The organism is Mesorhizobium vachelliae, assembly GCF_033977325.1.
Classification (GTDB): domain Bacteria; phylum Pseudomonadota; class Alphaproteobacteria; order Rhizobiales; family Rhizobiaceae; genus Mesorhizobium; species Mesorhizobium vachelliae.
On record NZ_JAVIIR010000005.1, the window covers coordinates 1 to 56172 of the forward strand.

Annotated in this window: 54 protein-coding genes and 1 tRNA gene (1 of these 55 only partly in view); 23 read left to right on the forward strand and 32 right to left on the reverse strand. The window is 64.7% G+C overall.

Going from position 1 to position 56172, the window contains the following annotated elements; all coding sequences use genetic code 11:
• The first annotated feature begins 198 nt into the window (after positions 1-198).
• The 4 genes from RFM41_RS12260 to RFM41_RS12275 all read left to right on the forward strand — a co-directional run bounded on the left by RFM41_RS12260 (position 199) and on the right by RFM41_RS12275 (position 4545).
• Complete coding sequence (locus tag RFM41_RS12260) at positions 199-1647, forward strand: GMC oxidoreductase (RefSeq protein WP_320249474.1); 1449 nt, start codon at positions 199-201, stop codon at positions 1645-1647.
• An 11-nt stretch (positions 1648-1658) separates the two neighbouring features.
• Positions 1659-2102: a hypothetical protein gene (locus RFM41_RS12265; RefSeq protein ID WP_320249473.1), complete on the forward strand. Its 444-nt coding sequence runs from the start codon at positions 1659-1661 to the stop codon at positions 2100-2102.
• A 93-nt stretch (positions 2103-2195) separates the two neighbouring features.
• Entirely contained in the window at positions 2196-3416 is a 1221-nt protein-coding gene (locus tag RFM41_RS12270; protein ID WP_320249470.1) for a glycosyltransferase family 2 protein, read from the forward strand.
• A gap of 49 nt (positions 3417-3465) precedes the next feature.
• Complete coding sequence (locus tag RFM41_RS12275; RefSeq protein WP_320249468.1) at positions 3466-4545, forward strand: glycosyltransferase; 1080 nt, start codon at positions 3466-3468, stop codon at positions 4543-4545.
• A gap of 28 nt (positions 4546-4573) precedes the next feature.
• Here the strand turns inward: RFM41_RS12275 and RFM41_RS12280 are convergent, their stop codons facing one another.
• The 4 genes from RFM41_RS12280 to RFM41_RS12295 form a co-directional block, all read right to left on the reverse strand.
• Positions 4574-5368, reverse strand: coding sequence for a family 16 glycosylhydrolase (locus tag RFM41_RS12280; RefSeq protein ID WP_320249465.1), 795 nt, complete (start codon positions 5366-5368; stop codon positions 4574-4576).
• Positions 5369-5467: 99 nt separating this feature from the next.
• Positions 5468-6490: a phosphoribosyltransferase gene (locus RFM41_RS12285; RefSeq protein ID WP_320249462.1), complete on the reverse strand. Its 1023-nt coding sequence runs from the start codon at positions 6488-6490 to the stop codon at positions 5468-5470.
• Between the two features lie 162 nt (positions 6491-6652).
• Entirely contained in the window at positions 6653-8146 is a 1494-nt protein-coding gene (locus RFM41_RS12290) for a lipopolysaccharide biosynthesis protein (RefSeq protein WP_320249459.1), read from the reverse strand.
• A 337-nt stretch (positions 8147-8483) separates the two neighbouring features.
• Positions 8484-9743: a glycosyltransferase family 4 protein gene (locus RFM41_RS12295; RefSeq protein ID WP_320249457.1), complete on the reverse strand. Its 1260-nt coding sequence runs from the start codon at positions 9741-9743 to the stop codon at positions 8484-8486.
• Between the two features lie 412 nt (positions 9744-10155).
• Between RFM41_RS12295 and RFM41_RS12300 the strand changes: the two genes are divergently transcribed.
• The 6 genes from RFM41_RS12300 (at position 10156) to RFM41_RS12325 (ending at position 17731) form a co-directional block, all read left to right on the forward strand.
• Positions 10156-11331 (forward strand): glycosyl transferase family 1, encoded by a 1176-nt coding sequence (locus RFM41_RS12300; RefSeq protein ID WP_320249454.1) that lies wholly within the window; start codon positions 10156-10158, stop codon positions 11329-11331.
• 23 nt (positions 11332-11354) lie between these two features.
• Positions 11355-12344, forward strand: a complete 990-nt coding sequence (locus RFM41_RS12305; RefSeq protein ID WP_320249452.1) for a glycosyltransferase family 2 protein — start codon at positions 11355-11357, stop codon at positions 12342-12344.
• Positions 12344-13282, forward strand: coding sequence for a glycosyltransferase family 2 protein (locus RFM41_RS12310; RefSeq protein WP_320249450.1), 939 nt, complete (start codon positions 12344-12346; stop codon positions 13280-13282). The genes RFM41_RS12305 and RFM41_RS12310 overlap by 1 nt, the downstream gene beginning before the upstream one ends.
• Positions 13272-14258 carry a glycosyltransferase family 2 protein gene (locus RFM41_RS12315; RefSeq protein ID WP_430691536.1) on the forward strand — a complete coding sequence of 329 codons (987 nt, stop codon included), beginning with the start codon at positions 13272-13274 and terminating at the stop codon, positions 14256-14258. Before RFM41_RS12310 ends, RFM41_RS12315 begins: the two co-directional genes overlap by 11 nt.
• A gap of 27 nt (positions 14259-14285) precedes the next feature.
• On the forward strand, positions 14286-15182 hold the full coding sequence (gene galU / locus RFM41_RS12320; RefSeq protein ID WP_320249448.1) for a UTP--glucose-1-phosphate uridylyltransferase GalU: 897 nt from the start codon (positions 14286-14288) through the stop codon (positions 15180-15182).
• A 167-nt stretch (positions 15183-15349) separates the two neighbouring features.
• Positions 15350-17731 carry a polysaccharide biosynthesis tyrosine autokinase gene (locus RFM41_RS12325; protein ID WP_320249446.1) on the forward strand — a complete coding sequence of 794 codons (2382 nt, stop codon included), beginning with the start codon at positions 15350-15352 and terminating at the stop codon, positions 17729-17731.
• A gap of 58 nt (positions 17732-17789) precedes the next feature.
• Here the strand turns inward: RFM41_RS12325 and RFM41_RS12330 are convergent, their stop codons facing one another.
• The 3 genes from RFM41_RS12330 to RFM41_RS12340 all read right to left on the reverse strand — a co-directional run bounded on the left by RFM41_RS12330 (position 17790) and on the right by RFM41_RS12340 (position 21764).
• Positions 17790-18503, reverse strand: a complete 714-nt coding sequence (locus tag RFM41_RS12330; RefSeq protein ID WP_320249445.1) for a metallophosphoesterase — start codon at positions 18501-18503, stop codon at positions 17790-17792.
• A gap of 151 nt (positions 18504-18654) precedes the next feature.
• Positions 18655-19734, reverse strand: coding sequence for an acyltransferase family protein (locus RFM41_RS12335; protein ID WP_320249444.1), 1080 nt, complete (start codon positions 19732-19734; stop codon positions 18655-18657).
• 122 nt (positions 19735-19856) lie between these two features.
• Positions 19857-21764, reverse strand: coding sequence for a propionyl-CoA synthetase (locus RFM41_RS12340; protein ID WP_320249442.1), 1908 nt, complete (start codon positions 21762-21764; stop codon positions 19857-19859).
• Positions 21765-22201: 437 nt separating this feature from the next.
• Here RFM41_RS12340 and RFM41_RS12345 point away from each other — a divergent pair, with 437 nt between their 5' ends.
• From RFM41_RS12345 to RFM41_RS12355, 3 genes are read left to right on the forward strand one after another with little or no spacing between them, the layout of a single operon-like run.
• The gene (locus RFM41_RS12345) at positions 22202-22489 is read left to right on the forward strand and encodes a PqqD family protein (protein ID WP_320249440.1); all 288 of its coding nucleotides are present in this window, start codon (positions 22202-22204) and stop codon (positions 22487-22489) included.
• Between the two features lie 2 nt (positions 22490-22491).
• A complete protein-coding gene (locus tag RFM41_RS12350) occupies positions 22492-22923 on the forward strand; it encodes a lasso peptide biosynthesis B2 protein (RefSeq protein WP_320249438.1) in 432 nt (143 codons plus the stop codon).
• Positions 22920-23900, forward strand: coding sequence for a phosphoenolpyruvate carboxykinase (ATP) (locus RFM41_RS12355; protein WP_320249435.1), 981 nt, complete (start codon positions 22920-22922; stop codon positions 23898-23900). The genes RFM41_RS12350 and RFM41_RS12355 overlap by 4 nt, the downstream gene beginning before the upstream one ends.
• A 17-nt stretch (positions 23901-23917) precedes the next feature.
• Here the strand turns inward: RFM41_RS12355 and RFM41_RS12360 are convergent, their stop codons facing one another.
• From RFM41_RS12360 to RFM41_RS12430, 15 genes are all read right to left on the reverse strand, one after another.
• Positions 23918-24943 (reverse strand): nucleotidyltransferase family protein, encoded by a 1026-nt coding sequence (locus RFM41_RS12360; protein ID WP_320249432.1) that lies wholly within the window; start codon positions 24941-24943, stop codon positions 23918-23920.
• Positions 24944-25072: 129 nt separating this feature from the next.
• Complete coding sequence (gene dhaK / locus RFM41_RS12365) at positions 25073-26059, reverse strand: dihydroxyacetone kinase subunit DhaK (RefSeq protein WP_320249429.1); 987 nt, start codon at positions 26057-26059, stop codon at positions 25073-25075.
• A gap of 25 nt (positions 26060-26084) precedes the next feature.
• Positions 26085-26516 (reverse strand): hypothetical protein, encoded by a 432-nt coding sequence (locus tag RFM41_RS12370; RefSeq protein WP_320249427.1) that lies wholly within the window; start codon positions 26514-26516, stop codon positions 26085-26087.
• 7 nt (positions 26517-26523) lie between these two features.
• Positions 26524-28098: a phosphoenolpyruvate--protein phosphotransferase gene (ptsP, locus tag RFM41_RS12375; RefSeq protein ID WP_320249425.1), complete on the reverse strand. Its 1575-nt coding sequence runs from the start codon at positions 28096-28098 to the stop codon at positions 26524-26526.
• A 41-nt stretch (positions 28099-28139) separates the two neighbouring features.
• A complete protein-coding gene (locus tag RFM41_RS12380; RefSeq protein WP_320249423.1) occupies positions 28140-28442 on the reverse strand; it encodes an HPr family phosphocarrier protein in 303 nt (100 codons plus the stop codon).
• Positions 28443-28461: 19 nt separating this feature from the next.
• Complete coding sequence (dhaM, locus tag RFM41_RS12385) at positions 28462-28851, reverse strand: dihydroxyacetone kinase phosphoryl donor subunit DhaM (RefSeq protein WP_320249420.1); 390 nt, start codon at positions 28849-28851, stop codon at positions 28462-28464.
• A complete protein-coding gene (gene dhaL / locus RFM41_RS12390; protein WP_320249418.1) occupies positions 28851-29450 on the reverse strand; it encodes a dihydroxyacetone kinase subunit DhaL in 600 nt (199 codons plus the stop codon). Before dhaL ends, dhaM begins: the two co-directional genes overlap by 1 nt.
• Positions 29451-29460: 10 nt before the next feature.
• The gene (locus RFM41_RS12395) at positions 29461-31104 is read right to left on the reverse strand and encodes a dihydroxyacetone kinase subunit DhaK (RefSeq protein WP_320249415.1); all 1644 of its coding nucleotides are present in this window, start codon (positions 31102-31104) and stop codon (positions 29461-29463) included.
• A 62-nt stretch (positions 31105-31166) separates the two neighbouring features.
• Positions 31167-32180 (reverse strand): ABC transporter ATP-binding protein, encoded by a 1014-nt coding sequence (locus RFM41_RS12400; protein ID WP_320249412.1) that lies wholly within the window; start codon positions 32178-32180, stop codon positions 31167-31169.
• Entirely contained in the window at positions 32173-33279 is a 1107-nt protein-coding gene (locus RFM41_RS12405; protein ID WP_320249409.1) for an ABC transporter ATP-binding protein, read from the reverse strand. The genes RFM41_RS12400 and RFM41_RS12405 overlap by 8 nt, the downstream gene beginning before the upstream one ends.
• A 2-nt stretch (positions 33280-33281) precedes the next feature.
• The gene (locus RFM41_RS12410) at positions 33282-33485 is read right to left on the reverse strand and encodes a hypothetical protein (RefSeq protein ID WP_320249406.1); all 204 of its coding nucleotides are present in this window, start codon (positions 33483-33485) and stop codon (positions 33282-33284) included.
• A gap of 217 nt (positions 33486-33702) precedes the next feature.
• The gene (locus tag RFM41_RS12415) at positions 33703-34653 is read right to left on the reverse strand and encodes a carbohydrate ABC transporter permease (protein WP_320249404.1); all 951 of its coding nucleotides are present in this window, start codon (positions 34651-34653) and stop codon (positions 33703-33705) included.
• Positions 34650-35597: a carbohydrate ABC transporter permease gene (locus RFM41_RS12420; RefSeq protein ID WP_320249402.1), complete on the reverse strand. Its 948-nt coding sequence runs from the start codon at positions 35595-35597 to the stop codon at positions 34650-34652. Before RFM41_RS12420 ends, RFM41_RS12415 begins: the two co-directional genes overlap by 4 nt.
• Positions 35598-35795: 198 nt before the next feature.
• Positions 35796-37124 carry an ABC transporter substrate-binding protein gene (locus tag RFM41_RS12425; protein ID WP_320249399.1) on the reverse strand — a complete coding sequence of 443 codons (1329 nt, stop codon included), beginning with the start codon at positions 37122-37124 and terminating at the stop codon, positions 35796-35798.
• A 233-nt stretch (positions 37125-37357) separates the two neighbouring features.
• Positions 37358-38047, reverse strand: coding sequence for a PIG-L deacetylase family protein (locus RFM41_RS12430; RefSeq protein ID WP_320249397.1), 690 nt, complete (start codon positions 38045-38047; stop codon positions 37358-37360).
• A gap of 24 nt (positions 38048-38071) precedes the next feature.
• On the opposite strand from RFM41_RS12430, the gene RFM41_RS12435 reads away from it, so the two are divergent.
• From RFM41_RS12435 to nhaA, 5 genes are all read left to right on the forward strand, one after another.
• Positions 38072-38962: a DMT family transporter gene (locus tag RFM41_RS12435; RefSeq protein ID WP_320249395.1), complete on the forward strand. Its 891-nt coding sequence runs from the start codon at positions 38072-38074 to the stop codon at positions 38960-38962.
• 56 nt (positions 38963-39018) lie between these two features.
• Positions 39019-41601 (forward strand): ATP-dependent helicase HrpB, encoded by a 2583-nt coding sequence (gene hrpB, locus RFM41_RS12440; protein ID WP_320249392.1) that lies wholly within the window; start codon positions 39019-39021, stop codon positions 41599-41601.
• 120 nt (positions 41602-41721) lie between these two features.
• The gene (locus tag RFM41_RS12445; RefSeq protein WP_320249389.1) at positions 41722-43047 is read left to right on the forward strand and encodes an ActS/PrrB/RegB family redox-sensitive histidine kinase; all 1326 of its coding nucleotides are present in this window, start codon (positions 41722-41724) and stop codon (positions 43045-43047) included.
• A 202-nt stretch (positions 43048-43249) separates the two neighbouring features.
• A complete protein-coding gene (locus RFM41_RS12450; RefSeq protein WP_320249386.1) occupies positions 43250-43813 on the forward strand; it encodes an ActR/PrrA/RegA family redox response regulator transcription factor in 564 nt (187 codons plus the stop codon).
• 195 nt (positions 43814-44008) lie between these two features.
• Complete coding sequence (gene nhaA, locus RFM41_RS12455) at positions 44009-45199, forward strand: Na+/H+ antiporter NhaA (protein ID WP_320249383.1); 1191 nt, start codon at positions 44009-44011, stop codon at positions 45197-45199.
• A 4-nt stretch (positions 45200-45203) separates the two neighbouring features.
• On the opposite strand, the gene RFM41_RS12460 is transcribed toward nhaA, so the two are convergent.
• The 4 genes from RFM41_RS12460 to RFM41_RS12475 form a co-directional block, all read right to left on the reverse strand.
• Entirely contained in the window at positions 45204-46250 is a 1047-nt protein-coding gene (locus RFM41_RS12460; protein ID WP_320249380.1) for an RNA polymerase subunit sigma-70, read from the reverse strand.
• Between the two features lie 42 nt (positions 46251-46292).
• Positions 46293-47039, reverse strand: a complete 747-nt coding sequence (locus RFM41_RS12465) for an SDR family NAD(P)-dependent oxidoreductase (RefSeq protein WP_320249378.1) — start codon at positions 47037-47039, stop codon at positions 46293-46295.
• Positions 47040-47199: 160 nt separating this feature from the next.
• On the reverse strand, positions 47200-47700 hold the full coding sequence (locus RFM41_RS12470; protein ID WP_320249375.1) for an MmcB family DNA repair protein: 501 nt from the start codon (positions 47698-47700) through the stop codon (positions 47200-47202).
• A gap of 88 nt (positions 47701-47788) precedes the next feature.
• Positions 47789-47862, reverse strand: a tRNA-Cys gene (locus RFM41_RS12475).
• 131 nt (positions 47863-47993) lie between these two features.
• Here RFM41_RS12475 and RFM41_RS12480 point away from each other — a divergent pair.
• Complete coding sequence (locus RFM41_RS12480; RefSeq protein WP_320249372.1) at positions 47994-48464, forward strand: nucleoside deaminase; 471 nt, start codon at positions 47994-47996, stop codon at positions 48462-48464.
• Positions 48465-48476: 12 nt separating this feature from the next.
• Here RFM41_RS12480 and cueR read toward each other — a convergent pair whose 3' ends face one another.
• On the reverse strand, positions 48477-48866 hold the full coding sequence (gene cueR, locus RFM41_RS12485; RefSeq protein ID WP_320249369.1) for a Cu(I)-responsive transcriptional regulator: 390 nt from the start codon (positions 48864-48866) through the stop codon (positions 48477-48479).
• A 226-nt stretch (positions 48867-49092) separates the two neighbouring features.
• Between cueR and RFM41_RS12490 the strand changes: the two genes are divergently transcribed.
• Positions 49093-49710, forward strand: a complete 618-nt coding sequence (locus RFM41_RS12490) for a L,D-transpeptidase (RefSeq protein ID WP_320249366.1) — start codon at positions 49093-49095, stop codon at positions 49708-49710.
• Positions 49711-49844: 134 nt separating this feature from the next.
• On the opposite strand, the gene RFM41_RS12495 is transcribed toward RFM41_RS12490, so the two are convergent.
• Complete coding sequence (locus tag RFM41_RS12495; protein ID WP_320249364.1) at positions 49845-50414, reverse strand: NifU family protein; 570 nt, start codon at positions 50412-50414, stop codon at positions 49845-49847.
• A 148-nt stretch (positions 50415-50562) separates the two neighbouring features.
• The gene (locus tag RFM41_RS12500; RefSeq protein WP_320249520.1) at positions 50563-52707 is read right to left on the reverse strand and encodes an amylo-alpha-1,6-glucosidase; all 2145 of its coding nucleotides are present in this window, start codon (positions 52705-52707) and stop codon (positions 50563-50565) included.
• Here RFM41_RS12500 and RFM41_RS12505 point away from each other — a divergent pair.
• Positions 52591-52911, forward strand: coding sequence for a hypothetical protein (locus tag RFM41_RS12505; RefSeq protein WP_320249523.1), 321 nt, complete (start codon positions 52591-52593; stop codon positions 52909-52911). The two genes, RFM41_RS12500 and RFM41_RS12505, sit on opposite strands and share 117 nt — an antisense overlap.
• Before the next feature lie 112 nt (positions 52912-53023).
• On the opposite strand, the gene RFM41_RS12510 is transcribed toward RFM41_RS12505, so the two are convergent.
• Positions 53024-53515, reverse strand: a complete 492-nt coding sequence (locus RFM41_RS12510; RefSeq protein ID WP_320249361.1) for a universal stress protein — start codon at positions 53513-53515, stop codon at positions 53024-53026.
• A gap of 99 nt (positions 53516-53614) precedes the next feature.
• A complete protein-coding gene (trpS, locus tag RFM41_RS12515) occupies positions 53615-54682 on the reverse strand; it encodes a tryptophan--tRNA ligase (protein WP_320249359.1) in 1068 nt (355 codons plus the stop codon).
• A 235-nt stretch (positions 54683-54917) separates the two neighbouring features.
• Between trpS and RFM41_RS12520 the strand changes: the two genes are divergently transcribed.
• Together RFM41_RS12520 and RFM41_RS12525 are read left to right on the forward strand one after the other, a co-directional pair.
• Complete coding sequence (locus tag RFM41_RS12520) at positions 54918-55163, forward strand: type II toxin-antitoxin system VapB family antitoxin (protein WP_320249358.1); 246 nt, start codon at positions 54918-54920, stop codon at positions 55161-55163.
• Positions 55163-55567, forward strand: coding sequence for a type II toxin-antitoxin system VapC family toxin (locus RFM41_RS12525; protein WP_320249357.1), 405 nt, complete (start codon positions 55163-55165; stop codon positions 55565-55567). Before RFM41_RS12520 ends, RFM41_RS12525 begins: the two co-directional genes overlap by 1 nt.
• On the opposite strand, the gene murJ is transcribed toward RFM41_RS12525, so the two are convergent.
• Positions 55542-56172 carry the 3' portion of a murein biosynthesis integral membrane protein MurJ gene (gene murJ, locus RFM41_RS12530; protein ID WP_320249354.1) on the reverse strand. It continues 971 nt past the right edge of the window, so only the last 631 of its 1602 coding nucleotides appear in the window; its start codon lies beyond the right edge, outside the window — the gene reads right to left on this strand; the stop codon is at positions 55542-55544. The genes RFM41_RS12525 and murJ overlap by 26 nt on opposite strands.

The following is a 56172-nucleotide window of genomic DNA, read 5'->3' on the forward strand; positions in this document are numbered from 1 at the left end:
AAGGACGCGCTGGCGACGCCGGTCATCTTCGACGGCCGCAACCTCTACGACCCCAAGGTGATCGCCCGCTACGGCATCGAATATTTCTCGATCGGCAGGATGGCGGCGTGACGATGTCCTCAAGTCTCAAGAAGAGCTGCAGCCGCGAACGACGAGGCCGACAATGACCATGCGCGTGAAGCAGGAGGGTTCGATCTGATGGTGCTCGACGTTCGGCCCGAACAAATCGCCAGCGAGCACTTCGATCTCGTCGTCATCGGATCCGGCTTCGGATCGTCCTTCTTCCTGCACGAGTTTCTGAAGCGGCGCAAAGCCCGCGTCCTGGTGCTCGAATGGGGCCGCCACAACACGCATGAGTGGCAGCTCAGCCAGAACGCCAACACCGACATCGACGACGAAAGCACCTACAAGACCGACAATGCCGACAAGCCGTGGAACTACACGATCGGTCTTGGCGGCGGCACCAATTGCTGGTTCGCGCAGACGCCGCGTTTCCATCCCAACGACTTCAAGCTGAAGAGCACCTATGGCGTCGGCAATGACTGGCCGATCAGCTATGACGAGCTCGAGCCGTTCTACGGCGACGCCGAGGAGATCATGTCGATCTCCGGCGATCCGGACATGGCGCGGATGCTGCCGCGCTCGCGGCCGTTTCCGCAGCCGCCGCATCGCATGTCGACGCCCGACCGCATGATGAAGGCTGCGCAGCCGGACCAGCACTTCGTCATGCCGACCGCCCGGGCGCGCGTGGCGACCTCGCAGCGCGCCTCATGCTGCGCCAATCTCAGATGCTGGCTATGCCCGGCCGACGCCAAGTTCACCGTCAACAACGGCCTGATGCATGTCTTCCAGCATCCGGACGTCTCGGTCTGCCTGGGCGCCGAGGTGCGCCGGTTCGACCATGTGGGCGGCGCGGTCCGCTCCGTCGCATTCGTGCGGGACGACAAGGAATATTCGGTCAGCGGCGATCTCTTCATCCTCGGGGCCAATGCCATACAGAGCCCGGCGATCATGCTGCGCTCCGGACTTGGCGGCGAGTTCGTCGGCCTGGGCCTGCACGAATCCTATGGCTGGAATTACGAGGTCTATCTCGGCGGTGTCGACAATTTCGACGGCTCAACCATCACCACCGGCCTGAATTTCGGCCTCTATGACGGGCCGCATCGCGCCGAACACGCGGCGGCGCTCGTCTATTTCGAGAACCGCTGGCAGCACGGCATGCGCGCCGAGAAGGGCCGGCTGCGCCAGGTGCTGCCGCTGGTCGTCGTCACCGAGAACCTGCTCGACCCGGAAAACCGCGTTGTCCTTGACAAGGACGACAACGCTTTCGTGAGCTTCAAGGGCGCGTCGGACTACGCGACCAAGGGCATGGCGAAAGCGCTGGAAAGGCTGCCGGAACTGCTCAAGCCGCTGCCGGTCGAGCGGATTTTCGATCGCGGCATACGGCCGACCGAATCGCATGTGCAGGGCACGCTGCGCATGGGCACGGGCCTGGCCGATTCCGTGATCGACCGGGACATGATCCATCACCAGCTCAGGAACCTCGTGGTCGTCGGCACCAGCAGCTATCCGAGTTGTTCCTGCGCCAATCCGAGCCTGACCGCGGCTGCGCTCTCGCTACGGGCTGCGGGCAAGCTGGCGGCATGAAGGAGAGCACGATGAAGATCACGCGCCGTACCGCACTGGCCATCGTCGCCGGCGGAATTGCCTCCACCGGCATCGCGGCAGCTGCCGTCTCGTCCTTCTCGGACGAGGACCTGGTTCGCGTCACGCTGGAAAAATATTTCGGCCCGCTCAACATGCGCGTCGAGCACCTGCAGCAATTCGTGCTCGAGTTCCAGAACCGCAATCCCTGGATATTCCCGAGCGCCAAGGTGGCGGACGTGGTGACGCTGGCCGAAACGGTGAAGCTCGGCAAGGCGCGCGAGCTGCTGCCGCATGGCAAGCGGCGCGAACTCCGCCATTTCGACCGCTGGGTCGTCGCCGAGTTCCATATGCTCACCGATTACGCCTGGCGCAGCTCACCCGACGATCCGATCCGCTTCACCGGCTGGCATCCATGCACCAATCCCTTCGCCAATTTGGAACCGCAGAATGCGTAAGGCAGGCGGAACAGAAGCTCTTTGTTTTCACGCAATTCCGGACGGAAAACCGTCTCACGCTTTTCCTGGAATTGCTCTAGCATGAGGTCGCCAATGGCTGCGCAGCGCAAACCGACGGTCACCGTCATCGTCCCCACCTTCAACCGCGAGAAATTCCTGCCCGAATCCATCGGCAGCTTGCTGCGGCAGACCGTGATGCCGGATCAGATACTCATCGTGGATGACGGCTCGACGGACGATACCGGCGCGGTGGCGGCCTCGTTCCCTGCGCCGGTGGAATATCACCGCAAGGACAATGGCGGCAAGTCCACGGCGCTGAACTTCGCCCTGAAGCGCTGCACGGGCGATTTCGTCTGGATATTCGACGACGACGATGTCGCGCACCCGACGGCGCTGGAGCGGTTTCTCGCCACTTTCCAGCGGGAACCGGACGCTGATTTCGCTTTCGGCGAATATGCGCGGTTCCAGCGCTCGGCCCAGATCGAGGAGCAGGATTACGAGATCGTCGCCTTCGGCCATGTCACCCGGGACAATTTCTTCCCGTCCCATCTCGAATATTGCCATGTCCACCAGCCGGGTCTCCTGGTGCGCCGCAAGTGCTATGATGAGGTTGGAGGCTTCAACGAGACCCTGGTCCGGTCGCAGGACTATGAGATGATGCTGAGGCTCGCGCGCCGGTTCAAGGGCGTCAGGGTCGACGGCCTGATGTTCTTCCAGCGCCAGCACGACATGGTTCGCGGCAGCACCAAGGTTGTGATTTCCTATACCGACCGGATAAAGGCCTGGGGCTCGTACGACCGCGTGATCATGGAAGAGATCCACAAGTCGGTCGATCTGCACGAATATCTCGACCGCTCGGAGCAGGTCTTGCCGAAGACGGCCGATCTCGAGATGCAGGCATTGCTGCAGCGTTCGAGCATCATGGCCAGGAAAGGCCTATGGCACCACGCGGCCGAAGACATCCGCCGTTACGCCCAGCTTGCCGAACGGGCCGGAAAGACGTCGCTCAGCGACAAGGAACGCGCCATCGTGCGGCGCACCTTCGAAGCCTACGACACGGGCCTGGCTACCGCTCCCGCCGACGAATTCGTCACTGCGGTGAAGGCATGGAAGTCGGGCCCGCTGAAGGCCGACATCGTCAGGGAATACATGCATTCCTTCCCGCATTACCTGGCGCGGGACCTGAAGGCGGGAAAGGTGATCCCGGCTTCGAAGCTGTTGCGGGACTATTCGACGCTGTCGCTTTCCGTCTCGCTTGGGCGGTTGGGCCAAGCGATGACGTCGAAGCTTCAATTGGCGCGCAGCGCAAGCTGATGCGCCGTGGCTTGCGGATGCTCGCCCGGGCCGAATTAGGAGCAGAACGATGAAAGTGCTTTTTGCAAGCGGCAACGGATACATTCCCGAGTTCACCGGAGGCGTGCAGTCCAACACCCACCACCTTGTCGAGCAGTTGATCGAGCATGGTCACCAGGCGTCGGTCCTCGCCTCGCTGTTCGGCGACGGCGTGTTCGGCTTCAAGGCACGCGCCAAGATGAAGCTGCTGCGGCAGCCTGCGGTCGTCGACAATTTCCCCGGCTACCCGGTGATGCGGGCCTGGTTTCCCTGGGAGGCCGCAGGCTTCGCCGTCGAGAAGACCAGACCCGACGTCGCCGTCGTGCAGTGCCACAAATCCGTCCTGCTCGGAAAGGCGCTTATGGCCGAAGGCGTGCCGCTGGTCGTCTATCTCCACAATGTCGAATTCCACGAGCTTGCCGGCGATCCGCGTGAGCTCAATTCGGCTTTGTACATCGCCAATTCGGAATTCACCGCGCGCACCTACAAGGAAAAGTTCGGCATCGAATCCATCGTGCTTCCGCCGACCATCAACGACGCCCTCTACTGCACGCACACGACCGGCGAATTCGTCACGATGATCAATCCCTATGAGGAGAAGGGTTTCGATCTGGCGGTCAGGATTGCGGCTGCCTGTCCGGAGATTCCGTTCCTGTTCGTGGAGAGCTGGAAGCTGGACGACGACCATCGCGCCCGCGTCGAGAAGACCATCGCGCCGCTCGCGAACGTCACGCTGGAAAACCGCACCAACGACATGAAGACGGTCTATGGCCGCACCAAAATCCTGCTCGCCCCGAGCAAATGGGAGGAGGCCTGGGGCCGTGTCGCATCCGAGGCGCATTGCAGCGGCATCCCTGTCGTCGGCTCGAGGCGTGGCGGCCTGCCCGAAGCCATCGGTCCTGGCGGCGTCGTGCTCGACTACGATGCCCCGCTTGCCGATTGGGCTTCGGCGGTGAAGCGCTTGTGGAACGATCGCCAGGAATATGAACGGCTTTCGGCTGCGGCCCTCGCTTTCGCCAAGCGCCCCGAGCTCGATCCCGCGCGGCAGTTGGTGGTATTTCTCGATCTGCTCGAGAAAGCCGCTCGGCAGGGCGCCCGCAGGGCGGCTTAGCAATTCAAACGGCTTGTGAGAGCCAGCCTCACGAGCCGAGGTCGGTTCGCTTGTAGCCGTGAATGGTCATGACCAGCTTGTCGGTGGGCGCCATCGGCTCCCATTGGCCGGCCCAGCGTGGGTCCATCACGGTTCCCGCCGCGACCCATAGGTCGAAATAGGGCCTCATTGGATTGTTCGGAAAGGCGCCGCCGGCCGTATCGGCGGGCGTCACGACAGCGGCTTCTTTCCCGTTGACCAGGAAGGTCACACGCTTGCCCGCTTCATATTCGATGCCGAGCCGGTAGCGCTTGCCGGATAGATCCCCGAGCTCGATCCATTTGACCCAGACGCTCTTGTGCTGGTTGTTCACGCTCGCCCAGACGGTAAGCTGAAGCCCTTTCGTGCCGACGATTTCGAAGTCGATTTCTTCATGGGCCTTGTCGTTGAACGTCCAGAGCGGGGCGGCGATGAGCCCTGGCCTCATCTTCGGCAACGTGACGTCCACTTCCCAGCGTGCCGACGAGGAATCCGACTTGCCGCCGGTGATGACCTGTGCCGAGGCCTTCTCGCTGACGGTCAGCTGAAGCTCGCCGCCTACGACCTTGACGTTTTCGCCTTTCCAGCCATAGCCGCCGAGCTTGGGTTCGTTCCATTGCGAGGGAACGAACGGATTGTCGTATTTCCAGAGCTGGAGCTTGACCTTCGACCAGTCGGGAAGCGGGCCGAGGGCGGGCTTTGCCCCTTGCTCGGCAGCGGTTTGGGCAAAGGCGCGTCCCGCTAGCAGCGGCATTGCCACGGAAGCGCAAAGCGGTACCAGTAACTCTCTGCGTGTGATGTCCATAGCCGATCTCCGATTACAGCCCCGGTCGCCGATGGGCTCGGGGGCGTTCATTCTCGATTGGACTGAGCTTGCATGAAGAGGTGCCCTCGGTTGACGTGGTCAGGCCGGCCGTCTGACCCGGCTCTTGACCGACTCATAACCGCGCTCGCCAAGCAGCAGCCGGGCCATTTTCTTGGCGACGGCCTTGCGTCCGCCGGGAGAATTGACCTGTCTCAGGCGTGTCGGAAGGTTGCGGGCGGCCTGCTCGAGCGCGGGCAGCGACAGCGCATCGGGGTAGCTCACGACGTTGGTTTCGACGCACAGCACCGGCTTGCCCGAGAGCTCCGCGATCCTCAGCGCCTGCTGGTGCTCGCTCTCGATGAACAGGATGGCGTCCGACTTGCGGTAGAACTCGGCCTTGAAGCTGCCGTGCGCGCCGAGCCGCTGCCGCTCGGCCTTGTTCGGCAGGTCGAGCATGATGAGGTGATCGTATTTGACGTCGTGGCTGGCGAGCCATGCCTCGGTCAGCTTGCGGTATTTTTCCAGGCGGCTCGTCACCAGCCAGCCGATCTTGCGGGTCGGCCCGAGCAGCGGCCGCGCCTCGGCGAGGAATTTCTCGTAGGCCGGGCCGTCGTCGTTTTCCTCCTCGGTCGGGTCGAGGCAAAGCACGCCGTCAATGTCGACGCAGCATTGCTCGAGGAAGACATGGTGCATGAAATTCCACTGGAACATCCTCGGATGCGGCACGGCCTCGAAGACCATGTCGGTCTCCTCATGCTGCAGCGACAGCCCGAACACGGCGGCGAAGATGAAATCCCCCTCGATGCCGCTGGCCGCGACCTTTTCGCGCGCATCGCGCATGGCGGTGCCGCCGATGATGCTGTCGTCGATCACCAGGATCTTGCGCATGTCGGAGGCCTGCCGGTCCAGGCCCGCCCAGCGTTTCGTGATGCCGGACGTATAGATTCGGCCTGCCAGGAAGCTGTCGAGGTCGGTCATCGGGATGTTCGCGGTCAGGCTGACCAGCGTCGCGGCGAGGATGCCGCTCCTCGGCACGCCGACGACCAGGTCGATGTCGCGCGGCAACCGATGCAGGTTGCGCACGATCGCGTCGTTCATGTCCGAAATCGATCGATAGTTCATGCGGTCGTTCCTGTTCTGAGATCGGCGTGTCGCGGGCCGTGTGGTCTCATCCCGCCCCGCCTGAGCATGATGCCGGAAAGTGTGAAGCGGTTGTTTCGAAGGACGTCATGCTCGATCTCTTTGATTTAGAGCCCGATGATTCCAGGTCGAATCGGCCTGAAATCACCCGGCTCTGGACGCTGCGAGAATCCCTCTTGCCGGGATCAGCCGCAACGCCTCGCGAAGCGCTTCGCGGCCCGCGCCGAAGGCAAGCGCGACGACGATGGTGACGGCATAGGAGAGCGCAGCACCCCCGGCCAGCGCGACGACGGGCGGCGCCTGCAGCAACGGTTTGGCGAGCCAGACCACGCCGAATGCCAGATGCGCGCCAAGCACGAAAGGCAGTGCCGCGTGAAGCACATGGCTTGCCTGTAGCGGTCCGGTCTTTCCCACATAGAGCCACAGGAAAGGCGTCCTCAGATATTCGCTGACCGCATAGGCGACCGCCACGCCGAGCGCGCCGTAGGGAAGGCCGATGGCAAAGGCCAGCACCGAGGTCACGGCGGTGACGATGCCCCAGCGCATGAAGTCGCCTGAACGGCCCTGGCTTACGAACAGCCATCCAGCCGGGTTGTTGAGCGGCTGCAGCAGGCCCGCAAAGCCCAGCGCCAGGAAGATCGGCGCGCTTCCCCGCCACTGCTCGCCGAGCACGAAGGGAATGAGTGTGTCCGACATGGCGGCGGCGAAGGCGACACCCGGAAGCGCCACCAGAAGGATCAGCGGCATGACGCGCAGATAGGCGCTGCGGTAGCGGTCCGGCTCGTCCTTCAGCCGCGACAGCGCCGGCACCATCACCTTCGCCAGCGGGTTGGTGATCTGGCTGAGCGGGAAAAGTAGAAGCTTGTAGGCGCGGTCATAGAGGCCGAGCTGCGCCTCGCCCCAGTATTTGCCGATCAGCACGTTGTCGAGGTTGCGGGCAAAGAAATTGGCGAAGTTGAAGCCGGTGATGCCGGCGCCGAAATTGATCAGCGCGCCGATGCCGTCGACCTTGCGCGGCAGGCCCGGGCGCCAGCGCGAGGAGTACCAATAGCACAGTGTCGGCAACACTGCGCTTGCCAGCGTGCCCGCGAACAGCGCCCAATAGGAGCGATCGATGAAGGTCCAGACGATCGAGACGGCGACGCCGACGACGGCGCTGGCGATGTCGATGACGGCCAGCCGCGTGAACTCCATGCGGCGCGTCAACAGCGCCACATGCTGGGCTCCCAGGCCATAGGCTATGATTTGCAGGCCGAAGGCGGCGACGAGGCCTGTCACGCGCGGCTCGCCATAGAAGGTGGCGACCAGCGGCGCCGAAGCCGCGAGCAGGCAGGCAAGCAGCGTGCTCACCGCCACGTTGATCCAGAACAGGTAATTGACCTCTTCGTGGCGGATGCCGCTCTTCTGGATCGTCGCCTGGGTCAGGCCAAAATCCTGGAACAACGCGATGAAGGCAAGCACCGGCGCGCACATCGCCACGACGCCGAAATCCTGCGGCGACAACAAGCGCGACAGCACGATGACGGAGATGATCTGCGTCGCCACCCGCACGCCTTGCGCGATCGCGGTGACGACCGCGCCGCGTCCGACCGATTTGCGCAGAGAGCCCTCAGGTGGATCGAATGCACTGGCTTGCAAATTCAGGATTCCTGACTTTCGCACAGTCGGGTCCGTGAACCTGACCGTCGTTGAGTACCGAAATGCCCCCGTCCAGCATCAAGCGTGCATCAAGGATATGGCAATTTTTGCGACGCCGCATCAAGATTGTTGCAATGCAGCAAATTTTTACGATTTGTGAAAAGGCAATGGCACTTGGTCCATCGGGACGTCTTCCTGCGAGGATCGTTTGTCGTCCTCAAAGCATGTCTCCCGAAAGTGGGAACCGGTTTCGGATAAAGACATGCGTAAAATCAAAAACTTTAAGCGCAGGGAGCGAATCTGAAAGATTGCGACGCGCTTTAGGCGGCACCGGTGCTCAAGCCGCCGAAGAGACCGGCGCGTCGGGCGATTGAATCGCGGTGCCCTGCGGACTTGAGGCGTGCGGCAGGAATAGAGGGGAGGAAGTGTCGAGCGCAGAATCGAGCTGCGCAGGATCGCTGCTCCGCTCCATTGCCACACGGTCGTAAAGCGCGTCGAGAAATTCGCCCGCAGGGCCCGACGCGAACATGGTCTCCGCGGTGCGGCGGGCCTCGCGCCGAAGCGGCGCCATCAGATTTGGCTGTCCAATATAGACGGTCAGCCGTGCGACGGCCTCGGTGGCGAGGCGCTCGACCTCATCGCGGAAATATCGCGCGTAGTCCGCATCGCCGCGGAAGTCATACCCCGGGCTCCACCAGTCGCCGACGTCGTTCAGCTTGACCGGCAGGGAAATCCCGTTGACGCCATCCTCGAGGAATTCCGGCAAGGCGCAGATCTTCGTTCCGAGAACCGGTGTGTGCTCCGACATGGATTCCAGCGCCGAATAGCCGAAAGTGTCGCCGAACGTGGCAAGAATGCCGAAATGCGAATTGCGCAGCAATTGCCGCACCGCATCGTTGGGCAGCGCGCCGTGGTGCCGGACGTTCTTCAGGCCGAGCAGCTTGATGTAGGGGTCGAAGAAGCCCGGGCTCGTCGGATCGGTCCATATATGGCCACCCACCTGCAGGCTCGAAACGATGTTTATCCGGATGGGCAGGTTCTGTTCCATCGCCTTTTCCGCGATCTTGACCGCCACGCAGCCGCCCTTGCGGCCGAAATGAGCCCCGACGAAGGTCAGGATGAGTTCTTCGGCGCTGTCGTTCACCATGGCGTCCTCGACGGCGGGAATGACGATGCTGGGATGGCGCACGATCAGCTTGTCGGCAAGCAGGCCGGCATCCGGGTAGTCGGCATGCTGGCTCAGGAAACATCTGCGGGCAAAATGCGACAGCGCAATGATGCGGCGGCAGGCATGGCCGGCGATCCTCGATCGCATGTAGGTCGCCATTCGACCATTCCTGCGAAGGGCGAACTGGCGCGGCAGATGGGACTCGAATGAAATGATGAACTTGGAGGAATTGAGCGGTATGCGGTTGAAGGCGTGCACGAGGTCGACGGAACGGTCGGGCTCGATCAGCGTGATGCCTTCCAGTTTCGTCGAGACAAGGTTGAATGGCAGAAAACGCTTGCGCACCATTGTATGTCTGGACGAGCGCGGCGTGACGAAACTTGTCGGATACCGGTCGTCATAGACGGCAACGCGAAGAGACTTGCCCATGTCATAGCCCGCCCGTGCAAACCAGCGGCATGGGGAGTCTTCGCAAAACCTGCCGGCAGCGCAAAGTCATTACAACCATGCACTTCCACTCCGCAACAAAGTGCAGGTGGCGGTCCCCAACGCTCAGGTCTGAAAGCCTACTTTACGTTTACCAAATTAAAACTATTTCCTACTGCACTGCAACATAATATTTTAGCAGGCGCTTATCGCCCGGCCCGATCGTGCCTCGGCCCGATCCGTGTCCAGGATCGTCGCGTGCGCCACGACCGGGACCGATCTGGGCCTCCTGCTGAAAGATTGTGCAACGCAGCGCGGAGGGGTGGGAATTTGCTTCGCCGCACCAAAAATGTTGCGATGCAGCAAAAGCTGTACTAGCATCCCTGATGGGTGGGCCCAACAGCGGTCGAGTTACATGCTGCATGTCTTGTACCTTGTGCATGACGTATCCGATCCGGCGGTGCGCCGGCGGGTTCAGATGCTCAAGGCAGGCGGCGCCGGGGTCACCCTGGCGGGCTTCCGCCGCACCACCAGCCCGGTCGGCGAGGTCGAGGGTGTCGAGCCTGTCGACCTCGGCGCGACGCGCGACGGCCGATTCGCGCAACGCCTCGGCGCGGTCGCCAAGGCAGCCATGTCGATCGGCGCGAAGCTGGGCGCGATGCCCGCGCCCGATCTCATCATTGCCCGCAACCTCGAAATGCTGGCGCTGGCCCGCCGCGCCAATGGCGCGCTCGGGGCAAACGTGCCGATCGTCTATGAATGCCTCGATATCCATCGTCTGGTGCTGCGCGATGATTTCGTCGGCAAGACGCTGCGCGGCGCCGAGCGTCATCTCGCCCGCGACGTGAAGCTTCTGGTGACGAGCTCGCCGGCCTTCATCGCCAATTATTTCGAGCCCTTTGGGCAGGTCGGCGCGCCCGTCGAGCTGATCGAGAACAAATATTTCGAGGCGACATCCGTTGTCGCCGCGCGTTCTTTCGAGGACGACAGCCCGGCGACGCCGCCCTGGCGCATCGGCTGGTTCGGCGCGCTGCGCTGCCGCCGCTCGCTGGAGCTGCTGGCCGATTTCACCCGCCGGCAGGCGGGGCGTTTCGAGGTCGTGCTCAGGGGCCGTCCGGCGCTGTCCGAGTTTCCGGACTTTCACGGTTTCGTCGAAGCCGAGCCGTGGCTTTCGTTCGGCGGCCCTTACCGCAACCCGGAGGACATGGCGGCCATCTACGGGCAAGTGCATTTCTCCTGGGCGATCGATTTCTTCGAAGCCGGCCAGAATTCCGAATGGCTGCTTCCCAACCGCCTCTATGAGGGCTGCCGCTTCGGCGCCGTGCCGATCTCGATGGCCGACACCGAAACCGGCCGGTTCCTGAAGCGGCAGGATATCGGCGTGCTCCTGTCTGAGGCGACGCCTGAAAGCCTCGAGGCGATGCTCGGCCGGATGGACCAGGATCGATATCGCGGCCTGAAGTCGCGGGTGTTGGCGCGCAATCCGCGGACCTGGAGCTACGATCGCAGCGACTGCGCGGCTTTCGTTGAAAAGTTGCGCGGCCTCGCAGCCCTGCCTTCAAATTTTGCGACGGCGGAGGCCGCGGCGTGATGGCGGAGGGCGCACAAGAACCGATGGCGCAGGCCACTCCGTCGATCCTCATCGTCATTCCCTGCCTCAACGAGGCGGTCCATATCGGCGGCCTGCTCGACCAGTTGCGGCCCGCGGCGGCACGGCTCGGCGGGCGCATCGTTGTCGCCGACGGCGGCAGCACCGACGGCACGCAAGCCATCGTCGAAAAGATCGTGGAGCAGGACCCCCGTGTCGTCCTGCTCGCCAACCCGAAGCGCCTCCAGAGCGCCGCCATCAATCTCGCTGTGGAGAGCCTCGGCGAAAGCGCCGACTACCTCGTCCGCATCGACGCGCATGGCGGCTATCCGGACGATTATTGCGATCGGCTGGTCGAGGAAGCCCTTGCCACCGGCGCCGATTCAGTCGTTGTCTCGATGCTGACCGCCGGCACCGGCGCCGTGCAGAAGGCGGTCGCGGCGGCGCAGAACTCCAAGCTCGGCACCGGCGGCTCGAAGCACCGGCATATGTCCGAGGGCGAATGGGTCGACCACGGTCATCACGCGCTGATGCGCATCGCCGCCTTCTGGCATGTCGGCGGCTATGACGAGAGCTTCAGCCACAACGAGGACGCCGAGCTAGACTACCGGCTTCGCCAGGCCGGCTACCGCATCTGGATGAGCGGCAGGACGCAGATGGTCTATTATCCGCGCTCGACGCTGAAGAGCCTCTATTTCCAGTATCTCGGCTATGGCCGCGGTCGCGCCAGGAATGTGCTGAAGCACCGCATGGTACCGAAGGTCCGGCAGATGATCCCGCTGCTGGTTGCGCCCGTGGTGCTGCTCGCCCTGTTCTCCTTCGTCCACTGGCTGGCGGCGGTGCCTTTCCTTTTGTGGGCGGCGGTGTGCCTCGGTTACGGCCTGGTGACGGCGATACGTCAGCGCAACGCCGGCATCGCGCTCGCCGGCGTCTCGGCCATGGTCATGCATTTCGGCTGGTCCGTCGGCTTCTGGCAGCAGCTCTTGACGTCCCGCTTGCAGCGCAAGGTGGCGTGATGGCCGGGCGCTCGATCGACATCTGCATCTGCACCTTCCGGCGGCCGGAGCTGGCCGACACGCTGCGCTCCGTCGCCGCGCTGGAGACGCCGGCGGGGTTGGAGATCGGCATCGTCATTGCCGACAATGACGATGAGCCCAGCGCCCGGAAACTGGTGAAGGCATTGGCCGAGGAACTGAAGCTTCCAATCCGCTACCGCCACGCGCCGGCGCGCAACATCTCGATCGCCCGCAACGCCTGCCTCGACGCCAGCGTGTCGGACTTCGTCGCCTTCATCGACGACGACGAGACGGCGTCTCCCTCCTGGCTGGTCGAGTTGATGGCGGCCGCCGACGCCACGGGCGCCGCGGCGGTGCTGGGACCGGTGCGGGCGCTTTACCGCCACGACGCGCCGGACTGGATGCAGAAGGGCGACTTCCACTCGACCTTGCCGGTCTGGGTGCGCGGCGAGATCCGCACCGGCTACACCTGCAACGTCCTGCTTAGAATGACCGATCAAAGCCTGCGCGACCGGCGCTTCAGCCTGGCGCGCGGCCAGACCGGCGGCGAGGACACCGAGTTTTTCGACGCCATGGTCAAGGCCGGCGGCCGCATCGCCTTCGCGTCGCAAGCCTTCGTCGACGAGGTCGTGCCGCGCGCCAGGGCCGCGTTCGACTGGCTGCGCCGCCGCCGCTTCCGCTTCGGCCAGACGCATGGCCATCTGATCGGGCGCGGCACCGGCGGCGTGCGCCGCGCCGGCCAGGTCGGGCTGGCCTCGGCCAAGGCCGCCTACTGCTTCGGCATGGCGATTTTGACCGCGATCAGCCCGGTGCGACGGAACCGCAGCGTGCTGCGCGGCATTATGCACGTTGGCGTCGTCAGCGGTTTGGTCGGCGTTCGGGAAATTCGCCAATACGGCCTCACGTCGCCAGAACAAGGGAACAAGCGTGCAGCCTGACGTCAGCTTCGTCATCGCCGCCTATAATGCGGAGGCGACTCTCGACCGCGCCATCGCCGGCGCGATCACCCAACTCGGCGTGACCGTCGAGGTCATCGTCGTCGACGACCAGTCGTGTGACGGCACGCTGGATGTGGCGCGCGCCTATCCGCAGGATATCGTCAAGGTGGTGGCGCTGCCCGCCAATCGCGGTCCGGGCGGAGCCCGCAATGCCGGCCTCGACCTGGCCCGCGGCCGCTGGGTGGCGGTGCTCGATTCCGACGATGCGGTCCTTCCCGACCGCCTGGCCACGATGATCTCCCGCGCCGAAGCGGCGGGCGCCCAAATTGCGGTCGACAATGTGCAGGTCGTGCGCGAGGATGGCACGCCCGACGACACAATGTTCCCGGCCGGCTATCTCGAAGACCTGCGCGAAATCTCGCTGGCCGACTACATCGACGGCAATTTGGTCTTCGAATCGCGCTTCAATCTCGGCTATCTCAAGCCGATCTTCCAGCGCCGCTTCCTCGACGACAACAGGCTGCGCTACGACGAGAAGCTGCGCATCGGCGAGGACTACATTCTCTTGGCAAGCGCGTTGGCCAGCGGCGGCCGTTGCGTGGTCGAGCCGACCGTCGGCTATGTCTACCACATCCGCACCGGCTCGATCTCGCGGGTGCTGGAATTGCATCACGTCGAGGCGATGACGCGTGCCGACGCCGCCTTCGCGGCGGCATATCCCATGGACAGCGGCGCCCGGGCGGCCTTCGCCAGGCGTGGCCGCAGCCTGCGCAAGGCGGTGTCTTTCCTGTCCCTGGTTCAGCACATCAAGGCGCGCGCGCCGCTCAAGGCGATCGGTGCGGCGCTCAGGGATCCGGCCGCGATCGGGCATTTGTCGATGCCTATCGCAGTCCGACTCAGAAGGGTTGCGGCGCAAATTCGCCGTCGGGGCGGGGAGACGAAGCATGCCGGCATTTTCATAGCCAGCGATAAGTGAAATCTTTTCTGTCAGAAGGAATATCAGATGCAGAAAGTCAGGAAGGCTGTCATCCCGGTGGCGGGGCTCGGAACGCGGTTCCTGCCGGCGACCAAGTCGATGCCGAAGGAAATGCTGCCCGTCGTCGACAAGCCCGTCGTGCAATATGCCGTCGACGAGGCGTTCGAGGCCGGCATCGAGCACATCGTCTTCGTCACCGGCCGCAACAAGGCGGTCATCGAGGACTATTTCGACCTGCATCCTGAACTGATCGGAACGCTGGAGCAGACCGGCAAGAAGGCGCAGCTCGAATCGCTGGAAAGCCTGCTGCCGATGGCCGGCGCCACCTCCTTCATCCGCCAGCAGTCGCCGCAAGGCCTCGGCCACGCCGTATGGTGCGCGCGCGACGTGATCGGCAATGAGCCCTTCGCGCTGCTGCTTCCCGACATGGTGTCCTTCGGCGCGCGGGGCTGCCTTGCCGAGACGGTCGACCTTTACCAGCGCACCGGCGGCAATGTGATCGCCGTCGAGCGCTGCGATCCTTCCGAAACCAGCAAATACGGCATTGTCGGCCGTGGCGACGAGGTCGGCTCCGGCTTCAAGGTCACGGAGATGGTTGAAAAGCCGGCGCCCGCCAACGCGCCGTCGAATTTCTACATCAACGGCCGCTACGTCCTGCAGCCGGAGATCTTTGCGCTGCTCGGCAATCAGCAGCGCGGCGCCGGCAACGAGATCCAGCTCACCGACGCCATGGTGCGCCTGGCTCAGAGCCAGCCGTTCTACGCCCAGCCTTTCGACGGCCGCATGTTCGACTGCGGCTCCAAGGAGGGCTTCATCGAGGCCACCATCGCCTTCGCCCTGGCGCGCGACGACATGAAGGGCCCTGTCTTCGAGATGCTGCAGGAATTTGTCCGGTCGCATGAGCGCCGGGAAGTAGCCGCATAATGCCCATCTTTCGGGTGCATATGCGATTTCGCGATGGCGCGACAGCCACTCAAGCGCCCGGGCCTTCCGGCCCGGCGCATCCTGGCAACAACGTTGCGCGGTCTTTTCTGGTCACGACGCCGATCTACCAAGGCCGATAGCGCCTGCAACCTGGAATTGGACCGATTATGAACTATGCCAACTTCCCTCTCGACAAGAGAATGCCGTTGCCCAGTGCCGATCAGGAAAAGGGTGAAGACTTCATCGATGTCGAGCGTCTGCTTGGCATGGCCGCCCGACAGGCCAAGGTGGTGGCGGTATGCGCCGCCATCGGCCTGTTCCTGGGCGTGATCTATCTGCAGACCACACCCAAGCAATACATGTCCGCGGCGAGCGTCCTGATCGACGAGGGCCTGAACCGGGTCGTCGACGACATCTCGGCGGCGTCGCAAACCGTGCAGACCGACGCTTCCTTTCTCAGCCAGATCGAAATTCTCACCTCCGCCCGCCTGGCATCGGTGGTGGTCGACAAGCTGAAGCTCGATCAGAACGACGCCTTCATGAACCCGCCGCAGTCGGCGCTGGCCAAGGGCGTAGGCTTCCTGCGCGGCGTGGTCGGATATTTCCGCGGCAACTCGGCGAACGACATCCCCGGCATTGAGAATGTCGACGAGGCGACTCGCCAGGCCATGATCAAGACGGCGACGCACGACTATGCCGTGCTGAAGCTGCAGAGCGAGGTGCTGGCGCAGCGCAACGGCCGCAGCTACGTGATCTCCATCGGCTATCAGGCGCCCGACCCTGCTCTGGCCACGGCCATCACCAAGGCCTATGCTGATGCCTATCTGGCGGACCAGCTCAATGCCAGCTTCGACGCCACCGAGCGCGCCGCCTTGTGGCTGCAGGGCCGGCTCACCGAGTTGCGCGAAAGCTCGCAGCAGGCTGCAATGGCGGTCGAGAAGTTCAGGGCCGAACATGGGCTCTCCGCCAACAGCGACGGCCAGTTGCTGAGCGACAAGCAGCTCGCCGACCTCAACGCGCAGCTCATCGTCGCCCAGGCCGATACCGCCAGGGCCAGCGCCCGCTACCAGCAATACAAGGCGATCGTCGACAGCGGCTCCGAAGCCGCCTTCAACGATTCGGCGGTCGGCGCCGACCAGCCGAGCAGCTCGGTCATCATCGCGCTCAAGACCCGCTACCTGGCCATTGCCAAGCGCCTGCAGGACGTCGAGGCGAATTTCGGCAAGGACCACCCGCAGGCGGTCGCGCTGACCAAGGAAAAGGCCGATGTCTCGGCGCAGATCTTCGGGCAGTTGAAGCAGCTCACCGAAAGCTACCGCAACGATTTCGAGGTGGCGCAGGCGCGCGAGACGGCGCTGCGCGACAAGATCTCCACCGCCGCCGGCAAGAGCTCGATCGACAACCAGTCGCAGGTGAAGCTGAAGGAACTCGACCAGCAGGCGCAGGCGCTGACCACCCTCTACCAGACCTTCCTCAGCCGCTATGAGGAAGCCTCGCAGCAGCAGTCCTTCCCGGTCGGCAAGGTCCGCATCATTTCCGACGCGACGATGCCGCTCGCGGCTTCCAGCCCCCGCACCTTGCGCGTGCTGGCGCTGTCGCTGGTGCTCGGCCTGATGCTCGGCGCCGGCTTCGGCGGCCTCAACGAGTTCAACGAGCGGTTCTTCAGGACGGGCGAGGACATCCGCGACCGCGTCGGTCTGAAATTCCTCGGCTATCTGCCGACGATCGGCGGCGGCAAGGCCAAGGAAGCCAAGCCTGACGACGTGCCTGTCGACAGCAAGGTCGCGAGCCTTTCCGCGGCGGAGAAACGGGCGCGCATGCGTGTCAGCATCGACGCCCCGGCCTCGATGTTCGCCGAGACGCTGCGCAACGCCAAGATCGCCTTCGACGTCGTGATGGAGGACCGCGGCAGCCGGGTGATCGGCGTCATTTCGGTGCTGCCCGGGGAGGGCAAGTCGACGGTAGCCGCGAATCTCGCCGGCCTGCTCGCCGCCAACGGCGCCAGGACTTTGCTCATCGACGGCGACCTGCGCAATCCGGGCCTGAGCCGCAGCCTCGGCATGGAGACCGAGCAGGGCCTGATGGAGGCGGTGGTCAACGGCCAGACCTGGCAGTCGGTCGGCAAGGTCGACCGCCAGACCAAGCTTGCCATCATTCCCGCCGTGCTGCGTGGCCAGTTCTCGCACACCAGCGAGCTTCTGGGCTCGGCCGGCATGCGCCGCTTCATCGAGAACGCCAAGGAGACGTTCGAATACATCATCGTCGACCTGCCGCCGCTCGGGCCCGTCGTCGACGCCAAGGCCTTCGCGCCGCTGGTCGACGGCTTCGTGCTGGTCACCGAATGGGGCCGCACGCCGCGCAACATGGTGCGCTCGATGCTGGAATCCGAGCCCTATATCGCCAACAAGGTGATCGGCGCGGTGCTCAACAAGGTCGATTTGAAGAAGCTGGCCAAATACGGCTCGCTCGGCGGCTCGGAAAGGTTCTTCGACCGCTATTCGACCTATTATCTGGAAAAATCCGAGCAGCGCCCCAAGCAGGCGGCCTGAGGGGGGCCGTTCGGAAAGACAGCGATTGGGGCGGTTCAGCCTAAGAGGCTGAACCGCCCTAATCTTTTGAGGACAGCAGCCGTCCGTATCTGCCGACGATCCTGACGGCAGTCAGCCGTCCCGTCTGAAAGGCGCCGGTGTCGATGTCGAGCCGGCGCCCGTCGAGCGTCGGAGCGTCGACGATCGTGTGACCGTGGACCACCCAGCGGTCGAGGTGATGCGCCGCCTGGAAGAACTCCTCGCGGATGTTGAGCAGGTCGCCCTCGTCCTGCGCCTCGAGCGCGATGCCGGGCCGGATGCCGGCATGCACGAAGACGAATTGGTCGGAGCAGATCATCGCCGGCAGCGTGCGCAGGAAGTCGACATGGCTGGCGGGAATGGCCTCGCGGATGCGCGCATCCGCCTGCTCGCTCGAACCGTAGAGGCTTATCAGCCGGTCCGGGTCGACGCCGTAGGAGAACAAGGTCTCGCGCCCGCCATAGCCGAGCCAGGTTTCACGCGAGAGATGACCGTCCAGATAGAGGAGCAGCGCGACTTCGTGGTTGCCTACGAGGCAGACGCGCTGGAAGCCTTTCGGCGGCGGCGCCATCAGATGGTCGATCACGCGCCGCGAATGCGGTCCGCGGTCGATATAGTCGCCTAGCATGATGATGATCTTGCGGCCGTTGAACCGCTGCGCGTCGAACTGGATCTTTCCTTCCAATGCGCGCAATTCGTCAAGGCAGCCATGCACGTCGCCGATCGCGTAGACGACCGTGTCGCGCATATCCATGACGAGGCGCTCGCGTGGCGCGGGTCGAGGGCGTCTCGATCGTTGGAACAGGTTCACGGATTGAGGCTCGGATGCTTGCACTGCTTTGCGCCTCGATATCATGCCGAATGCAAACAATTCCACAACCAGCGCGCGATCGGCAGTCGCGTCGTCAGGCTGCCTTCAGCCGGTAGCGGAACAGCGTATGGTCGAAGAGCAGCCGGATGCGCGGCTCGGCCTCTGCCGCAATCAGCCAGCTCACCGCGATCATGGCGGCGCCGACGACGGGAATAGCGGCCAGATAGGGCACGCCGGCGCGCATCAGGGCGCCGAGCATCGCCGCGCCGATGACATCGTGTATCAGATAGAGCGGATAGGTCATCAGCCCGATCCGCCGCCAGCCGCGCCAGGAAAGGTCGAGGTGCAGCGACCACGCCATCAGCACGACAGCCGCGAGGAAGATGGCGATCGGCGCCGCGTAAGGCATGGCGGCTCCGACCTTGATGCTGTGCACGTCGACCGAGCTTGCGATCTGCAGCGCGCCCGCGAACAGGAACAGAGCCGTGAAGGCGAGGCGCGGCAGGGTCAGCGCCTTGAAGCGCATCAGCCACAGAAGCACCCCGACGGCGAAGAACGCGCCGTGATGCACCAGCGTCACTTGCAGCCAGCGCGTCTCGGCAAGATCGTTCCAGCCGAAGGCGAAATAGGCGCACCAGAACAATGTGCTAACGAGGCCGATGACGATGGCCACAGCCTCCATCAGGTCGAAGCGGCCGAGCCGCAGCAGGATCCAGACGATGGCATAGAACGCGATCTCGATGCCGAGCGTCCAGTAGACGCTGTCCACCCACGGCTCGAAGGGCACGAACAGCCCGGTGCGGACGAGACGGATCACGGCGTCCGTCGGCCAGGAGAGGCCGACCATGAGCAGGATGATCGCGGTGACCGGCGCGCAGATCCAGACCGCCGGCACCAGCCGCCTGAAACGCGCTTCGAAGAATTTCAGCGGCGTCGCGTTCTCGGCGCTGAAGGCGATGACGAAGCCGCTGATGACGAAGAACACCTGCACGCCGACCCAGCCGGAACCGGCGAAGGCCATTTCGGGATGGGGTGGGATGCCGCCGGTGGCGCGGGCCGAAATGCCGTCGGGGAAGGCCCAGACCCAGAAGCCATAGTGATAGAACATCACCATGACGGCAGCCAGGAAACGCAATATGTCGACGCCGCCGAATGTCGTCTTGTGCTGAGCCATGCCGTGCCTTCGGTATGGCCCCCCATGCAAACCTTAAAGTCTATTGCTGCGTTGCACAACAAGCGATTGCAGTGCGGGACAAATTGATGAATTCGCCCTTAACGCGATCGTCCGCGGGGCGGCTACACTCCGATGCCACGTCCCTTCAATGCCGCCGTGATCTCGTCGAGGATCGCGGGATCGTCGATGGTCGCTGGCATCGTCCATTCCTCCTTGTCGGCGATCTTCTGCATCGTGCCGCGCAGGATCTTGCCGGAACGGGTCTTGGGCAGCCGCTTGATGGTCACCACGGTCTTGAAGGCGGCAACCGGGCCGATCCGTTCGCGCACCAGCCCCACCACCTCGCTTTCGATCGCGCCGGTATCGCGCGAGACACCGGCATTGAGCACGACGAAGCCGAGCGGCACCTGGCCCTTCATGGCATCGGCGATGCCGATGACCGCGCATTCGGCGACATCGGGGTGGGCGGCCAGCACCTCTTCCATGGCGCCGGTCGAGAGCCGGTGCCCGGCGACGTTGATGATGTCGTCGGTGCGGGCCATCACATAGAGATAGCCATCCTCGTCCATCAGGCCGGCATCGGCCGTCTTGTAGTAGCCGGGGAACTCTTCGAGATAGGCCTGGCGGAAGCGGGCGTCGGCATTCCACAGCGTCGGCAGGCAGCCGGCGGGCAGCGGCAGCTTGACCACGACATTGCCCAGCGTGCCGCGCGCCACCTCATGGCCGGCATCGTCGAGGATGCGGATGTCGTAGCCGGGCATCGGCACGCCGGGCGAGCCGTATTTCACCGGCAACAGCCCGAGCCCGGCCGGGTTGATCGTCATCGGCGAGCCGGTCTCGGTCTGCCACCAGTGGTCGATCACCGGACGGTCGAGCTTCTGCTCCGCCCATTTGATGGTTTCGGGGTCGGCGCGCTCGCCGGCGAGGAACAAAGTGCGGAACTTCGACAGGTCGTATTTCGGCACGAACTCGCCCTTGGGATCCTGCCCTTTGATGGCGCGGAAGGCGGTCGGCGCGGTGAACAGCGCCACCACGCCGTGCTCAGAGATCACCCGCCAGTAGGTGCCGGCGTCCGGCGTGCCGATCGGCTTGCCTTCGAACAGGACGCTTGTGCAGCCATGCAGGAGCGGCGCGTAGACGATGTAGGAATGGCCGACCACCCAGCCGACGTCGGACGCAGCCCAGAACACTTCGCCGGGCTTGACGCCGAATTCGTTGTCCATGGTCCATTTCAGCGCGACCATGTGGCCGCCATTGTCGCGCACGATGCCCTTCGGCTGGCCGGTCGTGCCGGAGGTGTAGATGATGTAGAGCGGATCGGTGGCCAGAACCGGCACACAGTCGACATTGGCGCCGGCCGCCCGTTCACGGGCAACGGCATCCGCATAGTCGAAATCGTAATTGTCCTTCATGTCGCAGCGCAGCTGTTCGCGCTGCAGGATGAGGCAGGCGTCGGGCTTGTGCTTCGACATCTCGATCGCCTTGTCGAGCAGCGGCTTGTAGGCGACCGTGCGTCCGGGCTCCAGGCCGCAGGATGCGGAGATGATCAGCTTCGGCTTGGCGTCGTCGATGCGGGTGGCGAGCTCATGCGAGGCGAAGCCGCCGAACACCACCGAATGCACGGCGCCCAGCCTCGCCGAGGCGAGCATGGCGATGGCCGCTTCCGCCACCATCGGCATGTAGATGATGACGCGGTCGCCCTTGCCGATGCCGCGATGCCTCAGCACCGAGGCCAGCGCGACCACCTCGCGCTTCAATTCGGCATAGGTGAATTTCCGGATCGTGCCGGTGATCGCGCTGTCATGGATCAGGGCCAGCTGGTCGGCGCGCCCGCCGGCGACATGGCGGTCGATTGCGTTGTGGCAGGTGTTGCAGGTGGCGCCGGTGAACCAGCGGCCATAGACGCCTTCAGTCGGATCGAACACCTTCTCGGCTGGCCTATACCAGTCGATAGCCTTCGCCGCTTCGGCCCAGAACCCTATGGGGTCGCGTTTCCAGCCCTCATAGACTTCGTGATAGCGTGAGGCCATGTGCTCTTCCTCCCCAGGAACGTTTGCCGCCTTGCCATAGACTAAGCCGTGCGTGGCGGCCATGTCTTCCTGCATTTTGGTCGACATCGCCGGCAAAACGTCTCTGTTCGGCGCCTCCGGTGGAGGCGTCGCTGTCACTGTCTGTGATCTAAGCCGGCTTAGAGCGGCAGCGCCGCCAGCATCAACCCGACGCCGCCTGCGATCAGGATGGCCGCCGCAAGCGCCTTCCGATGGCGCTCGAACGCCGTCGGAGCCCGTTCCCAATTGTAACGCATACAGATCACTCCCCAAAGCCCGGCGGACTCATAGCTTACTCTGGGGAAGGAAGGCAACCCTGGCGGGCCGCCGATCGCCCTCTGCAGCCTGCGCGATGTCTCCACGCGATGGACAGCGCCGCTGTCCCGCGCTAATTGCTCTGCGGCTAAAGGAGCGGGCGGATGGCTGAAATCGGCTCTGAAACAGTGCTGCGGATGGCGGACGACGCCTCCGTGCAGCATGTCGGCGATGGCGCCGTCGTGCTTTTGGCGCGCAGCGGCCAGCTTTATACCTGCAACGACACGACCGAGGCTTTCCTCGACAAGGTGAATGGCGCGCGCAACCTCGACCAGATCGTCGACCTGCTGTCGCACGAATTCGACGTCGACAAGGCAACGCTCGACCAGGATATGGCCGAATTGGCCGCCGAGCTGGTGGCTGAAGGCATCCTCGCCGACCCGGGCACGTGATGATGGCCGACGGACCGGTCCTGCGTGTCCTGTTCCGCGTCCATTTGTGGATCAGCGCGCGGCTGATGCCGGTGCTGGTCGGCCGGCGCGATTTCGAAAGCGTGCTGAAGCTGGCGCCGCTGCAGTCGCCTGCGCCCTATCGTGACTTGCCTTGGCCCTACATCGTGCATCGCGTCAATCGGGCCGTTCGGCACCCCTGGCTGATGCGCGACCGCAGATGCCTTCGCGAAGGTCTGCTCGGTTTTCGCTTCCTGCGCATGGCCGGCCTCGACCCGGAGCTGCGTTTCGGCGTCGACGCCAGGTCGATGCACGAGCCCCGCCTGTCGGCGCATTGCTGGGTCTGCCTCGACGGCAAGCCGGTGGTCAGCGACAGCCAGCCCGGCATGGTGGAGATCTACCGCCACCCGGCCAGGATGAAGGCGCCAGCCGCTTGAGCGACCAGACTTTCCGATACGACCTCAACGGCCAGGTCATGGGCATCACCGCCGCGCGCGCCGATCTCTGGCCGAGCTTCGACCTGATGCTTGGCGCCTTGCGTGTGGACGAGCCCGCCCAGCCCGGTTTTCGCGTCGACATCGTCGAAGCGCTCGAGTTGCAGGAAAACCCCCGGGGAAAGCTGGCTTTTGACGGCGAAGTGCCGCTGGACGGCCATTGCCGCATGATCGACGCCGGAAGCGTCTTCCATCTGGTCTTTCCGGGCCAGCAGACGGTGTCGATCCATGATGGCGAGGCCCGGGCCGAGATCCGCCTTCATCCGGACAGCAAGATCAAGTGGACCTTGCTGATGATGGTGCTGGACGCGGCGCTCGATGCGGACGGCCAACATATGCTGCACACCGCGGGTCTCACCTTGCCTGGAAAGGATGGCCTGGTTCTCATCCATGCGCCAAGCGGCACGGGTAAGTCGACGACGTCGCTCGCGCTTGCGTCGCAGGGCTTCGGCCTCTGCTCGGACGACGTGATGATCCTCAATGCAAACGGGCAGGGCATCTCGGCCTGGGGCATACCGCGCAAGGTGAAGATCCACCGCAACACGGCGGCGATGCTGCCCTTCGTCGCGCCTTGCCTGGGCGAAACATGGGATGCCGAGGGCGAGCAATCCGTTTCGCTGGACCGCCTCGGCGAAATCATCCGCGTCGAGGATGTGCGCGCCAGGCCCGTCGCCGCGCTCCTGCATCTCGCGCGCTCAGCAGACGGCGAAACCCGTCTGCTGCCGATGGCCAGGACCGACGCCATGGTGGCTTTGGCCACGGACAATGTGCGGACCGGCATGACCGGCCTGCTGTCCCTGCAGAAGAGGCGCATGGCGATGATCGCAACCCTGGTGAAGGCAGTGCCGACCTTTACGCTGGAGGTCGGAGCGAGGCCGGACGAGGCGGGGGCGCTGATCCGCGCCGCGGTGGATATTTAGCTGGAAGTGAGCTTCCCTCACGCCGGATAAGGTCTCGGCCGCGCCAGCCTTTGCACCCAGCGGAAGGCATCGCGGCTGAGGCGCGAGCGCAGCTTTTCGCGCGAGTTCACCCGAAGCAGCATGTTGCCGGTGATCAGCCATTTGGCCAGCCGTATCGAGAGATCCGGCTTGATGCGGTCGGCGAGCTCGATCGCGCGGGGCGCGGCGAACAGGCGTCCGGTCACGTTGAGGACCGTCGCCAGCTCGAGCTCGATGCCGGTCATGCGGGCGGCCTCGAGCAGGCGCGCTTCGTCTTCCGGCGATTTCAACGCCCGCACGCCTTGCAGCACGTCGACGCAGAGCTGCAGCCGATGGAACTTGTGGCCGCCGGCGGCATGGACGATGGCGATGGTCAGCAGCGCAGCCGGCGTGTCGGTCTCGCCCTTGTCGATCGCCTGCAGCTCACGAAAGCCGAGCGACAGGCGCCTGCGCATGCCGGTATCGTGCACCAGATTGCCGTGCAGTTCGATCAGCAGGCTGGAGTTCTCTTTCTCCAGCCATTTGAATTCCTGCAGTTCGTGCGACTCGGTCTCGCCGCTGCCGAGCTCGAAGCCGCATTCGGCGATGGTCCGGTTGGCCGCCTCGATGCTGGCGGGGTCAACGAGGATGTCGATGTCGGTGAAGGGGCGGTCGGCAAGCTGGCGATAGAGCCTCCGCGCGAACACCGGTCCCTTGACGATCCGGGCCGGGATATCTTTTGCCGCCAGCGCCTTCATGATGCGGTCGCCGTGATATTGCAGCAGCATCGACTGCCCGGTCGCCGTCGTCATCTGGTCGCGCAGCTCGGCCAGCTTTTGCGGCAGACCCCCATCTTTCGGCAGATCGGCGTCGCCGCGTTCGCGGAGCTTGCGCAGCACGATCGGCAGCACGCCGTGGAACTCCGCATTGGCCAGCAGTGCCAGCAGGCCGGCGGCTGAAACATCCTTGTCCCGATCGGCGGGCGCTTCCGGGTCCGCAAGGCTGATCAGCAGTTTTTCCTGGGCAGGCGAAAGCTCGGGCAGCATCGTTCAGGCAACAGCAGCAAGGTTCCACGCATGCTTGCCAGAAAAGCACTGGGGAAGCCAGCGACGGCTAGAGCTTGTTTTTGCGCAATTCCGGGCGGAAAACCGCTTCACACTTTTCTTGGAATTGCTCTACATCCCCCAGCGCAGCGCCGCCGTGTGCACCGGCGCGTCCCACAGCGCCGTCATGTCATCATCGAGCATGGCGAGCGTGATCGAGCATCCGGCCATGTCGAGCGAGGTCACATAGGAGCCGACGAGCGAGCGGATCACTGTCACGCCCTGTTTCTCGAACATTTTGCGGGCGCTGTTGTACATCAGGTAGAGCTCCATCGACGGCGTGCCGCCGAAGCCGTTGACGAAGAGCAGCGCCGGCCCTTTGGCCCGATCGCCGAAGTCGCCGGAAATCGCCGCGCAAATCTCCTCGGCGATGGCATCGGCGCTCTTCACCGCGTCGCGGCGCCGGCCGGGTTCGCCGTGGATGCCGACGCCGAATTCCATCTCGCCGTCGCCGATCTCGAATGTCGGCCTGCCGGCGGCGGGCACCGTGCAGCTGGTCAACGCCACGCCCATCGAGCGCGTCGCGGCGTTGACGCGGTCGCCCAGCGCCTTGAGCGCGGGCAGGGCCATGCCTTGCTCGGCCGCGGCGCCGACGATCTTTTCCACCACCAGCGTGCCGGCGACGCCGCGCCGCCCGGTCGTATAGGACGAATTCTCGACCGCGACGTCATCATTGGTCACCACCTGCAGCACGCCGTCCGCCATCTCGGCCGCCATGTCGAAATTCATCACGTCGCCTTCGTAGTTCTTGACGATGAACAGGCAGCCGGCGCCGGTGTCGACAGCCTCTGCGGCGGCCAGCATCTGGTCCGGCGTCGGCGAGGTGAACACCTGGCCGGGGCAGGCGGCGTCCAGCATGCCGTGGCCGACCAGCCCGCCATGCAGCGGCTCATGGCCGGAGCCGCCGCCGGAGATCAACACTACCTTGCCTGGCTTCAGCTCCTTGCGGCGGATGAATTTGTGCTCCTCGCCGAGCACGAGGATGTCGGCATGGGCGGCGACGAAACCGTCAAGGCTCTCGGTCAGAATCGTGTCCACCGAATTGAGAAACTTCTTCATGGCAGTCCTCCCGAGTACATCCTGCTTAGCCGCTGCCCTTGCCGGCGATGCTGGTGATCTTCTGGATGAATTCGTTGATCGCCCGGTCGAGCGCGGCGTTCTGCTTGTCGTCGCCGAAATCCGGCACGATGAGCGAGACATGGCGTGTCTTGCGCGATCCGGAAGCGGCGGACACCTTGCCGGGATGTGCCTGGTGATAGGCGGCCATGAACTGATCGCGCTCGGCCTGGCTGAAATGGCAGACGGAAAAGATCGACGGCAGATGCTTTGACGGAATCGGGATCGAATAGGCCGGACTGGAAATCTGCGTGACGAAGCTGCGGTGCTTGCCGAGCGCATCGGCCAGGCGCTGGCGCATGCCGGACGGGCGCTGGTCGATCACCTCCGACAGGATCGTCTTATAGGCGCGGATCGCCTCTTCCGCGCCTGTTTCAGGTATCTTCTCGGTCCTGGCCATGCCGCGCTTACACCGGGACGTCCGCGATGGCCGCCTTGGCCATGGCGAGTTGCGCAGGGGCGACCGACAGGTCGCGCAGGCCGGCCTCGATCAGCGCAGGGATGGCTGCCGGATCGCCGCCCGCGTCGCCGCACAGGCTGACCGGAATACCTCTCTCCCGTCCTGACGCGGTCACAGCAGCGATCAGCCGCAGCACCGCCGGATGGCGGACGGAATTGAGATGCGCCACTGCTGCATTGTCCCGCGCGGCCGCCATCACATATTGCGTCAGGTCGTTGGAGCCGATCGAGAAGAAGGCGACGTCGGCGAAGGCCTCCGGGGCCAGCGCGACGGACGGCACCTCGACCATGATGCCGAGCGGCGGAAGTTGGTGCGCCACGCCTTGCGCGGCAAGCGCAGCCTGTTCCTGCGCGAACAGCGCGGCGGCTTGGCTGTATTCGTCAGGCGTGGCGATCATCGGGAACATCACCTTCAGATTGCCGTGGATGGCGGCGCGCAGCAATGCCCGTATCTGCACCCGGAAGATATCGCGCCGCTTGAGCGAGAGCCTTATGCCGCGCAGGCCGAGAAACGGGTTGGTCTCCTCGACGGTGAAGCCGGGCACCGGCTTGTCGCCGCCGGCATCGACGGTGCGGATGGTCACCGGCTTGTCGCCGGCCCATTCCAGCACCTTGCGATAGGCACGGTATTGCGTCTCCTCGTCCGGCAGCGTCTTGCCAAACAGGAATTCGGTCCGCATCAGCCCGACGCCGTCGCAGGTTGCTATGTCGATGCCGTCGACATCGGAAGGGTAGGCGATGTTGACCTGCACGCGCACGGCGGTGCCGGCCCTGGTCACCGCCGGCGCCGTCAGGAATGTCTGCGCTGCGCCTTGACGGTCGGCGAAGGCGGAGGCCGATTGCCGGAAGGCTTCGATCTCGGCCGGCGACGGCGAGAAAACGACCCTGCCGCGTTCTGCGTCGAGCAGCGCTACGCCGGTGGGCGGTGCGGCCGACGCGCCGAGACCGACCACCATCGGCACGCCGCGCGAGCGCGCCAGCATCGCGACATGGCTGGCCGTGCTGCTGGATCGCAGCGCTATACCGCCGCCCACGCTCCAATCGGTTTCGAGGAAGCGCGTCGGCGCGATGTCCTCGCCATAGAGGATTGCGCCCGGGGGGGCTGTGGCCTCGTTGTCCTCGCTCAGCGCGCGCAGCACCTGGTCGCGGATGTCCCGCAAATCCGCGGCGCGGGCGCGGAAATAATCCTGGTCCGACGCTTCGTAGCCAGCGATCTCCCCGTCGAGCGCCGCGCGCCAGGCGACATCCGCGGGTTGCCCGGAGCCGATCGCCGCCAAGGCCGGACCGCTCAGCGCGTCGTCCTCCAGCATGGCGATGTGGAATTCGAGGATGCCGGCGGCGTCGCCGTCGGCGGTTTCGACCAGCGCTGCCAGCCGGCCGACGGCCTTGCCGATTGCGTTTGCCAGTGCGACCTGTTCTTCATCGGCGCTCGCCTTGGCCTTGTAGCGCGCCGGAGGCCGGTCGAGGTCGAACAGCGGGCCTTCGGCGTAACCGGGAGAGGCGGGAACACCGTCAACCCGCATGGCTCGCCTTCCTTGCGGGCCGATGGACATGCAGGCCCGTTTCAAGCGGACCGGACATGATCCGCGCCCTCGTCGAAGTCGCGCCGCACCAGATCGACCAGGGCTTTCACCGCCTGGGCCGCGCCGTCGCCCTTTGCGCGGATGTGCAACAGCGTGCCTTTCGGCGCCTTGGCCGCCATCACCTTGACGATGCTCTTGGCGTCGAACCAGGGGCCGTTTGCCGCCACTGCCACTTCCACGTCGGCCGCGAACGACTTGGCGAGCTTGGTGAACTTCACCGAAGGGCGGGCGTGCAGGCCCACCGCATGGGTGATCAGGATCGTTGCTTCGGCGGATGCGGACATTCAGTCGGTTCCAGTTCGTTCACGACGGCGACAATTCATGCGCCGTCGCCACCACTTCCTTGAGCGAGGCGCCGCCGGAGGATTCGGTCGCCGCCATCACCGCGCCCTCGACGATCGGCGCGTTGCAGACGACTATTCTGTGCGAGCGGGGCTCGCCGATCATCTCGACGGCCATCTCCGAGTTGGTCTCGGCGCCGCCGAGATCGACAAGTATGGCGACGCCCGCTTCCGACCAGGCCTTGTCGATCGCCGCCATGATCGCCTCGACGCTGGTGCCGAGCCCGCCATGGCCGTTTCCGCCACACCATGCAAGCGGCACCTCGTCGCCCACCATCTGGCGCACCATGTCGGCCGTGCCCTCGGCAACCAGGGGCGAGTGCGACACGATGACGATACCGACATTGCTCATCAATTGCCCTCTATCGCTCCCGCGACCGCGCGCACCAGAAGCGCGGTCGAGCGCGCTCCGGCGTCCATATGCCCGATCGAGCGCTCTCCCAGGAAGGAAGCGCGCCCGCGCAGGGCCTTCATCGGCACCGTGGCCTCCGAAGCCTTGTCAGCCGCGTCGACGATTTCGGCAGCCGTCTGGCCTTGCGCCAATGCCTCATACACCGGCTGCAGCACGTCGAGCATGGTTTTTTGTCCCGGCTGCGATTTGCCGCGCGCCGCGACAGCCTCGATCGCCTTGCCAAGCGCTGCCGTCAGCCCGTCGCGATCCGGGGCAGCGGGCAATTCCTTGCCGAGCGTCATGAACAGCGTGCCGAACAAGGGCCCGGAGGCACCGCCTACGGTCATCACCAGCTTGGTGCCGACCGCCTTCAGCGCGTCGGGCAGCGGCTTCGCCGCGAAGGCGTCCGCCTCGGCGCGCACGGCCTCGAAACCGCGTTTCATGTTCAGCCCGTGGTCGCCATCGCCGATCGCCTGATCGAGCGCGGTCAACTCCTCCGCATGCGCGGCGATCGTATCGGCCGCCGCCACGATCAGTCGGGAGAAGTCGGCTGCGGCCATCACTTGTTCCTCATGCCGGGACGAACAGTGCCGCGACCGCCGCGAAAACTTCGGCGACCGCGAAGGCGCCGGGATCCGCAACACCGTCGAGTTGGCCGCCAATATAGACGGAACGGCCGGCCTTGGCCTTCCGCATCGCGGCGGTTGCCGCAGCACCTTGCCGCGCCGCCTTGGCGGCTGCTTCCGGCCCGCTCGCGTCTAGGGCCTTCAGCGCCGGTTCCAGCGCATCGACCATGGTGCGGTCGCCGATCTCGGCGCCGCCGTAAAAGGTCATCCGGTCGAGCCCGGCGAGCAAGGACCTGCCGAGCGATGCGCCAGTGCCGAGAGACTGCGAGGCGGCGGTGAAGAAGATCGACAGCAGCACGCCGCTGGAACCGCCCATCGAGGTGCCCAGCGTATCGCCGATTTCGGCGAATGTCGCGGTCTTGTCGGCAAGCGGCAGCGTGTCGATGCGCCCGAGGATGCTTCGCGCGCCGGTCGCCACGGTCGAACCTGTATCGCCGTCGCCTGCCTTGGCGTCGAGCGCGTTGAGCGGCTCTTCGAGCGCGATCAGCCTTTGACAAACGGCCGTGATCAGCCGCTCGGCGGCCGCATCGCGGCTGGCAGGCTTTGTGGTTGCGCCGATGGCGGGCCTGCTCATCGCCAAGACGACTGGGGCCCGGACCGGCTTCGCCGGCAGCCAGGCGTGCGGGCCGACCGGCGCCTTGAGCGCCGCCTCACGTTCCGCGTCCAGCTTGATCAGCGACAGCGAGAATCCGTTCATGTTGAGCGCCGTCATCAGATGCCCGGGGCCGATCGTCAGCGCCACGGCCTTTGCCAGCGGCGAGGCGAGCACCGCATTGGCGATCAAGGACATTTCGAGCGTTGGCACCGAGCCGAGATTGTTGATCAGCAAGGCATAGCGGCTGCCGGCATCGAGCCGCGCGGTAAGGCGTTCCGCCATGATCGCCACCAGCGCGCCGGCGCTCTGTAGCGTAATGCGTTCGACGCCGGGCTCACCATGGATGCCGAGGCCGAGCTCCCCGTCCTCCGCGCCGAAGCGCTCCTCATGCGCCTGTCCGGGGATCGAGCAGGAAGAGAGCGAGATGCCGAGCGAAACAATGTCCTTCGCCGCAGCGCGCGCCGCGGCGGCAACCGACGCCAGGTCGCCGCCGGTCTCGGAGAGGTGGCCGGCGATCTTGTGCACGAACAGCGTGCCAGCGACGCCGCGCGGCTGTGCGATGTCGGGCAGCGCGATGTCGTCGCCGACGATCACCATCTCGACCGGCAGGCCCTCGGCGCGCGCCTTCTCGGCGGCCAGACCGAAATTGAGTCGGTCCCCGGTGTAGTTCTTGACGACCAGCAAGCAGCCGGCCGGGCCGGTCGTGGCGCGGATCGCCGCCAGCACCGCCTCGACGCTCGGCGAGGCGAAGATCTCGCCGGAGACGGCCGCCGTCAGCATGCCGGCGCCGACGAAGCCCGCATGCGACGGCTCATGCCCGGCGCCGCCGCCCGAAACCACGGCCACCTTCGTCTTGTCCCAGTCGGCGCGCAGCACGACCTTGATCTCTGGATAGCCGTCGAGGCGGGCGAGCGCGCCCGATCCCGCCGTGGCGAGGAAGCCGTCCAGCGCCTCGGTGACGATCGTGTCCTTGCGGTTGAAGAAGTGCTTCATGGATTTCGTCCAGTCCGTATCTGCGGTCGTCAATCGGTGTGGGAATATATGGCGCGAACCGGCTACATGAGTCTTTGCCCGTCCGAGCCGAAATAGAGCGGAGCCATGTAGCGGATCGTCACCTTGTCCCCCTTGGCCAAAGGCGTGTCGGGATCGGTCAGCGTCACCAGCTTCTTCGCCCCCACGGTCACATGCAGGTGGTTCTGGTCGCCGAGATGCTCGACCCAGTCGACGACGCCGTCGGCATGGCCGTTCATCGCCTTCTCGATCGCCAGATGCTCGGTGCGGGCGCCGATCGTCGTCGTTCCGGTCGGCGCGCCGCCGTCGGGCAGCAGCCCGGCTGGCAGGAGGTTGATCGCCGGCTGGCCGAGGCGGGCGGCGACATGCAGGTTCGCCGGCTCTGAATAGATCGCGCGCGGCGTGCCGATCTGCACCAGCACGCCGTCGGCGAGGATGCCGATGCGGTCGGCCATGGTCATCGCCTCGATCTGGTCGTGCGTGACATAGAGCATGGTGGCGCCGAGCTCGGACTGGATGCGCTTCAGCTCCAGCCGGAGATCGGCGCGCAGCTTGGCGTCGAGTGAGGACAGCGGCTCGTCCATGAGATAGATCGCGGGCTTGCGCACCAGCGCGCGGCCGATGGCGACGCGCTGCATCTCGCCGCCCGACAGCTTGGTCGAGCGGTTGTCGAGCTTGTGGTCGATGCGCACCATGCGCGCGACCTCCTCGACACGCCGGCGCACCGCCTCTTCCGGAAACCGCCGCGCCGGCGAGCGCAGCGGGAAGGCGAGGTTGTCGAACACCGAAAGATGCGGATAGAGCGAATATTGCTGGAAGACGAAGGCGGTGTCGCGCTCGGCCGGTGACAGCGCCGTCGCATCATGGCCGCCGATATGGATCGTGCCGCTGTCCGGCCGCTCCAGCCCGGCGATCAGCCTCAGCGTCGTCGTCTTGCCGGCGCCAGTCGGCCCAAGCAGCACGACGAATTCGCCGTCCTTGATCGCGAGGTCGAGATCGCCGACCGCGACCGTGTCGCCAAAACTCTTGGTCACGCCCTGGATATGGACATCAGCCATGGCGCGCCTCCATCGCCTGATCATACATGGCGGTCCTGACCGCGCGTCCCGAGCCTTTCTCGAACAGCGACAGCCGGGCGCTGCTCAGCGCCAGCCCGACCTGTTCGCCGGGGCTGAGATGGATGCCGGCCGGCACGCGGGCCTTGATGATGCCGTCCGCCGTCTCGACCGCGACGATCTGGGTCGTGCCGAGATATTCGGTGCCGTAGATTGCGCCGCGCAGTTTCGAGCCGTCGTCGAAGCGGATGTGCTCAGGCCTAATGCCGAGCGCCATGTCGGCGGGCGCGATGTCCTCGCGCACTTCCGGCACGGTGACCTTGGCGCCCTGCACGACGATTTCCTTGGCGCCCCTCGCAAGCCCGCCGCCGAAGCGCAGGAAGTTCATCGGCGGCGAGCCGATGAAATCGGCAACGAACATGGTTGCCGGCCGGTCGTAGATTTCGCGTGGACTTCCGAACTGTTCGATGACGCCATGGTTCATCACCGCGATCTTGTCGGCCATCGACATCGCTTCCATCTGGTCATGCGTGACATAGACGGTCGTGGCGTGGATGCGGTTGTGCAGTTCGCGCAATTCATGGACCATGAGGTCACGGAATTCGGTGTCTAAAGTGCCGAGCGGCTCGTCCATGAGAAAACACTTTGGACGCCGCACGATGGCGCGGCCGAGCGCGACGCGCTGGCGGTCGCCGCCAGCGAGGCCGGAGACCGATTTGTCGAGCAGGTGGTCGATGCGCAAGAGCTTCGCCGTCTCTTCCACGCGTTGACGGATCTCGGCGGCAGGCATGCCCTGCGCCAGCAGCGGGAAGCCGATATTTTTGCGCACGTTCATGTGCGGGTAGAGCGCGAAGAGCTGGAAGACGAAGGCGATGTCGCGCTCGCGCGCCCGGCGCATCGTGACGTCCTCGCCGCCAAGCAGGATCTTGCCGCCGGTCGGCAGTTCGAGGCCGGCGATCATGCGCAGCGTCGTCGTCTTGCCGCAGCCGGATGGCCCGAGCATGACGAAGAACTCACCGTCCTCGACGACGAAGTTGGAATCCTGCACGGCGACGAACGCGCCGAAGGCCTTCCTCAGGTTCTGAACACGGATCTCGGCCATCGTTATTCCGGGAATTTCGAGACGATGATGAACATCACCGTGCCGGCAAGCATGGTGACGAAGGAATAGCTGTAGAGCGACAGCGCGAAGGGCTGGAACAGCATCAGGAAGCCGATGGCGATGATTGCCGTCGCGATGTTTTCCATCAGGCCGCGCCTTGCCCAGACGGGCCAGGAGGAGCGCTTGGAGGCAACAGAGCGGTTCATGCGGCACCCCCTTCCTTCTCCCCGGTTACGGGGAGAGATGGTTGCCAGGTGGTTCCCCCACTCCGTCGCTGCTTCGCAGCGCCACCTCTCCCCCCTCCGGAGGGAGAGGAAGGGAACCTGGCTGGAATCGCCTCGCGCCTTTCCTCTCCCCCGTCGATCGGGGGAGAGGTGTCGAGCGAAGCTCGACGGAGTGGGGGTCGACTTGTTTCCACATCAATCATTTGCGCACCGCTCCGAAGGTGATGCCGCGCAAGAGCTGCTTGCGCAGCAGGATGGTGAAGACGAGGATCGGCACCAGGAAGATCGTCGTGCCCGCGGCGACCGCCGGCCAGTCCTGGCCGCCTTCGCCGATGATGGTCGGGATGAAGGGCGGCGCGGTCTGCGCCGTGCCGGAAGTCAGAAGTGCGGCGAACGCATATTCGTTCCAGGCAAAGATCAGGCAGAAGATGGCGGTGGCGGCAATGCCGGTCGTCGCCTGCGGCAGCACGGTGCGCCAGAACGCCTGCAGCCGCGTGTAGCCGTCGATCATCGCCGCTTCCTCATACTCGCGCGGGATCTCGTCGATGAAGCCCTTGAGCAGCCAGACGGCCAGCGAGACGTTGACCGCGGTGTAGAGCAGGATCATGCCGAGCTCGGTGTCGGAGAGGCCGAGCTCGCGGTACATTAGGTAGATCGGGATCGCCACCGCGATCGGCGGCATGAATCGTGTCGACAGGATGAAGAACAGGAGGTCATCGGCCAGCGGCACCTTGAAGCGCGAGAAGCCATAGGCAGAGAGCGTTCCGAGGAACACCGCGCAGAAGGTCGAGCCGAAGGCGATGATCAGCGAGTTGACGAAGCGCGGCAGGAAGTTCGACGGGCCGGCGATGACCATGTTGCGCTTGCGCACCGTTTCGTCGCAGAGCCCGGTCGCCGGCCCGAGCGCGTTGATGTATTCGGGCGTCTGCCTGGTGCGGGTGGTGAACAGGTTGCAATAGCCTTCGAGGCTCGGCTGGAAGACGATCTTCGGCGGATAGGCGATCGAATCCGGTGGCGTCTTGAAGCTGGTGGCGAAGATCCAGAGCAGCGGCACGATCGAGATCAGCGCGTAGCCGACGACGATGGCACCGGCGATCCGCTTCGAATTGGCCGAGGGTGCGACGACGGAATGGGCGGTTGTCAGGCTCATCTCTGCTTCACCTTGTTGAGCGCCTTGACGTAGATGTTGGCCAGCCCGAACACGGCGACGAACAGGATGATGGCGAAGGCCGACGAATAACCGGTGCGCCAGCTCTCGAAGGCCTGCCGCTTCAGCGTGATCGAGGCGACCTCGGTGGTCGAGCCGGGCCCGCCGCCGGTCAAGAGGTTGACCATGTCGAACATCTTGAAGTTCTCGATGCCGCGGAACAGCACAGCCAGCATGATGAAGGGAAGGGCCATAGGCAGGGTGATCGACCAGAACTGCCGCCAGTTGGAGGCGCGGTCGACCTCGGCCGCCTCATAGATGTATTCGGGGATCGAGCGCAGGCCGGCGAGGCAGATCAGCATCACGTAAGGCGTCCACATCCAGGTATCGACGATGATGATCGCCCAGGGCGCGAGCTGCACGCTGCCCAGCATCTCGAAGGACGAAGGCGGCAGGCCGGTGAAGAAGGCGACGATGTAGTTGAACAGGCCGGTTTGCGGCTGGTAGAGGAAGCGCCAAAAATTGCCGACCACTGCCGGCGACAGCATCATCGGCACCAGGATGATCGTCGTCCAGAAGGCGTGGCCGCGAAACTTGCGGTCGATCAGCCAAGCAAGCGTGAAGCCGATCGCCGTCTCGAGCAGGATCGTCCAGAAAACGAAATGCGCCGTTGCCTGCATGGCGATCCAGATGTCCTGGTCGCCGAGGATGCGTTGGTAATTGGCAAGTCCCAGATTCTTCACCACCTCGTTGGGTCGGTTGGCGCGATAATTGGTGAAGGAAAGATAGATCGCCCAGAACAGCGGAAAGATGTTGATCGCCAGCAGCAAAAGGATCGTCGGCGAGATGAACAGCCAGGCGAGGCCCTTGTCGCTGATGCCCCGGATCTTGCGGGCCAACGGTTCCGGTGTCGCCCGGGCAAAGTTGTCCGCAGTCCGATCAAGCATGGTTAATCCTGCGTCGGTCACTGGTAGCTCTCGTCGATGGAATTTATCTGAACTGCGTCCCGTGCCAAGGCGGCACGGGACCAGAGCATGATGCCGAAAAGTGTCAGCGGTTTTCGGACGACATCATGCTCTATCTCTGATCTTAGAGGCGGAGATTTCAGGTCGTCTCGACCTGAAATCTCCGGCTCGGGAGGAGCCTTACATCTTGCCGTCGTCCTGGAAGGTCTGCGTCCAGTCCTTGACGAGGCTGTCGAGCGCTTCCTGCGCGGTGCCCTGGTCGGCCACGACATAGTCATGGACGCGCTTCTGCATCGCCTGCAGCAGCGTGGCGTAGCTTGGCTCGGCCCAGAAATCCTTCACGATCTGCATCGATTGCAGGAAGTCGGGAGCGAAAGGCGCGCTTTTCGGGAAGGACGGAGCCTCGACGACCGCCTTCAGCGCCGAGTAGCCGCCGATCTCCCACCACTTCTGCTGCACGGCAGGCTGTGCGAACCACTTGATATATTTCAGGGCGGAGTCCTTATGGTCCGAATAGGAGACCACCGAGATGCCCTGGCCGCCGAGCTGCGTGAAGTGACCCTGCGGTCCGGCAGGATTGGGGAAGAACCCGATCTTGTCGCCGCCGACATTGGGATCCTTGTAAAGGCCCGGGAAGAACGCGAACCAGTTCATCTGCATCGCCACCTGGCCTGACTTGAAGGCGTCAAGTCCCTCCGACATGTAGGCGTCGGTCATGCCCGGCGCTGTGCAGCACTTGTAAAGGTCCTTGTAGAATTCGAGGCCCTTCGCCGCGTCCGCGGAGTTGACGAATCCCTTCATGGCGTATGCCTTCTTGGGATCCTCATATTGGAAACCATAATCGTAAAGGACGTTCGTCACGCCCATCGTGATGCCTTCTGACCCCCGCTCCGTGAAGATGTAGGCGCCGTAGACCTTCTTGCCGTCGATGTTGCGGCCCTGGAAGAATTCAGCGATCTGCTTCAGCTCGTCATAGGTCTTCGGCGGGGCGAGATCGCGGCCGTACTTCTCCTTGAACTCCTTCTGCAGTTCGGGCTTGGAGAACCAGTCCTTGCGGTAGGTCCAGCCGACCGCGTCGGCCATGGCCGGCAGCGCCCAGTAATTGGGCGTGTTCTTCGGCCATTCCGAATAACCGACGACGGTCGCCGGCACGAAGTCGTCCATGCTGATATGCTCCTTGTCGAAGAAGTCGTTCAGCTTGACATAGTGCCCATTCTCGGCGGCGCCGCCGACCCATTGGCTGTCGCCGATGATCAGGTCGCAGAGCTTGCCGTGCGAGTTGAGCTCGTTGAGGAAGCGGTCGGCATAGTTGGTCCACGGCACGAACTCGAACTTCATGCCGATGCCGGTTTCCTTGGTGAAGTCCTTGGACAGTTCCACGAGCGCATTGGCCGGGTCCCAGGCCGCCCAGCATAACGTCAGGTCTTCCGCATGCGCGACGTTCGAGACGGCGGTCGACGCAAAGATCGCCGAGGCCAGTCCCAACGCCAGTTTCAAGGTCGATTTCATGCCTTACCTCCCATTTGCGAAACGCGTCCGGATGACGGTTTCAAGAGCCCTCAACCCTCGCTCCTCCGAGGGCCCAAACACGGCGGCGCGCGTTGCGCAGCCGATGTTTAGTAATTTGTTTAGTAGTGCTCTTTTTACTAAACAACGCAAGCGAATTCGTTGCTGCGCCGCAGCATCGCGGGAAGGGTCATTGAAATCGTTGGGAAATGATCGCCGGGCGTCTGCGTCCGTCGTCAGCCGGCGGGGTTCGGGCTTGCCGTCACCGGCCGGATCGGCGGCGCGGGCGGCAACAGCGCGCGTATGTCGGCGAAGGGGAAGGTCGGCTCGAAGCGGAAGGCCTCGGCCAGCGCGCTGGCGGTGCCGTTGCATTGTCCGGCGCGGAACTCGTTTTGGAGGCGCGCCCTGTGCACATAATGCTCCGGACCTTGCGACTGGTGCGCGCGGATCGCTTTAGCCTTGATGTCCCAGTGATGCGATATCTCGACATAATGCGTCGGCGAAAAACCGGTGCCGCCGAGCGTGTCGGCATGCAGCACCGGCACCGCGAAGGACGCCGCGATGCGCACGCCGTCGGACAGGGCGCGGTGGTCTCCGTGGTAATCGTAGGGCGCGTGGGTGATGGCGAGGTCGGGCTTCACCTCGCGGACCAGCGCCTTCAGCACCGCAATGAACGCGGCATCGGCGATGAGCGCGCCGTCGGGAAAGTCGAGGAAACGCGGCTCGACGCCGAGCAGGCCCGCCGCTTTGGCCGCTTCCTCGCGCCGCAAGCGGGCAAGCGCCTTCGGATCGCCCTTGCCGCCCTTGGCACCATCGGTGGCTATGGCAAAAGTCAGCTCTGCGCCTTGCGCGGCATAGGCGGCCAGCGTACCGAACATGAATATCTCGATGTCGTCGGGATGCGCTCCCAGCGCCAGTATCTTCACGTCTTCTCTCCCGGAAATGGTATCGTGCCGAACGGAATCCTGCTCGCCCTGATCGCTTATGCAAGCTATTCGTTCAGCGACGCCGTCATCAAGAGCCTGGGCGGGCAGTTTACCGTCTTCGAGATCGGCTTCTTCTCGACCCTGTTTGCCGGCTGTTTTCTGTTCTTCACCAAGCCCAGCGACGAACGCTGGCGCGACGCCTGGCGCACCAAGAGGCCTTGGGCGGTGCAGGCGCGCGCCTTGGCGGGCATTGCGTCGGGCGTGCTCAGCGTCTTTGCCTTCACCACCATTCCGCTGGCGGAAGTCTACGCGCTGATCTTCCTGGCGCCGTTGCTGGTCACCATCCTGTCGACGGTCATCCTGAAGGAAAGGGTCGGTCCCTGGCGGTGGCTGGCCGTCGTCGCCGGCTTTGTCGGCGTCATGCTGGTGGTGCGGCCGGGCTTTCGCGAATTGCATCTCGGCCATCTCGCCGCCTTTGCCAACGCCTTCCTCGCCGCGACCAGCGTCATCCTGATGCGCTCGCTCGCCCAGCAGGAGAAGCGTACGACCATTCTAGGCGCGCTGGTCGGATATGGCTTGGTCTTCAACGGGGTGGGTGCTGCCGCGACCTCGTTCTCGCTCCCCGGTCTCGGGCAACTGGTCTGGCTGATGCTGGCCGGAATCTTCACCGCCGGCGGACAGCTGCTGCAATTGCTCGCGGTCAAATACGCGCCCGCAAACCGCATTGCGCCGACGCATTACTCGCAGATCGTCTGGGCGGTCATCCTCGGCGCGCTGTTCTTCCAGGAATATCCCGACTGGCTGTCGCTGGTCGGCCTGGCGGTGGTCGGCGCCTCCGGCCTGCTGACGATGGTGCGCGAAGAGGTGAGGCTCGGCACCGTGCGCTGGAACCCGTTTTCGCGAACCAGGCTTTGAGCGTGCACCCTTCCGGCAAGTTGCATGGCGACCGCGACCGCTGATATGCGGGCGACATGACGACGAAACCCCTGCCGGAGCTTCCGGTCACAGCCGTGCTGCCGGCACTCGGCGAAGCGCTCGCCCAGCGCAACAGCGCCGTGCTGGTGGCGCCGCCCGGCGCAGGCAAGACGACGCTGGTGCCGCTGGCGCTGCTCGACGCGCCATGGCTGGGGCAGGGCCGGATCGTGCTGCTCGAACCGCGCCGGCTCGCCGCCCGCGCCGCCGCCCGCCGCATGGCCGAGCTGCTGGGCGAAGAACCCGGCGGCACGGTGGGCTACGCCATGCGCATGGAGAACCGGACCTCGGCGCGGACGAAAATCCTGGTCGTCACCGAAGGCGTGCTCTCGCGCATGATCCTCGACGACCCGGAACTGCCGGGCGTCTCCGCGGTGATCTTTGACGAATTCCACGAGCGCTCGCTCGACGGGGATTTCGGCCTGGCGCTGGCGCTCGACGTGCAGGGCGCGCTGCGGCCGGACCTGCGCCTGCTGGTCATGTCGGCGACCCTCGACGGCGCGCGCGTTGCAAAGCTTTTGGCGCAGGCGCCGGTGATCGAGAGCGAGGGCCGCGCCTTCCCGGTCGAGATCCGCTACGACGAACGGCCGGCAGGCATGGCGATCGAGGACGCCATGGCCAGGGCCGTGCGCGCGGCCCTGGCCGGCGAGCAAGGCAGCGTGCTCGCCTTCCTGCCCGGACAGCGCGAGATCGAGCGTACCGCCGAGCGGCTTCAGGGCAATGTCGCCGCCGACACCGATATCGTCCCGCTTTACGGTCAGCTCGACAACAGGGCGCAGGACGCGGCGATAAAGCCGGCACCGGCCGGCCGCCGCAAGGTGGTGCTGGCGACCTCGATCGCCGAGACGTCCATCACCATCGACGGCGTGCGCGTCGTCGTCGATTCCGGCCTGTCGCGGCTGCCGCGCTATGAGCCGGCGAGCGGCCTGACCAGGCTCGAGACGGTGCGCGTCAGCAGGGCTTCGGCCGACCAGCGCGCCGGCCGAGCCGGCCGTACGCAAGCTGGCGTGGCGGTGCGACTGTGGCGCGCCGAGCAGACCGCGTCGCTTCCTGCCTTCACGCCGCCAGAGATCCTCGAGGCGGATTTGTCCGGCCTGCTGCTCGACTGCGCCGCTTTCGGCGTTGCCGATCCGTCGAGCCTTTCCTTCCTCGATCCGCCGCCGGCCCCGGCGCTCAACGAAGCGCGGGTCCTGCTGCGCGCGTTGCATGCCATCGATGAGGCAGGGCGACTGACCGAGGCGGGCGGCGCGATGCGCAAATTGGCGCTGCCGGTGCGGCTGGCGCATATGGTGGCCGAAGCGGCGAAGACCGGTCATGCGCTCGATGCGGCGACGCTTGCCGTGCTTTTGACCGAGCGCGGACTGGGCGGCGACAGCGCCGATCTGGAGCTGCGTCTGATTCGTTTTCGCGGCGAGAAATCCCCCCGCGCCAATGCCGCCAGGCAGCTCGCCGAGCGTTTGGCCAGACAGGCCTTACCCTCCTCCTCGAGGGGAGGGTCGGCGAGCGCGCTGAGCGACGCTCAGCGTGATCGACGGGGTGGGGTCGCCGGTAGCGTGGCCGAACCGACCCCACCCCGATCCGCTGCGCGGCTCGACCCTCCCCTCGAGGGGGAGGGTAAGAGCGCCGGCTCGCTCCTCATCCATGCCTGGCCGGATCGGGTCGCGAGGGCGCGCGGCGAGCATAGCCGCTTCGTGCTCGCCAACGGGTCGGGCGCCATGGTCGATGCCGCCGACCCGCTTGCCAACGAGACCTGGCTGGTGGTCGCCGACCTGCAGGGCAAGGCGCAGAACGCCCGCATCACCGCCGCCGCCCCGGTCGGCGAAGCCGATATCCGCGCCGCTCTTGCCGATCGCATCGAGACGAAGCGCGAGGCGAGTTTCGACCGCGAGCGCCGCGCCGTGCGCATGCGTGAGACCGCCCGGCTCGGCGCCATCACATTGTCCGAACGCATGCTGCCGGCGCCGTCCGGCGCCGACGCCGATCGGGCTATCCTCGATGCTTTACGCGAGCACGGCCTGTCGCTGCTCGACTGGGGCAAGGAAGCGGAGACGCTCCGCCAGCGGCTCGGCTGGCTGCATCGCGGCCTGGGCGCGCCCTGGCCCGATGTTTCGGATGCAGCGCTTATCGAGGGCCTCGACGATTGGCTCCTGCCGTTTCTCTCCGGCGATGCCTCTTTCGCGGCCATCAAGCCGGCGACTTTGTCGTCGGCGCTCATGGCGCTGGTCCCGCACGACCTGCAACGCAGGGTCGACGCGCTGGCGCCGACCCATTTCGACGCGCCATCGGGCAGCCACGTGCCGATCCGCTATGACGGCGAATGGCCAGTGCTTTCGATCCGCGTGCAGGAGCTGTTCGGCCTCGACCGTCATCCGACGATCGCCAACGGCGCGGTGCCGCTGACGCTGGAGCTGCTGTCGCCGGCGCATCGTCCCATACAGACCACGCGCGATCTTCCCGGCTTCTGGCGCGGCTCCTGGGCGGACGTGCGCACCGACATGCGCGGCCGCTATCCAAAGCATGTCTGGCCGGAAAATCCGCTGCTGGCTGCCGCCACCAGCCGCGCCAAGCCGCGTGGGACGTAGTTCATGCCGCTGCGGCACGTTGGCGATTGGCGCAAACACCCATCGCTTCGTCATCCACGGGCGGAGCAAGGAGCGAAGGGCTACTAGCGCTTACCCTCCTGCGGTTATAATCGTAAGTCGATGATCAACATCCTGCGCGCGCCCGATTCCCAGCAAAGCCAGCGGTTGCGGCTCAACACGCTGATCCGACTGCGCTGGCTGGCCATTGTCGGCCAGAGCATTGCGGTGCTCGTCGTCGCCTACGGGCTGAAATTCCCACTGCCGGTGTCGATGTGCTTCGCGCTGATCGCCTGCTCGGCCTGGATGAATCTGTGGCTCACCTTCCGCTATCCCGCGGCGCACCGCTTGACCCCGCTTTCGGCCTTCGCGATCCTCACCTTCGACGGCATCCAGCTTACCGGCCTGCTCTACATGACCGGCGGCCTGACCAATCCGTTTTGCGTGCTGCTTTCAGTGCCGGTCGTCATCTCGGCCGCTTCCCTGCCGCTGCGCATGACCGCGGTGCTGGGCGCGCTGGTCATGATAGCCGCGACGCTGCTGGTGTTCTTCCACCTGCCGCTGCCCTGGTATGAGGGATCGCCGCTGCCGATGCCCTTCATCTATGTCGCCGGCATGTGGATGGCGGTCTTCGCCTCGATCGCCTTCACCGCCATCTATGCCTTCCGCGTCGCGGCGGAAGCGCGCCTGCTCGCCAATGCGCTTGCCGCCACCGAACTGGTGCTGCAGCGCGAGCAGCATCTGTCCGCGCTGGACGGGCTGGCCGCCGCTGCCGCGCATGAGCTCGGCACGCCGCTGGCCACCATCACCGTCGTCGCCAAGGAGATGGAGAAGGCGCTCGGCAAGGACCCGAAATATGGCGAGGACGTCAAGCTCCTGCGCTCGCAGAGCGAGCGTTGCCGCGAGATCCTGAAGCGGCTGACCAGCCTTTCCTCGGAAGGCGAAGCGCATCTGTCGCGCATGCCGCTCACCTCGCTGATCGAGGAGGTGACGGCGCCGCATCGCGACTTCGGCATTTCGATCCGGCTGCGGCCCGGCGAGCGCATCGGCCCGGAGCCGGTCGGCCAGCGCAACCCTGGCGTCATCTACGGGCTCGGCAATCTGGTCGAGAACGCCGTCGATTTCGCCCGCAGCTCCGTCACCGTCAGCTGGAGCTGGGACAATGAGGCGGTCACCTTCTCCATCATCGATGACGGGCCGGGATTCCCGGCCGAGATCATCGACCGCATCGGCGAGCCCTATATGTCGACGCGCCAGGGCACCGAGGCCGGCGGCGGCCTGGGGCTCGGGCTGTTCATCGCCAAGACCTTGCTGGAGCGTTCCGGCGCCACCATCGATTTCCGCAATTCGAGCGGTCTCGGCGAAGGCGCGGTGGTGCAGATATCCTGGCCGCGCGGCGTCTTCCTCAACCAGGAACAGGCCTCGGCCACCATGTTCGACAACGCCTAAACCTTGCAGTTGTCGCATGGCAGCTCTGTTGCCGGCTCTAAAAATTGGACATTGCCCTTGCGGGACTGTATCTGCGTAAAAGTGAAGCATGTCGCCCAAAATTGTGTCTGGAAAAGCGGCATGCCCGAAAACATGGACTTCAAGCGCCTTCGCCGGAATTCGTTTCGACGGGTGCGCTTTTGGTCAATAGGATGCCGATAAGATGAGCGGAGACGAAACGACTGGCGCAATGGTCGAGGGCGAGGACACCTCGCTGCTCATCGTCGAGGACGACAAGCCCTTCCTCACCCGGCTTGCCCGGGCCATGGAGACAAGGGGCTTCGTGGTCGAGACGGCGGAGAGTGTGGAAGAGGCGGTCGCCAAGGCGCGCGCCCATCCGCCGGCCTATGCGGTGGTCGATATGCGGCTTGGCGACGGCAACGGCCTCGATGTCGTGGCAGTCATTCGCGAGAAGCGCGGCGACGCCCGCGCCATCATCCTGACCGGCTACGGCAACATCGCCACCGCGGTGACGGCGGTGAAGCTCGGCGCCGTCGACTATCTTTCCAAGCCCGCTGATGCCGACGACGTCTTCGCCGCGCTCACCCGCACTTCCGGCGAGCGCGCCGCGCCGCCGGAAAACCCGATGTCGGCCGACCGCGTGCGCTGGGAGCACATCCAGCGCGTCTACGAAATGTGCGACCGCAACGTTTCCGAAACGGCGCGCCGGTTGAACATGCACCGCCGCACCCTGCAGCGGATACTCGCAAAGCGGGCGCCGCGCTAGGCAAGCGTCGTCATCCACGAGTCTGCGCCGCGTCGCTTCGCTCCTTGCTTCGCCCGTGGATGACGAAAGGACAGGCGTTTCAGCTAACTTTCGAAGCATGCGCTGTCGTGTGACTTGTAAGCCTTGCGTCATCACGGATGCTGCGCATCATTGGACTACAGATTCCCGGCCAACAGGCTAGGTTAGCGAGGCACCATGCGAGACGAGCGGCCGAAATCGATCCTGCGCGAGTTCCTTGACGGCGAGGCCGCTGGCGGCATCATCCTGATGGCGGCCGCAGCCCTTGCGCTGATCGTCGCCAACTCGCCTTTGGCCGCAACCTATTTCGCCGTCCTGCACGCTTATCTCGGGCCGCTCAGCGTCTCGCACTGGATCAATGACGGGCTGATGGCGGTGTTCTTCCTGCTGGTCGGGCTGGAGATCAAGCGCGAGATGCTGGACGGACAGCTCTCGACCTGGCCGCGACGCGTGCTGCCGGGCATCGCCGCCGCCGGCGGCATGGCTGTGCCGGCGCTGGTCTATGTCCTGATCAACCGCAACAATGCGGCAGCGCTCTCCGGCTGGGCGATCCCCACCGCCACCGACATCGCCTTCGCGCTCGGCGTGCTGTCGCTGCTCGGCAGCCGCGTGCCCGCCTCGCTGAAGGTGTTCCTCACCGCTCTGGCCATCATCGACGATCTGGGCGCCGTCGTCATCATCGCGCTGTTCTACACAAGCGGCCTGTCGCTCGCCTATCTGGCCGCCGCCTTCGTCGTCATCGCCCTGCTCGTCCTGCTCAACCGTATGCGGGCCATGAAGCTTTGGCCGTATCTCCTGCTTGGCGTCGTTTTGTGGGTGCTGGTGCTGAAATCGGGCGTGCATGCCACGCTGGCCGGCGTCGCGCTGGCGCTCACCATCCCGCTGGAGCGCTCTCCCGGCATCAGCCACAAAACAGAACATTCGCCGCTGCACCGGCTGGAGCACGGCCTGCACAAGCTCGTGCCCTTCCTCGTTATCCCGATCTTCGGCTTCGCCAATGCCGGCGTGCCGCTCGGCGGCCTGAGCCTTGCAGCCCTTGTCGAGCCGTTGACGCTGGGCGTCGCCGCCGGCCTGGTCGTAGGCAAGCTGGTCGGCGTCTTCGGCTCCTCGGCGCTCGCGATCCGCTTCGGCCTCGCCGACCTGCCGGTCAATGCCGGCTGGCTGCATATGTTGGGCATTTCGCTGCTTTGCGGCATCGGCTTCACCATGAGCCTGTTCATCGGCCTGCTTGCCTTCGCCGACGATCCTGCGCTCCAGGGCGCGGTGAAGGTCGGCATCCTTGCCGGCTCGCTGGTTGCCGCGCTGCTGGGCGCCGCCGTGCTGCTCACGACGCCGGCGGCTGGCGGGGCGGAAGAAGATCTGGGCTGACCCCTCAGGACACGACAGGTTCCGGCGGCAGGCCGAAGGCCGCAAACAGGCTGGGACCGAGCGGCGGGACATAGATCGTCAGCGAGGCGATGTTGCCGCCTGCCGGCTCGATGACATGCAGCGAATGCGGCCGCCACTTGGAATCGTGGCGGCCAAGCGCGTAGACGCCGACGGCCGGCTGGGTGTTGGCGCCGACGGCCGCCGCGCGGTAGCCGGCAAAATTGCTCCAGACACTCCCCAGGAAGGCTCCGATGGCCGGGCGTCCGCGGTACCATTCCCGCCATGGCGGCATGTGATAGATGGCGTCATCGCGCAGCAGCTCGACAAGCCCGTCGAGATTGTCGGCCTGCCAAGCCTGCATATAGCGTTCGAGCAGCACGCCTTCGTCCGCACTGGGCTGCAACCACTGCGTCGCGCGCCCCTGGAGATAGCGATTGCCCATCGTCGCGCGGGCCCGCTGCAAGACGCTGTTGATCGAGGCGGTCGATCCGCCCAGCAATTGCGCGGTCTCGATCGCGGACCATCCGAGCACATCGCATAGCAGCAAGGCCGCGCGCTGCCTGGGTGGCAGGAACTGGATCGCCGCGACGAAGGCGAGCCGCACGGCCTCGCGGGCCTCGTAGCGCGCTTCCGGGCCGGGCCTGTCGTCGGCAATGTCTGGCAGCTCCGCGTCCGGATACGGCTCCAGCCAGGCGAGCTCCGTGGCTGGCCCGCCGGTCGCTTCTCCTTCAGAGGGTGGCCGTCGGGGCTGCTCGAGAATGCGCCGCGCTGACGAGCGTGCCTTGATCGCATTGAGGCAGCTTTTTGTGGCAATCGCGTAGAGCCAGCCGCGCGCTGAGCCGCGTCCGTCGAATTGCGACCGCGCGCGCCAGGCCTTGAGGAACGTTTCCTGGACGAGATCGTCCGCCTCGTTGAGCGAGCCCATCATCCGGTAGCAATGGAGCTTGAGCGCGCGGCGGTGGGCGGCGCTCAGGCGCTCGAAAGCCAGCCGGTCGAGGACCGGCTGGCCTGGCCGGCCCAAAGGCTCGAGAGGGCCGGTGGCGTCAGTCATGCGGAGCCCGGGGCACTGGATTCGGCCGCCATCCTGCGCGCCTCATGCCGCCGCCGCAAGGCCGCTGCCGCTCACGGTGAAGGAACTGCCCTGCGGCTTGCCCGTTACGAGCTGGACCACTGCCCGTCCGACATCGGCGGGCGTCTGCATGTCGCTCATGCTGGCCAGGAAGTCGGCCGGACGGATGCCCATATAGGCCGCGATGCCGTCGATGCCGCGGTCGCCGACCCCGGTGCCCGGCATGATGCGGGCCGGCGACAGCGCCATGAAGCGCAGGCCGAGGCCGAGTCGGTCCGATTCCTTCTGGCAATGGCCGGCCAGGAATATCTGCATGCGCTTGGCGCCGGCATAGCCGCCCGAGTTCGGCGGGCCGCCGCTGATAGCGGCGCCGCTGGCGATCAGCAGCACACGGGCGCCTGGCTTGAGCCGGCCCTTGAGGGCTTCTCGGCAAAACAGGAACGACGCCTTGACGTCCATTTCCCAGTTCGCCGAGAAGACCTCCCAACTCTGCTCCTGGATCGGCGCCGAAGGGGCGAGCGCACCCGCGCAGACCACCAACACGTCAGGCGCAAGCGCATCGAAAACCGCTTGCGGCGCGGCTTCCGCCGTCGCGTCGATGGCAAGGGTCTTCAGGCCCGGCCGTTCCCAGGCGAACTGCTTGAGGTCGTCGGCGCCGCGAGCGACGGCAAGCACATGCGCGCCCGCGTCAAGCGCTGCTTCCACGATCGAACGGCCGACACCCCGGCTGCCCCCGACGACGACGACATTCTGATTTTGCAACGGTTTCATGTGATCACCTCTTTCCAGGCCGCCGGCCATCCGGACGCGCCTGTAGGTGAAGACAAACGGGATCGACGGAAATCATCGGTGCGAGACGAAAATTTTCGCGAGCCTCTGGGGAGACCGGGTCGGATGCCAGCCGCCGCCGTCAACGCGGCGCGACTTCTATCTACTCGCTCTCGCCATCCAGCGCCGGCACCGCGACGCCGGCAAGCTCGGCTGCCAAGAGCCTCGCGGCGCCCGCGCGGGCGATCCGCAGCATCAGCGCCTTGCGCGTCGCGGTCGCCATGCGGTGCTCCGGCGCATCGCGAAGGATCTCCGCGCCATAGCCGTCGGAAAGGATGAAGCCGCATTCCTCGGGAAAGATGTCCTGTTGAACGCCGGGATGGGTGGCGAAGAAGAACCGGTCGGAATGCAGCCGGTAGTCCGGCCATTTGCGGTCGACCCTGAAATCCTCGATTGAGGATTTGATCTCGATGATCCAGATGTCGCCCTGCCTGGTCAGCGCCACGAGATCGGCGCGCCGCCCGGTGGCCAAAGACAGCTCCGGCAGCACATGCGCGCCCATTTCTCTAAGCAGCCGCTGCACGCCGCGCCGCACCAGCATGGCGCGCTCCGACTGGCGGCCGTCGATCAAAGGGTTGAGGGGAATCGGGGAAACGATGGGCATGGCAGGCACCATGCCAGATTTTGTTCACGGTTTGAACCCAGTTTCAGGGGGCGATTATATATTTGACAAACCAGGAGTGTGAAAGGAATGGAGGTCTGAGTGGGAATTGAACCCATTCCGTCGGTTTTGCAGACCGATGCGTCACCGTCCCGCCCTCAGACCATGGTGCCTCTATGCCTAGTCAATCCGGGCGTAGTCAACCTCATAGAATTTAGCTCTTGTTAATCCTGCCCTGTGACTTCAGTCTCGGCCCAAGAACCGCACCTCGGCTGGATTTTGGCGTGGAGGATGCCATGACGCGCGATCAGATGCTTGCCCACCTTCGGTCCGCCGACGCTGTCGCGCGTGAGGCGGCGGCGCATGGGCATCATCCGTTCGGCTGCGTGCTGGTCGGGCCGGACGATCGCGTCTTGATGCGGCAGGGCAATCTCGACACGGTGCGCCATGCCGAGACCGAATTGGCCCGTCGCGCGGCGGCGGCCTATGAGCCTCAGTTCCTGTGGCAATGCACGCTGGTCTCGACCTTCGAACCATGCGCGATGTGCGCCGGCACGATGTACTGGGCGAATATCGGGCGGCTGGTCTACGGGGTCGAGGAAACCAGCCTCCTGGCGCTCACCGGGGACCACGCGGAGAATCCGACGATGAACCTCGCCTCGCGTACCGTCTTCGCTTCCGGCCAGAAAAAGATCGAGGTCTTCGGTCCGTTCCCCGAAATTGCGGACGAGTTGCTCGCCCCGCACCGCGATTTCTGGATGCGCTGACAGGACTGGGCCTCAGGCAGCGCCCGCCATGTCGTCCAAAATTGGGCAGTCCGGCCGGTCATCGCCATGGCAGGCATGGATCAGCTTCTGCAGCGTCGAGCGCATCGACTGCAATTCGCGCACCTTCTCTTCGATCGCTTTGACATGGGCGGCGGCGATCTCGCGCACGTCGTGGCTGGCGCGGCCGCGATCCTGATAGAGCGCCATCAGCTGCCTGCAATCGTCGATTGAGAAGCCGAGATTGCGCGCGCGGCGCAGGAAGGCAAGCCGATGGATATCGTCGCCGGAGTAATCGCGATAGCCGTTCTCTGCCCGCGCCGGACGGATCAGGCCGATCTCCTCGTAGTAGCGGATGGTCTTGGCCGGCAGTCCGGAACGCTCGGCGGCATCACCGACATTCATGGCGCTCTCCTCGAACTCCAGGCGGCTCTATAACCGCCTCATTGATTTTGCTTCACAATCCTGTGAGCCCTGTTGCCGAAATGCCGCAGTTCGGCACTTACCGGCGGGGAAGGTCTTGCATATAGGCAGTGCGCGCTTGGCAAGCAAAAGAAATGCCAGCATGAATGATGGTAACAAAGCGGCCGACTCGTGCCGCTGACATCGAGACAGGGCGTCGGACTTATTCATGCGCTTGAAGTCAATTGCAATCCTCGCCGCTCTTGCGCTGTCGACCGCGATCAGCGGGTGCAGCACCATCGGTGGGCAGATGTTCACCAACAACTATGGCGCGATGACCGATGCCGGCTATCAGCTGCCGCGCATCCCGATCGAGAAGGTCCCCGCTAGGTACCACCGCCAGGAAGTGCGGTATGACTCTTCCGAGAAGCCGGGCACCATCATCGTCGATACCCAGAACAAATTCCTCTATTTCATCGAGGGCGACGGCATGGCGATGCGCTATGGCATCGGCGTCGGCCGCGAAGGTTTTGAATGGCATGGCACCGCCCATATCGCGCTGAAGCGCGAATGGCCGACCTGGACGCCACCGGCGCCGATGATCAAGCGCCAGCCCGAGCTCGCCAAATTCGCCGGCGGCATGGAGCCGGGCCTGAAGAACCCGCTTGGCGCGCGCGCCATGTATCTCTTCAACAAGGGCGGAGACATGGGCTACCGCCTGCATGGAAGCCCGGAATGGTTCTCGATCGGCAAGGCGATGTCGTCGGGCTGCATCCGGCTGATGAACCAAGATATTATCGACCTATACGACCGCACCTCGGTCGGCGCCAAAGTCATCGTGATGTAGGCGAGAAAAAGTTTCACAAGCGGACCGTCTAGGCAACAACAAGACGTCCTGAAAACAGAAAACCGGGCTGTTGGGGCCCGGTTTTTTGTTTTTTGCGATAGGGGTCGGTCGCGCAGAAACCGGCCCGGAATGCGTCAGGCGACCTGCTCGACCTGCTGCACTTCCGGAACAAAATGGCGAAGCAGGTTCTGGATGCCGTGCTTCAGCGTCGCCGTCGAAGAGGGGCAGCCGGCGCAGGCGCCCTTCATATGCAGGAACACCGTGCCGTTCTCGAAGCCGCGGAAGGTGATGTCGCCGCCGTCCTGCGCGACGGCCGGGCGCACGCGCGTGTCGAGCAGTTCCTTGATGGTCAGCACCAGCTCCTCGTCGGCCTTGTCGTAGAACTCGCCGGTGCCGCCGGCTTCGCTCGCCGGAGCGGCCGAGGCCATGACCGGCGCGCCGGACATGAAATGCTCCATGATGGCGCCGAGGATCGCCGGCTTCAGATGCTGCCAGTCGGGGCCGTCCTTGGTCACGGTGATGAAGTCATAGCCGAAGAAAACGCCGGTGACGCCCGGGATCTCGAACAGCCGGCCGGCCAGCGGCGAGGCCTCCGCCGCTGCATCGGCGTTGCGGAAATCGGCGGTGCCTTCGCGCAGCACTTCCTTGCCGGGAAGAAACTTCAACGTCGCCGGGTTCGGCGTCGACTCGGTCTGGATGAACATGGGTATCTCCAGGCCCTTCGCGGGCCGATAGTTTGGAATAATTCTAAATAGGCTCTATCGGCTGGACATTCAAGCGAAACGCGTCGCTAGGAACGGCTGGCTGGCGGAATGTTTTTGCCATGGCGGGATGTCCGAACCGTGGCAACCCTCATCCTCCAGCTTCGACGGTCAATTGTCCACTCGTCTGCAGGATATCGACTTCGGCGCCATCGCCGGTTCGCCTGAATTCGAGATCGGCGCTGCTCTTGCCGACACGCAATCCGCGAAGCTCGATACGGTTCACGAAACCGGGCATCCGCGGTCGCACGATCCGCAGCTTGTTCGCGAAACCGTCGGGTTCCAGGCCAAGGCACACCGTCAGCAGGAAGGGCGCTGTTCCGGCCGCCCAGGCCTGGGGGTGGCAAGCCACCGGGTAATGCACTGGTACCTGGAAATCCGCGCGCGGAAAGCCCGCCATCGCTTCCGGCAGCCTGTGGTGGCGAAAGTGCATCGCGGCCTCGGCGATGCCCGTGAAGATCCGCAGCGCCGCGTCGTCCTCGCCATATTGCCGGCAGCCGGCCGCCACCAGCGCATTGTCGTGCGGCCAGACGGTACCGAGATGGTAGCCGACGGGATTGTAGCGCCGCTCCGAGGTGGCGAGCGTGCGCACGCCCCAGCCGTTGAACATGTCGTCCTGCATCAGCCGAGCTACGGAACGGCGGCCCTTGTCGCGGTCCGCGATACCGCACCACAGCGCGTGCCCGGGGTTTGAGGAAACGACCGCGACCGGGCGGCTTCTTGCTTCCAGCGCGAGGGCGAAGATCCCTTGGTTCTCGCACCAGAAGTCACGATTGAAGCGTCTTCGAAGCCTGTCGGCCTCCTGGCGAAGCTGTCTTGCGCGACCAGCTTCGCCGCTGCGCTCATAAAGGTCGGCGATGGCCTGTTTGGCGGCAAAGACATAGCCCTGCACCTCGACGAGGGCGATCGGCGGCCCGGCGAGGCTGCCATCGGCTCTCGCGATCGCGTCGCCCGAGTCCTTCCATCCCTGGTTGACGAGACCCTCGGCGGACCTGCACCGGTACTTCAGATAGCCCTCGCCATGATCGTCACCGGCCCTGGCGATCCAGTCCAGCGCCTTTTCCACCGGCGCCTGCAATTCGCGAAACAGGTCGAGATCGCCGGTCCAGGCGGCATGACGGCCGAGAAGCAACAGGAAGAGCGGGGTAGCGTCCACCGTGCCGTAGAACCTGGCATGAGGAACATCGCCAGCGCGCGCGAGCTCGCCGACGCGCAGTTCGTGCAGGATCTTGCCGGGCTGCTCCTCCCGCCATCGATCCGTTCGGCTTCCCTGATAGCTGGCGAGAAGACGCAGCGTCTGGGCGGCGATCTCCGGCTGGAAGGCCAGCATTTCCAGCGCAACGATCAGGCTGTCTCGCCCGAACAGGGCAACGAACCATGGCACGCCGGCGGCAAAATATTCACGGCTCCCCAATTCCGAGCGCAGCATCGCGACATCGCGCAGGGATCTCTCCATGATGCTGTTGAGCAGAAGGCTGTCGCTGTCGAGCTTCGTATGCTGCTCCAGCCATTCTTCGGAATTGGTCCGGAGTTTGCCGGCGACGCCGTCGAGCGTGTCCGCCGGGCGCTGGTTCAGTTGCCCGGCCTCGGCGTCTTCCGGCTGCTCCTCCAGCGCGATGGTCACCGCGATGGTTCGTGCGGCTCCGGCCGGCACATCGATCCGGAATTCGGCCGCCGTCTTGTGCGTGGCGTCAGGCCGGGGCGAGAATGCGATCGTCGCCATCCTGCGGAGCCGGTCGGCACCGTGATAGGCGAAATACAGCCTGCCATCCCGCCAGGCGGGCCGTTCGGCCCTGCCGAGATTCTGCTGCACCAGCCCGCGGACGTTGAAGATATCCTCGAAACCGGCGCCGAACTGCAAGCTCAGCGGAAAGTCATGCGCCTCATGTCCAAGATTCTGGATGGTCAAGACTTCCCTGACGCATGTCTGTTCGGCGTCCAGAATGCGCTCCCAGCGAATGCTGAGCTCATCCTTGGGGATCAAGCGATTCTTGTTGGAGTGCAGGTCTGGATTGGTCAGTTCGAAGAGCGCCGCGTACCCTTTCTGGGCGGTCGAGGCCAGGACGACCGGCGTCAGGCCGGCCAAGGTCATCTGATAGCCCCCGATGAACCGGCAGTCATGAAAATAAAGCCCGAAGCCGTGCCCGCCGCTCACGGGTATCTGCGCGTCGGCGGCGATGACGTAATAGAGATCGAGGCTCTTGACGGTGATCGCGCCGGCGATGCTGTCGACCATGGCCGGATGGCCTTTGGCCAGCACGCGATGCTTGCGTTCGCGCTGCGCATGCGGCGTCTGCCGGGCTTTTTCCTGGGTGCGCGCCGACTGCGGGCGCGGCCGCGCCTGCGAACCTGCGCCCACGGCTTTCGCCCTCGATTGTTCGCGTCGGCCTGCCCCTTGATCCGTTTCGGTCATCGGCCCTCCATTGGAATGCGCACATGATTCCAAATGGCGCTCCGAAAGCGCCGGCCAAGGGTAGGGTTATTCTTGTGTTGGCTTAGGGTATGTGCGCCGCGGATAAGAAGCCCAGCGCTGGCCGGAAGGCCTTCGCAACTCAGGCCAGGCTGTCGATCTCTTCGTCGGACAGGTTCTGCGGCACCACCGTGACCGGGATGGGGAACGCGGCGCCGCGGCCGGCGACCGCGCTGACCAGCGGTCCCGGACCTTCCTTGCCGGCGCCGGCCGCCAGCACCAGAATGGCGATGTCCTGGTCTTCCTCGATCAGCTTATGGATCTCTTCGGGCGGCTTGCCTTCGCGCACCACAAGCTCCGGCTCGATCCCGACGCTCTGGCGCACCTTGTTGGCGTAGCCGTCGAGTGCTCCGCGCGCCGTCGCGTTCGCTTCCTCACGCATGATCTTTTCCACGCCCAGCCAGTGCTGGAAATCATCCGGCTCGATGACATAGAGCAGCACCAGCACGCCGCTGGTGTGTTGCGCCCGCTTCGAGGCATAGGCGACGGCACGCTCGCATTCGGGCGTGTCGTCGATGATCGCCAGGAATTTTCTACGATGCCCGGCTTCGCGGCTGAGGCGTTTGGAGACCATGTCTATCTGCTCGGTATGGTTTCGGTCGCAATCTGCCACCGCCGCGAACCGGCGGCAAGCCGCCGGCCGGCACGGCAATGGTCCTACGGAACCTGTCGATCAGTCCTGCAGCAGGCCGATGATGTCGCGCACGGTCTTCATCGTGCCTTCGGCAATCGTCCGCGCCCGGTCGCCTCCATCCTTGAGCACGGCGTCGACATAGGCGCGGTCGCCCTCGATGCGGCGCATCTCGGAAGCGATCGGCGCCAGCTTCTCCACGGCAAGGTCGGCAAGCGCCGGCTTGAACACGGAAAACTGCTGGCCGCCATATTCCTTCAGCACGTCTTCCTTCGAGATCTCGGCGAGGCCGGCATAGATGCCGACGAGGTTTTCCGCCTCGGGCCGGCTTTCCAGCCCGTCGATCTCGCTCGGCAAGGCCTCCGGATCGGTCTTGGCCTTGCGGATCTTCTTCGAGATTGTGTCGGCATCGTCGGTCAGGTTGATGCGCGACAGGTCCGACGGGTCCGACTTCGACATTTTCTTGGAACCGTCGCGCAGGCTCATGATGCGCGCCGCAGGGCCGCCGATGACCGGTTCGGTGATCGGGAAATAGCCGTTCACCGTCTCTTCGCCGACCTGCATCTCGACGCCGACGCCGAGCGCCGCGATCTTTTCCGAGAAGTCGTTGTTGAATTTCTGCGCTATGTCGCGCGTGAGCTCCAGATGCTGCTTCTGGTCCTCGCCCACCGGCACATGGGTGGCGCGGTAAAGCAGGATGTCGGCCGCCATCAGGCTCGGATAGGCGAGCAGGCCGAGCGAGGCGTTCTCGCGGTCCTTGCCTGCCTTGTCCTTGAACTGCGTCATCCGGTACATCCAGCCGATGCGCGCCACGCAGTTGAAAATCCAGGCAAGCTCAGCGTGCTGGATGACCCGCGACTGGTTGAAGACGATGTGCTTCTTCGGGTCGATGCCGGAGGCGAGGAACGCCGCGGTGATCGAGCGGGTCTGGTCGCCCAGGTCCTGATGCACGAGCTGCGCCGTCAGCGAATGCATGTCGACGACGCAATAGATGCAATCGGACTGTTCCTGGAGGGCGACGAATTTCTTGATGGCGCCGAGATAATTGCCGAGATGCAGATTGCCGGTCGGCTGGACGCCCGAAAAGACGAGTGGCTTGAAGGCGGACATGAGTTCCTCATGGCTTGTGGAGGGCCGTCTAAGCATGATTCCAAAAAGTTGCAGACTTTTTGGAGCCAATCATGCGGCTGGAAACCGCGCGCGGCGAAAGTCTTTCGACGGCGCGCTTATGGACGAAGCACGGCATCCGATCAAGAGGCACGCTCTGGGCTGATTGTGACTTAGCGGGGCATTGACATTCACGCGCACTAGCTACATCTTTCGAGCTACATAAAGGAATGTAGCTTTGACCATCAACATCAACAATAAGGAGGCCGACAGGCTAACACGCGCTTTCGCCAAGGCTGAAGGCGTAGGTCTCACCGAGGCGATCGTGATTGCGATGCGAGAGGCATTGGAGCGTCGCCGAAATCGTGAAACACCTTTGGAAACGGCAGCACGGCTGCGGGGAGAGTTTGGGATCAAGCTCAGCGAGCAGGCGCGCAAGCCGCTGCCTCGCTCGGTCTACGACGAATTGTCTGGCGACGACTGATGTTTGTCGACGCAGCAGCCATCGTCGCGATGCTAAGCGACGAGGTCGAAGCGGAGCGCTGCGCGCGAGCGGTCACCGAAGCGTCGGCACCGTTTACTTCCGCCATCGCCGTTTGGGAGGCAGCGATGGCGCTAGCGCGACCGGAAAAGCTGGCCATACCGGTCGCCAGAAGTGCAGAAATTGTGGGCCGCTTTCTCGAAGAGCGAGCAATTGCATTGCGCGAGCTTCCCCCCGCGCCCGAGGCAGCGTCGCTCTCCATTGAGGCCGCATCACGATTTCGCAGCAACGCCATGCGCCTGAACCTGGCCGATTGTTTCCACTACGCCTGCGCTCGCTACTACGCCGCTCCGATGCTCTCCACAGCCGACGAATTCAGGCTCACGGATCTGGAGACTGTCCCGTGACAGGCGGTGCCTTCGACCCGCGCTTGACGTTCCTGCGAACCATGCCGAAATCGGCGCCGCCGGTGCCGAAGGCGGCGACGAAATAGAGCGCGGCGCCCCCGGCGACCAGCGCAAGCACGGTCGTTGCCTTCACGACCAGCGGTGACCCGGGCCCGATCTGCGTGGCAAAGTGGCGCTCGGCAAAATAAAGCGCCGCGGCCATGATCACCGCGGAGAGCACCAGCCGGGGAATGCGTTTCAAGAGCGGCACGTCCCGGCCCCAATGGCCGCGCCTGATCAGCATGCCGAGCAGCATCAGCGCGTTGACCCAACCGGCGACGGCCGAAGCGACCGCGATACCCGGCGCGCCCATCGATGGGAACAGGGTCAGCGCCGTGGCGACGTTCACGCCGACCGAGATGGCCGCGAAAATCATTGGCGTGCGCGTGTCCTCGCGCGCGAAATAGCCGGGCGTGAAAGCCTTGATCAGCACGAAGGCCGGCAGGCCGAGGCCGAAGATCGCCAGGATCGAGGCGACGATCGGCGTCGAATGGTTGGCTGCGAAGGCGCCGCGTTCGTAGACCAGGCGCACGATCGGTTCCGACATCACCCAGAGCGCCGACGCC

Coding starts and splice junctions, on each gene's coding strand:
- RFM41_RS12425 (WP_320249399.1), bottom strand. CDS start 37,124: ATGAAATCGACCTTGAAACTGGCGTTGGGACTGGCCTCGGCGATCTTT.
- RFM41_RS12525 (WP_320249357.1), top strand. CDS start 55,163: ATGTTTGTCGACGCAGCAGCCATCGTCGCGATGCTAAGCGACGAGGTC.
- RFM41_RS12465 (WP_320249378.1), bottom strand. CDS start 47,039: ATGAAACCGTTGCAAAATCAGAATGTCGTCGTCGTCGGGGGCAGCCGG.
- RFM41_RS12310 (WP_320249450.1), top strand. CDS start 12,344: ATGGCCGGGCGCTCGATCGACATCTGCATCTGCACCTTCCGGCGGCCG.
- RFM41_RS12380 (WP_320249423.1), bottom strand. CDS start 28,442: ATGTCCGCATCCGCCGAAGCAACGATCCTGATCACCCATGCGGTGGGC.
- RFM41_RS12415 (WP_320249404.1), bottom strand. CDS start 34,653: ATGAGCCTGACAACCGCCCATTCCGTCGTCGCACCCTCGGCCAATTCG.
- RFM41_RS12305 (WP_320249452.1), top strand. CDS start 11,355: ATGGCGCAGGCCACTCCGTCGATCCTCATCGTCATTCCCTGCCTCAAC.
- RFM41_RS12495 (WP_320249364.1), bottom strand. CDS start 50,414: ATGTTCATCCAGACCGAGTCGACGCCGAACCCGGCGACGTTGAAGTTT.
- RFM41_RS12330 (WP_320249445.1), bottom strand. CDS start 18,503: ATGGATATGCGCGACACGGTCGTCTACGCGATCGGCGACGTGCATGGC.
- trpS (WP_320249359.1), bottom strand. CDS start 54,682: ATGTCCGCCTTCAAGCCACTCGTCTTTTCGGGCGTCCAGCCGACCGGC.
- galU (WP_320249448.1), top strand. CDS start 14,286: ATGCAGAAAGTCAGGAAGGCTGTCATCCCGGTGGCGGGGCTCGGAACG.
- RFM41_RS12445 (WP_320249389.1), top strand. CDS start 41,722: ATGATCAACATCCTGCGCGCGCCCGATTCCCAGCAAAGCCAGCGGTTG.
- nhaA (WP_320249383.1), top strand. CDS start 44,009: ATGCGAGACGAGCGGCCGAAATCGATCCTGCGCGAGTTCCTTGACGGC.
- RFM41_RS12405 (WP_320249409.1), bottom strand. CDS start 33,279: ATGGCCGAGATCCGTGTTCAGAACCTGAGGAAGGCCTTCGGCGCGTTC.
- RFM41_RS12345 (WP_320249440.1), top strand. CDS start 22,202: ATGGCTGAAATCGGCTCTGAAACAGTGCTGCGGATGGCGGACGACGCC.
- hrpB (WP_320249392.1), top strand. CDS start 39,019: ATGACGACGAAACCCCTGCCGGAGCTTCCGGTCACAGCCGTGCTGCCG.
- RFM41_RS12360 (WP_320249432.1), bottom strand. CDS start 24,943: ATGCTGCCCGAGCTTTCGCCTGCCCAGGAAAAACTGCTGATCAGCCTT.
- RFM41_RS12270 (WP_320249470.1), top strand. CDS start 2,196: ATGGCTGCGCAGCGCAAACCGACGGTCACCGTCATCGTCCCCACCTTC.
- RFM41_RS12500 (WP_320249520.1), bottom strand. CDS start 52,707: ATGGTCGACAGCATCGCCGGCGCGATCACCGTCAAGAGCCTCGATCTC.
- RFM41_RS12490 (WP_320249366.1), top strand. CDS start 49,093: ATGCGCTTGAAGTCAATTGCAATCCTCGCCGCTCTTGCGCTGTCGACC.
- RFM41_RS12420 (WP_320249402.1), bottom strand. CDS start 35,597: ATGCTTGATCGGACTGCGGACAACTTTGCCCGGGCGACACCGGAACCG.
- dhaM (WP_320249420.1), bottom strand. CDS start 28,851: ATGAGCAATGTCGGTATCGTCATCGTGTCGCACTCGCCCCTGGTTGCC.
- RFM41_RS12285 (WP_320249462.1), bottom strand. CDS start 6,490: ATGAACTATCGATCGATTTCGGACATGAACGACGCGATCGTGCGCAAC.
- RFM41_RS12410 (WP_320249406.1), bottom strand. CDS start 33,485: ATGAACCGCTCTGTTGCCTCCAAGCGCTCCTCCTGGCCCGTCTGGGCA.
- dhaL (WP_320249418.1), bottom strand. CDS start 29,450: ATGGCCGCAGCCGACTTCTCCCGACTGATCGTGGCGGCGGCCGATACG.
- RFM41_RS12470 (WP_320249375.1), bottom strand. CDS start 47,700: ATGCCCATCGTTTCCCCGATTCCCCTCAACCCTTTGATCGACGGCCGC.
- RFM41_RS12295 (WP_320249457.1), bottom strand. CDS start 9,743: ATGGGCAAGTCTCTTCGCGTTGCCGTCTATGACGACCGGTATCCGACA.
- RFM41_RS12460 (WP_320249380.1), bottom strand. CDS start 46,250: ATGACTGACGCCACCGGCCCTCTCGAGCCTTTGGGCCGGCCAGGCCAG.
- RFM41_RS12325 (WP_320249446.1), top strand. CDS start 15,350: ATGAACTATGCCAACTTCCCTCTCGACAAGAGAATGCCGTTGCCCAGT.
- RFM41_RS12480 (WP_320249372.1), top strand. CDS start 47,994: ATGACGCGCGATCAGATGCTTGCCCACCTTCGGTCCGCCGACGCTGTC.
- RFM41_RS12275 (WP_320249468.1), top strand. CDS start 3,466: ATGAAAGTGCTTTTTGCAAGCGGCAACGGATACATTCCCGAGTTCACC.
- ptsP (WP_320249425.1), bottom strand. CDS start 28,098: ATGCGGGTTGACGGTGTTCCCGCCTCTCCCGGTTACGCCGAAGGCCCG.
- RFM41_RS12505 (WP_320249523.1), top strand. CDS start 52,591: ATGAAAATAAAGCCCGAAGCCGTGCCCGCCGCTCACGGGTATCTGCGC.
- RFM41_RS12265 (WP_320249473.1), top strand. CDS start 1,659: ATGAAGATCACGCGCCGTACCGCACTGGCCATCGTCGCCGGCGGAATT.
- RFM41_RS12350 (WP_320249438.1), top strand. CDS start 22,492: ATGGCCGACGGACCGGTCCTGCGTGTCCTGTTCCGCGTCCATTTGTGG.
- RFM41_RS12450 (WP_320249386.1), top strand. CDS start 43,250: ATGAGCGGAGACGAAACGACTGGCGCAATGGTCGAGGGCGAGGACACC.
- RFM41_RS12370 (WP_320249427.1), bottom strand. CDS start 26,516: ATGGCCAGGACCGAGAAGATACCTGAAACAGGCGCGGAAGAGGCGATC.
- RFM41_RS12335 (WP_320249444.1), bottom strand. CDS start 19,734: ATGGCTCAGCACAAGACGACATTCGGCGGCGTCGACATATTGCGTTTC.
- RFM41_RS12510 (WP_320249361.1), bottom strand. CDS start 53,515: ATGGTCTCCAAACGCCTCAGCCGCGAAGCCGGGCATCGTAGAAAATTC.
- dhaK (WP_320249429.1), bottom strand. CDS start 26,059: ATGAAGAAGTTTCTCAATTCGGTGGACACGATTCTGACCGAGAGCCTT.
- RFM41_RS12400 (WP_320249412.1), bottom strand. CDS start 32,180: ATGGCTGATGTCCATATCCAGGGCGTGACCAAGAGTTTTGGCGACACG.
- RFM41_RS12395 (WP_320249415.1), bottom strand. CDS start 31,104: ATGAAGCACTTCTTCAACCGCAAGGACACGATCGTCACCGAGGCGCTG.
- RFM41_RS12340 (WP_320249442.1), bottom strand. CDS start 21,764: ATGGCCTCACGCTATCACGAAGTCTATGAGGGCTGGAAACGCGACCCC.
- RFM41_RS12300 (WP_320249454.1), top strand. CDS start 10,156: ATGCTGCATGTCTTGTACCTTGTGCATGACGTATCCGATCCGGCGGTG.
- cueR (WP_320249369.1), bottom strand. CDS start 48,866: ATGAATGTCGGTGATGCCGCCGAGCGTTCCGGACTGCCGGCCAAGACC.
- RFM41_RS12280 (WP_320249465.1), bottom strand. CDS start 5,368: ATGGACATCACACGCAGAGAGTTACTGGTACCGCTTTGCGCTTCCGTG.
- RFM41_RS12260 (WP_320249474.1), top strand. CDS start 199: ATGGTGCTCGACGTTCGGCCCGAACAAATCGCCAGCGAGCACTTCGAT.